The 57671-nt window shown below is 45.0% G+C and carries 54 protein-coding genes, 1 tRNA gene and 1 pseudogene (2 of these 56 running past the window's edge); 31 read left to right on the forward strand and 25 right to left on the reverse strand.

Features of this window, described 5'->3' with window-relative positions; genetic code table 11:
* From H8K52_RS00465 to aroG, 5 genes are all read left to right on the forward strand, one after another.
* A protein-coding gene (locus H8K52_RS00465; protein ID WP_186920553.1) for a YhdP family protein crosses the window boundary here: on the forward strand, positions 1-2949 show its 3' portion. 1308 nt of this gene lie to the left of the window's left edge; the window shows 2949 of its 4257 coding nt (coding positions 1309-4257); the start codon falls outside the window, past its left edge; its stop codon occupies positions 2947-2949.
* Positions 2950-2959: 10 nt separating this feature from the next.
* Positions 2960-3760, forward strand: coding sequence for a carbon-nitrogen hydrolase family protein (locus tag H8K52_RS00470; RefSeq protein WP_186920554.1), 801 nt, complete (start codon positions 2960-2962; stop codon positions 3758-3760).
* A 104-nt stretch (positions 3761-3864) separates the two neighbouring features.
* Positions 3865-5325 (forward strand): metalloprotease TldD, encoded by a 1461-nt coding sequence (gene tldD / locus H8K52_RS00475; RefSeq protein ID WP_186920555.1) that lies wholly within the window; start codon positions 3865-3867, stop codon positions 5323-5325.
* 185 nt (positions 5326-5510) lie between these two features.
* Entirely contained in the window at positions 5511-6200 is a 690-nt protein-coding gene (locus H8K52_RS00480; RefSeq protein WP_186920556.1) for a nitroreductase family protein, read from the forward strand.
* Positions 6201-6585: 385 nt separating this feature from the next.
* Positions 6586-7647 carry a 3-deoxy-7-phosphoheptulonate synthase AroG gene (gene aroG, locus H8K52_RS00485; protein ID WP_222613634.1) on the forward strand — a complete coding sequence of 354 codons (1062 nt, stop codon included), beginning with the start codon at positions 6586-6588 and terminating at the stop codon, positions 7645-7647.
* Between the two features lie 75 nt (positions 7648-7722).
* On the opposite strand, the gene H8K52_RS00490 is transcribed toward aroG, so the two are convergent.
* Together H8K52_RS00490 and H8K52_RS00495 are read right to left on the reverse strand one after the other, a co-directional pair.
* Positions 7723-8400, reverse strand: coding sequence for a retropepsin-like aspartic protease family protein (locus H8K52_RS00490; protein ID WP_246464167.1), 678 nt, complete (start codon positions 8398-8400; stop codon positions 7723-7725).
* Between the two features lie 73 nt (positions 8401-8473).
* On the reverse strand, positions 8474-8965 hold the full coding sequence (locus H8K52_RS00495; protein WP_186920557.1) for a YajQ family cyclic di-GMP-binding protein: 492 nt from the start codon (positions 8963-8965) through the stop codon (positions 8474-8476).
* 172 nt (positions 8966-9137) lie between these two features.
* Between H8K52_RS00495 and murB the strand changes: the two genes are divergently transcribed.
* Genes murB through H8K52_RS00510 form a run of 3 tightly spaced genes read left to right on the forward strand, consistent with a single transcriptional unit; the run spans position 9138 to position 14905 of the window.
* The gene (gene murB / locus H8K52_RS00500; protein ID WP_186920558.1) at positions 9138-10178 is read left to right on the forward strand and encodes a UDP-N-acetylmuramate dehydrogenase; all 1041 of its coding nucleotides are present in this window, start codon (positions 9138-9140) and stop codon (positions 10176-10178) included.
* Positions 10179-10238: 60 nt separating this feature from the next.
* The gene (locus H8K52_RS00505) at positions 10239-14240 is read left to right on the forward strand and encodes a Pls/PosA family non-ribosomal peptide synthetase (protein ID WP_186920559.1); all 4002 of its coding nucleotides are present in this window, start codon (positions 10239-10241) and stop codon (positions 14238-14240) included.
* A gap of 20 nt (positions 14241-14260) precedes the next feature.
* Entirely contained in the window at positions 14261-14905 is a 645-nt protein-coding gene (locus tag H8K52_RS00510; protein WP_186920560.1) for a 4'-phosphopantetheinyl transferase superfamily protein, read from the forward strand.
* On the opposite strand, the gene ppnP is transcribed toward H8K52_RS00510, so the two are convergent.
* From ppnP to H8K52_RS00535, 5 genes are all read right to left on the reverse strand, one after another.
* On the reverse strand, positions 14847-15164 hold the full coding sequence (gene ppnP, locus H8K52_RS00515; RefSeq protein WP_186920561.1) for a pyrimidine/purine nucleoside phosphorylase: 318 nt from the start codon (positions 15162-15164) through the stop codon (positions 14847-14849). The genes H8K52_RS00510 and ppnP overlap by 59 nt on opposite strands.
* Before the next feature lie 103 nt (positions 15165-15267).
* Entirely contained in the window at positions 15268-16497 is a 1230-nt protein-coding gene (locus tag H8K52_RS00520) for an argininosuccinate synthase (protein WP_186920562.1), read from the reverse strand.
* 67 nt (positions 16498-16564) lie between these two features.
* Positions 16565-17482: an ornithine carbamoyltransferase gene (gene argF / locus H8K52_RS00525; protein ID WP_186920563.1), complete on the reverse strand. Its 918-nt coding sequence runs from the start codon at positions 17480-17482 to the stop codon at positions 16565-16567.
* A 32-nt stretch (positions 17483-17514) separates the two neighbouring features.
* Positions 17515-18720, reverse strand: coding sequence for an acetylornithine transaminase (locus H8K52_RS00530; RefSeq protein ID WP_186920564.1), 1206 nt, complete (start codon positions 18718-18720; stop codon positions 17515-17517).
* Between the two features lie 303 nt (positions 18721-19023).
* Positions 19024-20052: a CDP-6-deoxy-delta-3,4-glucoseen reductase gene (locus H8K52_RS00535; protein ID WP_186920565.1), complete on the reverse strand. Its 1029-nt coding sequence runs from the start codon at positions 20050-20052 to the stop codon at positions 19024-19026.
* A gap of 40 nt (positions 20053-20092) precedes the next feature.
* Between H8K52_RS00535 and H8K52_RS00540 the strand changes: the two genes are divergently transcribed.
* The 8 genes from H8K52_RS00540 to bamC all read left to right on the forward strand — a co-directional run bounded on the left by H8K52_RS00540 (position 20093) and on the right by bamC (position 27318).
* A complete protein-coding gene (locus tag H8K52_RS00540) occupies positions 20093-21010 on the forward strand; it encodes an NAD-dependent epimerase/dehydratase family protein (protein WP_186920566.1) in 918 nt (305 codons plus the stop codon).
* 81 nt (positions 21011-21091) lie between these two features.
* On the forward strand, positions 21092-21964 hold the full coding sequence (locus H8K52_RS00545; RefSeq protein ID WP_186920567.1) for a 3',5'-nucleoside bisphosphate phosphatase: 873 nt from the start codon (positions 21092-21094) through the stop codon (positions 21962-21964).
* A gap of 105 nt (positions 21965-22069) precedes the next feature.
* Positions 22070-22945 (forward strand): protease HtpX, encoded by an 876-nt coding sequence (gene htpX / locus H8K52_RS00550; protein ID WP_186920568.1) that lies wholly within the window; start codon positions 22070-22072, stop codon positions 22943-22945.
* Between the two features lie 66 nt (positions 22946-23011).
* Positions 23012-23635, forward strand: a complete 624-nt coding sequence (locus H8K52_RS00555; RefSeq protein WP_186920569.1) for an L-threonylcarbamoyladenylate synthase — start codon at positions 23012-23014, stop codon at positions 23633-23635.
* A gap of 54 nt (positions 23636-23689) precedes the next feature.
* Positions 23690-24349 (forward strand): site-2 protease family protein, encoded by a 660-nt coding sequence (locus H8K52_RS00560; RefSeq protein ID WP_186920570.1) that lies wholly within the window; start codon positions 23690-23692, stop codon positions 24347-24349.
* Positions 24350-24370: 21 nt separating this feature from the next.
* Positions 24371-24913, forward strand: a complete 543-nt coding sequence (locus H8K52_RS00565) for a class I SAM-dependent methyltransferase (protein ID WP_186920571.1) — start codon at positions 24371-24373, stop codon at positions 24911-24913.
* Positions 24914-25119: 206 nt separating this feature from the next.
* Positions 25120-26004: a 4-hydroxy-tetrahydrodipicolinate synthase gene (gene dapA, locus H8K52_RS00570; protein WP_186920915.1), complete on the forward strand. Its 885-nt coding sequence runs from the start codon at positions 25120-25122 to the stop codon at positions 26002-26004.
* A 108-nt stretch (positions 26005-26112) separates the two neighbouring features.
* On the forward strand, positions 26113-27318 hold the full coding sequence (gene bamC / locus H8K52_RS00575) for an outer membrane protein assembly factor BamC (protein WP_186920572.1): 1206 nt from the start codon (positions 26113-26115) through the stop codon (positions 27316-27318).
* 124 nt (positions 27319-27442) lie between these two features.
* On the opposite strand, the gene H8K52_RS00580 is transcribed toward bamC, so the two are convergent.
* Both H8K52_RS00580 and H8K52_RS00585 read right to left on the reverse strand, forming a co-directional pair.
* A complete protein-coding gene (locus H8K52_RS00580) occupies positions 27443-27679 on the reverse strand; it encodes a hypothetical protein (RefSeq protein ID WP_186920573.1) in 237 nt (78 codons plus the stop codon).
* Positions 27680-27993: 314 nt separating this feature from the next.
* Positions 27994-29133 carry a cupin domain-containing protein gene (locus H8K52_RS00585; RefSeq protein WP_186920574.1) on the reverse strand — a complete coding sequence of 380 codons (1140 nt, stop codon included), beginning with the start codon at positions 29131-29133 and terminating at the stop codon, positions 27994-27996.
* A 117-nt stretch (positions 29134-29250) separates the two neighbouring features.
* Between H8K52_RS00585 and H8K52_RS00590 the strand changes: the two genes are divergently transcribed.
* A complete protein-coding gene (locus H8K52_RS00590) occupies positions 29251-29778 on the forward strand; it encodes an FKBP-type peptidyl-prolyl cis-trans isomerase (protein WP_186920575.1) in 528 nt (175 codons plus the stop codon).
* Positions 29779-29854: 76 nt separating this feature from the next.
* On the opposite strand, the gene H8K52_RS00595 is transcribed toward H8K52_RS00590, so the two are convergent.
* The 10 genes from H8K52_RS00595 to H8K52_RS00640 all read right to left on the reverse strand — a co-directional run bounded on the left by H8K52_RS00595 (position 29855) and on the right by H8K52_RS00640 (position 36537).
* Positions 29855-30772 (reverse strand): cobalamin-binding protein, encoded by a 918-nt coding sequence (locus tag H8K52_RS00595; RefSeq protein WP_246464169.1) that lies wholly within the window; start codon positions 30770-30772, stop codon positions 29855-29857.
* A 7-nt stretch (positions 30773-30779) separates the two neighbouring features.
* Complete coding sequence (gene panC, locus H8K52_RS00600; RefSeq protein ID WP_186920576.1) at positions 30780-31619, reverse strand: pantoate--beta-alanine ligase; 840 nt, start codon at positions 31617-31619, stop codon at positions 30780-30782.
* 39 nt (positions 31620-31658) lie between these two features.
* Positions 31659-32513, reverse strand: coding sequence for a segregation and condensation protein A (locus tag H8K52_RS00605; protein ID WP_186920577.1), 855 nt, complete (start codon positions 32511-32513; stop codon positions 31659-31661).
* A 55-nt stretch (positions 32514-32568) separates the two neighbouring features.
* On the reverse strand, positions 32569-32778 hold the full coding sequence (locus H8K52_RS00610) for a DUF3460 family protein (RefSeq protein WP_186920578.1): 210 nt from the start codon (positions 32776-32778) through the stop codon (positions 32569-32571).
* Positions 32779-32957: 179 nt separating this feature from the next.
* On the reverse strand, positions 32958-33533 hold the full coding sequence (locus tag H8K52_RS00615; RefSeq protein ID WP_186920579.1) for an LOG family protein: 576 nt from the start codon (positions 33531-33533) through the stop codon (positions 32958-32960).
* Positions 33534-33542: 9 nt separating this feature from the next.
* The gene (locus tag H8K52_RS00620) at positions 33543-34217 is read right to left on the reverse strand and encodes a TetR/AcrR family transcriptional regulator (RefSeq protein WP_186920580.1); all 675 of its coding nucleotides are present in this window, start codon (positions 34215-34217) and stop codon (positions 33543-33545) included.
* 129 nt (positions 34218-34346) lie between these two features.
* Positions 34347-34868, reverse strand: coding sequence for an RDD family protein (locus H8K52_RS00625; protein WP_186920581.1), 522 nt, complete (start codon positions 34866-34868; stop codon positions 34347-34349).
* Between the two features lie 21 nt (positions 34869-34889).
* On the reverse strand, positions 34890-35537 hold the full coding sequence (locus tag H8K52_RS00630; RefSeq protein WP_186920582.1) for a DUF3106 domain-containing protein: 648 nt from the start codon (positions 35535-35537) through the stop codon (positions 34890-34892).
* Positions 35538-35539: 2 nt separating this feature from the next.
* Positions 35540-35971: a DUF3619 family protein gene (locus H8K52_RS00635; RefSeq protein ID WP_186920583.1), complete on the reverse strand. Its 432-nt coding sequence runs from the start codon at positions 35969-35971 to the stop codon at positions 35540-35542.
* Complete coding sequence (locus H8K52_RS00640) at positions 35968-36537, reverse strand: RNA polymerase sigma factor (RefSeq protein ID WP_186920584.1); 570 nt, start codon at positions 36535-36537, stop codon at positions 35968-35970. The genes H8K52_RS00635 and H8K52_RS00640 overlap by 4 nt, the downstream gene beginning before the upstream one ends.
* Positions 36538-37173: 636 nt before the next feature.
* On the opposite strand from H8K52_RS00640, the gene H8K52_RS00645 reads away from it, so the two are divergent.
* The 3 genes from H8K52_RS00645 (at position 37174) to ilvC (ending at position 40609) form a co-directional block, all read left to right on the forward strand.
* Positions 37174-38937, forward strand: a complete 1764-nt coding sequence (locus H8K52_RS00645) for an acetolactate synthase 3 catalytic subunit (protein WP_186920585.1) — start codon at positions 37174-37176, stop codon at positions 38935-38937.
* Positions 38937-39428 (forward strand): acetolactate synthase small subunit, encoded by a 492-nt coding sequence (gene ilvN, locus H8K52_RS00650; protein WP_186889435.1) that lies wholly within the window; start codon positions 38937-38939, stop codon positions 39426-39428. The genes H8K52_RS00645 and ilvN overlap by 1 nt, the downstream gene beginning before the upstream one ends.
* Positions 39429-39592: 164 nt before the next feature.
* Positions 39593-40609: a ketol-acid reductoisomerase gene (ilvC, locus tag H8K52_RS00655; protein ID WP_186920586.1), complete on the forward strand. Its 1017-nt coding sequence runs from the start codon at positions 39593-39595 to the stop codon at positions 40607-40609.
* A 220-nt stretch (positions 40610-40829) separates the two neighbouring features.
* Here the strand turns inward: ilvC and H8K52_RS00660 are convergent, their stop codons facing one another.
* Complete coding sequence (locus tag H8K52_RS00660) at positions 40830-41684, reverse strand: AAA family ATPase (RefSeq protein WP_186920587.1); 855 nt, start codon at positions 41682-41684, stop codon at positions 40830-40832.
* 276 nt (positions 41685-41960) lie between these two features.
* Between H8K52_RS00660 and H8K52_RS00665 the strand changes: the two genes are divergently transcribed.
* Both H8K52_RS00665 and H8K52_RS00670 read left to right on the forward strand, forming a co-directional pair.
* Positions 41961-42281, forward strand: coding sequence for a c-type cytochrome (locus H8K52_RS00665; protein WP_186920588.1), 321 nt, complete (start codon positions 41961-41963; stop codon positions 42279-42281).
* Between the two features lie 12 nt (positions 42282-42293).
* Positions 42294-42638 carry a c-type cytochrome gene (locus H8K52_RS00670; RefSeq protein WP_186920589.1) on the forward strand — a complete coding sequence of 115 codons (345 nt, stop codon included), beginning with the start codon at positions 42294-42296 and terminating at the stop codon, positions 42636-42638.
* Between the two features lie 58 nt (positions 42639-42696).
* Here the strand turns inward: H8K52_RS00670 and H8K52_RS00675 are convergent, their stop codons facing one another.
* Complete coding sequence (locus H8K52_RS00675) at positions 42697-43128, reverse strand: DUF1841 family protein (RefSeq protein WP_186920590.1); 432 nt, start codon at positions 43126-43128, stop codon at positions 42697-42699.
* 155 nt (positions 43129-43283) lie between these two features.
* Between H8K52_RS00675 and H8K52_RS00680 the strand changes: the two genes are divergently transcribed.
* Entirely contained in the window at positions 43284-43868 is a 585-nt protein-coding gene (locus tag H8K52_RS00680; protein WP_186920591.1) for a malonic semialdehyde reductase, read from the forward strand.
* A 60-nt stretch (positions 43869-43928) separates the two neighbouring features.
* On the opposite strand, the gene nth is transcribed toward H8K52_RS00680, so the two are convergent.
* Together nth and rsxB are read right to left on the reverse strand one after the other, a co-directional pair.
* Positions 43929-44576: an endonuclease III gene (gene nth, locus H8K52_RS00685; protein ID WP_186920592.1), complete on the reverse strand. Its 648-nt coding sequence runs from the start codon at positions 44574-44576 to the stop codon at positions 43929-43931.
* 23 nt (positions 44577-44599) lie between these two features.
* A pseudogene (rsxB, locus tag H8K52_RS00690) lies at positions 44600-45280 on the reverse strand (electron transport complex subunit RsxB); the annotation flags it as partial.
* A gap of 363 nt (positions 45281-45643) precedes the next feature.
* Here rsxB and carA point away from each other — a divergent pair.
* The 3 genes from carA to greA all read left to right on the forward strand — a co-directional run bounded on the left by carA (position 45644) and on the right by greA (position 50694).
* Complete coding sequence (gene carA, locus H8K52_RS00695; RefSeq protein ID WP_425507517.1) at positions 45644-46819, forward strand: glutamine-hydrolyzing carbamoyl-phosphate synthase small subunit; 1176 nt, start codon at positions 45644-45646, stop codon at positions 46817-46819.
* Positions 46812-50030 carry a carbamoyl-phosphate synthase large subunit gene (gene carB / locus H8K52_RS00700; protein WP_186920595.1) on the forward strand — a complete coding sequence of 1073 codons (3219 nt, stop codon included), beginning with the start codon at positions 46812-46814 and terminating at the stop codon, positions 50028-50030. The genes carA and carB overlap by 8 nt, the downstream gene beginning before the upstream one ends.
* A 187-nt stretch (positions 50031-50217) precedes the next feature.
* A complete protein-coding gene (greA, locus tag H8K52_RS00705; RefSeq protein WP_186920596.1) occupies positions 50218-50694 on the forward strand; it encodes a transcription elongation factor GreA in 477 nt (158 codons plus the stop codon).
* 166 nt (positions 50695-50860) lie between these two features.
* Here the strand turns inward: greA and H8K52_RS00710 are convergent, their stop codons facing one another.
* Positions 50861-51367, reverse strand: a complete 507-nt coding sequence (locus H8K52_RS00710) for a YhbY family RNA-binding protein (RefSeq protein ID WP_186920597.1) — start codon at positions 51365-51367, stop codon at positions 50861-50863.
* A 32-nt stretch (positions 51368-51399) separates the two neighbouring features.
* Between H8K52_RS00710 and H8K52_RS00715 the strand changes: the two genes are divergently transcribed.
* The 5 genes from H8K52_RS00715 (at position 51400) to H8K52_RS00735 (ending at position 56638) form a co-directional block, all read left to right on the forward strand.
* A complete protein-coding gene (locus H8K52_RS00715) occupies positions 51400-52044 on the forward strand; it encodes an RlmE family RNA methyltransferase (protein WP_186920598.1) in 645 nt (214 codons plus the stop codon).
* 199 nt (positions 52045-52243) lie between these two features.
* On the forward strand, positions 52244-54124 hold the full coding sequence (ftsH, locus tag H8K52_RS00720; RefSeq protein ID WP_186920919.1) for an ATP-dependent zinc metalloprotease FtsH: 1881 nt from the start codon (positions 52244-52246) through the stop codon (positions 54122-54124).
* Positions 54125-54198: 74 nt separating this feature from the next.
* Positions 54199-55077, forward strand: a complete 879-nt coding sequence (folP, locus tag H8K52_RS00725) for a dihydropteroate synthase (protein ID WP_186920599.1) — start codon at positions 54199-54201, stop codon at positions 55075-55077.
* A 50-nt stretch (positions 55078-55127) separates the two neighbouring features.
* Positions 55128-56465 (forward strand): phosphoglucosamine mutase, encoded by a 1338-nt coding sequence (gene glmM / locus H8K52_RS00730; RefSeq protein WP_186920600.1) that lies wholly within the window; start codon positions 55128-55130, stop codon positions 56463-56465.
* Positions 56466-56561: 96 nt separating this feature from the next.
* Positions 56562-56638, forward strand: a tRNA-Arg gene (locus tag H8K52_RS00735).
* A 434-nt stretch (positions 56639-57072) separates the two neighbouring features.
* On the opposite strand, the gene H8K52_RS00740 is transcribed toward H8K52_RS00735, so the two are convergent.
* Positions 57073-57671: the 3' portion of an ABC transporter ATP-binding protein/permease gene (locus tag H8K52_RS00740; RefSeq protein ID WP_246464173.1), read on the reverse strand. The gene runs 1297 nt beyond the window's last position; only the last 599 of its 1896 coding nucleotides appear in the window; its start codon lies off the right edge, out of view — the gene reads right to left on this strand; it ends in the stop codon at positions 57073-57075.

Raw genomic sequence — 57671 nt, forward strand, 5'->3', positions numbered from 1 at the left:
ATTAACGTCGCGCCGAAAGGCATACTGAAAGATTTCACCGCTCGCTGGCAAGGGAGTTTTCCTGAGATTTCGAGTTATAGCATCAAGGGGCAGTTCAATAATTTAGAGATGCAAGCATTGAAGGCACAATTGGCGCGTCCTCGTTCAGGCAAAACGCCAGCCAAGGCGGCAGTGCCAGCGATACCCGGTTTTGATAATTTATCTGGCTCAATTGATGCCAACGATAAAGGTGGTAGTTTTACGTTGGACTCAACTGATTTGCTATTGCAATTGCCGACTTATTTCGTCGATCCATTGATGCCGTTCAAACGCCTAAAGATGCAGGCACGTTGGCAGTTTCAAGAGGACGACCGTTTACAATTTCAAATTCAAAATATGGACTTTGAGCAGGACGGTGCAATTGGCTCTTTGAGTGGCAAACATAGTCTTTCAATGCGGCATACTGATTTGGGCGAAGTTGATCTGAGTGGGCGTTTGCAGGGTTTTGATCTCAAAACAATTACACGTTATGTGCCCTCGGAAACACCAGAACATTTACGTGTATGGCTGAGCACGGCGTTGTTAGATGGCAAAGCGAATGATGTGGTATTTCGACTGAAAGGAGCATTGGCGGATTTTCCATTCGAGCAAAAACAAAATTCAGGTTCAAAACAAGGTGAATTTTTAGTCAAAGGAAATCTGCAGAATGGTAAATTGAACTTCCTACCGGGCTTTTTCGCGAAAGATGGTGTGTCACCTTTTTGGCCGGTAGTTGACAGTATCAAAGGCAGTTTTATATTTGAACGCGGACGCATGGAAATTCGTGGCGATACCGCAAGTACGAATATGGTGCCGTTGAAAAAAGTCCGAGCTGTTATTCCAGATCTACTAGATCATCATCCAGTGCTATTGATTGACGGTTTGGCAGCAGGGAATCTACAGGCGATGGTGAATTATGTTAAAGCCAGCCCAGTAGATGACTGGATCGGTAAATTTTTACACGACACCACTGCAGCCGGCAATGCCCAGTTGAATCTAAAGTTAGAACTACCATTGAATGAAATTGATACGTCGAAAGTAAATGGTGTACTCCAATTAAACGCTGTTGAAACCAATCTGCAGCCGGACCTGCCGCAAATTACGGGTCTCATTGGAAAAGTCGAATTTAATGAACGAGGTGTCAATTTAAATTCTGTTAGAGGAAATTTGTTAGGCGGTGCGGCGCAGGCAAGTGGCGGCTCTCAAAAAGATGGCGCAATAAAAATTAAAATCGAAGGACAAGCAAGTGCAATAGGCATCCAAAAACATTTTGCTAATCTTGAACTCAGTAGGTTCCTGCAATCCTTGCGTGGTGAGACCCAATACAGTACGTTGATTAATGTAAAGCGACGTCAAACGGATTTATTAATTGAATCTGATTTGCAGGGTTTAGCATGGAATTTGCCTGCACCCTTGACCAAGACCGCGTCGGAAACAACACCACTTCGTTTTGAAATGAATAGCGAGGCTAGTAATCAGATCAATGAATTGGGAGACCAAATTAAACTGAGTGTTGGTAATCGTTTGCATGCGCACTATCAACGCAAAAAAAGTATTGATGCGAATGCTAAATGGCAGGTATTGCGCGGAGGTGTGGCAGTCAATACTGCTGCGCAATTACCTGATACCGGTTTGTCTTTTCAGATTCAAACGAAATCGTTTAATGTGGATGAATGGCGTCGGTTTTTAAGTGAACAAGAGCCCATTTCAGAGTCTGTGATGTCAACACCAGTGGTGTCGTCACCGAATTCAAATACCAAGCATGAGTTTGCACAATATACAGAACCGAATAGTTTTTCTTTGGTAACAGATGAAATTTACTTATTTGGTAAAAAACTAGATCAAATTGTCTTAGGTGCCTCACATCAAGCTGGGCTATGGCAGGCCAATTTGGATTCTAAACAAGCCTCAGGATTCATATCTTGGAATGGTCTTGGTAATCAAGAATCCGGTGGGCAAATTTCGGCACGATTGAGCCGCTTGATGATCCCGAAATCAGCGGCATCTGATGTTGGTGATTTACTGGAAGCGAAAAACACGACAAGGCAAATTCCAGGTTTAGATATTCAGGTTGATAATTTTGAGTTGTTTGATAAAAAGCTCGGGCGTTTGGAATTAAATGCGAGCAATTCACTAGCGGCTCAAGGTCGTGAATGGACTATCAATAAATTGAAATTGAATAATGAGGATGCCCAATTGAGTGCGACTGGTAAATGGGTTGCTCGTGGTGGTGGATCGCAAACGACACTACAGTATGTTTTAGATATTGAAAATTCAGGCCAATTACTTGATCGTTTACATTTTCCAGATGTTTTGCGTGGTGGCAAAGGCAAGCTTGAAGGCGATGCGCAATGGACTGGGCTGCCATTTGATATTGATCTTCCTAGTTTGAATGGGCAGCTACAGCTGAAGTTGGCAGCTGGGCAGTTTTTAAAGGTCGATCCAGGCGCCTCCAAGTTGTTAGGTGTTTTGAGTATGCAGTCCTTGCCTAGACGTTTTACCTTAGATTTTCGTGATGTGTTTTCTGAAGGATTTGCCTTTGATAGTATTGTGGGTACTGCGAAGATTCAGCATGGCATTGCATCCACTGATAACTTAAAAATGAGTAGTGTGAATGTGGCGGTGCTGATGGAGGGGAATGCAGACATCGCGAAGGAATCGCAGGATATCCATGTTGCCGTGATTCCCGACTTGAATGCTGGCGCCGCTTCCGTTGTGTATGCTTTAGCGGTGAATCCGGTTATCGGCTTAGGTACATTTTTGGCACAATTGTTTTTTAGAGATCCACTGAGACGAGCCTTTACTTACGAATATCAAATCACCGGACCCTGGGCGAATCCCATCGTGTCGAAAATTGAAAACAAAGAACGCCAGCAAATATTAGATAAACAAAAAGCCGAGCAAAACAAAGCTAAAGTCGAAACAAAATAAGGATTCGTTGATGAAAGTCGCAGCAATACAAATGGTGTCAGTGTCCAATCCAGACACCAATATCCAAACCGCGAAGCGCTTGCTGCAACAAGCGAAATCATTGGGTGCCGAGTTGGCAGTGCTGCCAGAATATTGGTCGATCATGGGCTTGCGTGATACGGATAAGATTGCTTATGCTGAACAGCCAACCAGTGGCGTATTGCAAACTTTTTTGGCGCAAACGGCTCAAGAGTTACAGATGAAAATCATCGGGGGTACGATACCTTTGGCGTCCAATGACGAACACAAGATATTTAATGCTTGTTTAGTGTTTGATGAAAACGGCAAACAAATAAGTCGTTACGATAAGATTCATTTATTTGGATTTAGTCATGGCGATGAAAGCTACCAAGAATCAAATACGATACAAGAGGGAAATCAGGTCGTTAGCTTTGATACTGAAATCGGCCGTATAGGTTTGGGGATTTGTTACGATTTGCGATTTCCCGAATTATTTCGCCAAATGGGACCGTGTAGTTTGATCGTACTGCCTGCGGCGTTCACTTACACCACAGGGCAAGCGCATTGGGAAGTTTTGTTACGCGCACGCGCCATTGAAAATCAATGTTATGTATTGGCATCAGCGCAAGGCGGAACACACGACAGTGGTCGCCGGACCTGGGGGCACAGTATGATCATTGATCCTTGGGGCAAAGTTGTCAGTCGTTTAGATGACGGTGAGGGCGTGGTGATTGCTGATCTGGATCTGGCGGCTATGCACACGATTCGCGCTAACTTGCCCGCCTTAAAACATCGTCGCTTGGCATGTTAGTCAACCTTCTTCCTCAGTAAAGAAGCCTATGCACAGAGTCGGAATGAAATGCTCTACAATACCAGCATTAAGCCTTACTTTGGCAACCAAACAGATAAAACACTATGACACCATTTGATTCAAATCTAAAACACCTTGCCATTGCTCGGGATATTTTGCTGACCCCTTTTGGGCTGGATGAAGCAAAATTGGCTTCAGCATTAAAAACTATGTTCACGCATAAGATTGATTATGCGGATTTATATTTTCAGTTCACCAAAAGTGAAGGCTGGAGTCTGGAAGAAGGTATCGTTAAGACAGGTAGTTTTTCGATAGATCAAGGTGTTGGTGTGCGCGCCGTGTCTGGCGATAAGACTGCATTTTCCTACTCGGATGAAATTTCCGAGCATGCCTTGCTTGAGGCCGCGGCTGCAACTCGAACGATCGCCCGAGCAGGGGCCGGTAAGATACAAGTCGCTTCGTCGATGCGTGGCATACAAGGCCATAGTTTGTTTTTGCAAGATGACCCATTGTCCTCTTTAGATGCAACACAGAAAGTAGCTCTTCTAGAACGCATAGAGAAAATAGCGCGGGCAAAAGATCCGCGAATTGTGCAAGTAATGGCGAGTCTGGCGGGTGAGTATGATGTGATTTTGGTGGCGCGCAGTGATGGTGTAATAGCTGCAGATGTACGTCCTTTAGTCAGGATGTCGTTAACTGTGATCGCTGAACAAAACGGGCGGCGTGAGACTGGTTCTAGCGGCGGCGGTGGTCGTTATAACTTCTCGTACTTTAACGATGCGATCCTTGAGCAATACGCCGAAGATGCTGTGCATTCTGCCTTGGTGAATCTCGATGCCCGTCCAGCACCAGCAGGACCGATGACAGTGGTACTTGGCTCTGGTTGGCCCGGCGTGTTATTGCATGAAGCAATAGGCCATGGTCTAGAAGGGGACTTTAACCGTAAAGGTTCAAGCACTTTCGCCGGTCGCATTGGCGATCGCGTTGCCGCCAAAGGCGTAACGGTGGTGGATGATGGCACCTTAGAGAATCGTCGTGGCTCTTTAAATATCGATGATGAAGGCAATCCTACACAATGCACGACGTTGATTGAAGACGGCATCCTGAAAGGCTATATACAAGACACGATGAATGCGCGCTTGATGAAGATGCCTGTGACGGGCAATGCTCGTCGTGAATCTTTTGCTCACTTGCCTATGCCACGTATGACCAATACCTATATGTTGGGTGGCGATAAAGATCCCGCCGAGATTATAGCGTCGGTGAAAAATGGTTTATACGCGGTAAATTTCGGTGGTGGTCAGGTCGATATCACGAACGGTAAATTCGTCTTTTCAGCGAGTGAAGCTTATATGATCGAAGACGGAAAAGTGACCTATCCAGTAAAAGGCGCAACGCTGATTGGTAACGGTCCAGACGTATTAAATCGTGTATCCATGATAGGCAATGATATGCGTTTAGATTCCGGTGTCGGTGTGTGTGGCAAAGAAGGGCAAAGCGTGCCAGTGGGTGTTGGTCAGCCGACTCTGCGCATTGATGGCTTGGTTGTTGGCGGTACAGCTTAACGCTTATCCTATTTAAGAGTTATACAAAAAATCGACGGCAAAAGTTCGTATTGTCTATACATATTTTTGCCGTTGAATCATTGCTAAAAAACCTTTATTTTTGCGACTTGTATTGAATATCACTTGGGTTCTTGAGTAGATTGCTCATACTGATTACAGTGTGATTTTTCTACGAAAGGATCAGGATGTCTAAACTTTCCTTCAATCAAGGTTCTCCCCAATTTATTCCTCTGAGCACTTATCGCGCCTATCCAGAAAGTGAAATGGAAACGCGCGCTAAAGAATTTTATGAGGAGTTGTCTCGCCGTAAAACGATCCGTGAATTCTCATCTGAGCCAGTGTCTCGTAAAGTGATAGAGCAATGCCTCCTTGCTGCGGGGACAGCACCGTCTGGTGCTAATCATCAACCTTGGCATTTTGCCGTTGTTAGCGATAAAGAATTAAAGCATCGCATCCGCGTTGAAGCCGAAATCGAAGAGCGTGAATTTTACGAACGCCGTGCGCCGCAAGAATGGAAAGATGCCTTGGCGCCATTAGGTACGGATTCGAATAAGCCTTTCCTAGAAGACGCACCTTACTTAATTGCGATCTTCGGCCAAAAAAGCACGTTGATGGATGATGGCACTGCAGTTAAGAATTACTATGTGCCGGAATCAGTGTCAATCGCGACGGGTTTTCTGATCGCAGCATTGCATCACGCTGGCTTAGCGACGCTGACACACACGCCAAGCCCGATGGGGTTCTTGAATGAATTATTAGATCGCCCTGACAATGAGAAACCTTACATCTTGTTGGTGGTTGGTCACCCAGCTGATCATTGTATGGTGCCAAATATCCGCAAGAAGCCTTTGAGTGAGATCGCTAGTTTTTTATAAATGCTTATGAGTTTATCGATATAAGCTTATGTCGTAACGCCTGTGTTAGCTCAAGGTATTTGGAAAATTACGCGCAGATTAGATAAATTGCTTGCCAATTGCGTGCTGATGTTGTTATAGTCGTCCCATTCGATCACGAGGTTTTCATGAATTTTGCACGATTTTACTTTCACTTTTACTTTAGCTATTCCAACCCTAAGGCGGTGGAGAAGCGGTAAGTTCACGTAGAAGCAAAATTGACGTACAGAGAACCCAACCGATCCAAAAAACCGCCAGTCTTGGCGGTTTTTTTTTGCCCGAGAATTTTGAGGGCATGGGATTGGAAAGTAGATCAAACTCGATTTTTAAACATTTTTTTATCTCATTGAAACTTCAGGAAAACATTATGCAACGCACAGACGATCTACGTATTCGGGAAATGAAAGAGCTGCTTCCACCTTCGCATTTGATCCGCGAATTTGCATGCTCTGATAAAGCTTCAGAAGTCACTGCTAATGCACGCACAGCCTTACATAATATTTTGCAAGCTAAAGATGACAGAATCATGGTCGTCATTGGTCCGTGTTCGATACACGATACCAAGGCAACCTTGGAATATGCAAAAAAACTAGCGGAAGCACGTGTGAAATTTGCTGGCGAATTAGAAATCGTGATGCGTGTTTACTTCGAAAAACCACGTACCACAGTTGGTTGGAAAGGTTTGATTAATGATCCGTATATGGACAATAGTTTCCGCATCAATGATGGTTTGCGCATCGCGCGTGAATTATTGTTGAACATTAACGAACTAGGTTTGCCAGCTGGCACCGAGTATTTGGATATGATTAGCCCTCAATACATCGCCGATTTAATTAGCTGGGGCGCGATTGGTGCGCGTACAACCGAGTCGCAAGTGCATCGCGAATTGGCATCTGGTTTGTCATGCCCAGTTGGATTCAAAAACGGCACAGACGGTAATGTCAAAATCGCGGTCGATGCAATCAAAGCATCCTCTCAACCACATCACTTTTTATCCGTCACCAAAGGTGGACACTCGGCGATTGTGTCCACGAATGGAAACGAAGATTGCCACATTATTTTACGTGGCGGCAAGACACCAAATTATGATGCAGCTAGCGTTGACGCCGCCGCGAAAGACATCGCTGCGAATGGTTTGCAACCACGCATCATGATTGACGCATCCCATGCGAATAGCTCAAAAAATCCATTGAATCAAATTCCAGTCTGCGCAGATATCGCGAGTCAAATTGCTGCTGGTGACGATAGAATCGTCGGCGTCATGATTGAATCCAATTTGGTCGCAGGTCGCCAAGATTTAGTTGCGGGTAAAGAGCTAGTTTATGGCCAATCGATTACCGATGGTTGTATTGACTGGACTGATAGTGTGACGAGTCTACAAGCACTCGCGGATGCTGTGAAACAACGTCGTTTGAAAGTTGCGGAATAAAGTCATTGTGAAACACTCCACTTCAGCAAATAATCGCTATTGCGCTTGAAGTGGAGGATGGCGTGTGATCGCTTATCATTTTTTCGTCAGAATCATTTGCTGACCTTCTCTCAGCATACTAACCCGTTTAAGAAAAGACATACCAAGTAGGCAAATGCCTAATTCATTTTCCTGCACAGAGGCATCGACTTGAAATAATTCGATGTCACCAACCTTGAGTGAATCGAGTCTGACAATATAGGTTGAAATGATGCCGTTTGCTGTGCTGACTCGAGACGGCCGTCCTCTTTTATAGTCAATACCCAGCTTGATTGCATCGCTTGCTGATATGGCGACAAAACTCGCGCCTGTGTCCACCATCATCCTGAGATTGCTACCGCCATTAATTTTTCCGTCAGTGAAAAAATGACCGTTTTCACTCGCTTGCAAAGTGATACTAGAGCTTTTTGTGGGGTCATTCTTGAGAACCGCATGTCCTAAAAATAAGGTTTGGCGTTTCCCATCTTGCTCGATTGTTGCGCTATTGGTGCTGATGGCAATCAATTTTGCTCCTGGTACGATTGAGGCGCCCACTACAAACATTTTTGGTGCTTTATCGTCGATCACCAACATCGCTTTCCCATTGCTTAATGCGACTAGGCTAAATTCGTTGGCATGTGCAAAGTTGGGTACTAGTGTCGCCCCGGCGATTATGATGCTGGTGAGAGCGGCGATCTTGACCAGCGACATCGTTTTGAGAAACTTTGAATTCATCGTTTGAGTCCCAATTTTTGAGTCGCTGATGGCAATTGTGTTTAGGTAATTGATTGTGTCTACTCGTTTAAAATTAATCTCGGAAGTTGTTAAATTCCAGAGGTAAATCTTTGATCTCTTTACGTAGCATCGCCATCGCCGCTTGCAAATCATCGCGCTTAGCACCAGTCACACGTACCGCATCGCCTTGTATGCTCGCCTGTACTTTCATTTTGCTGTCTTTGATCACTTTTACGATTTTTTTCGCATCTTCGGTTTGGATGCCGTTTTTGACCTTAATGACTTGTTTTACTTTATCGCCACCGATTTTATCGACCTTACCGATGTCTAAAAAGCGTACATCGACATTGCGTTTTCCCATGGTTTGTGTCACTTCCACCATAATCTGGTCGAGGTGAAATTCGCTGTCGCCAAAAATAGTAATTTCACGCTCTTTGTCTTTAAGTTCAACCTTTGCGCTTGTGCCTTTTAAGTCAAAACGATTCGTCACCACCTTGTTAATTTGTGCAATGGCGTTTTTGACTTCTTCCATATTGGCTTCTGAGACTGTATCGAATGATGGCATGCGTTTTCCTAATAGAAAAATTTGAAGTAGAAATGTGGGGTTAGTGAAAAATTGGAAAAAAACAAGATTTCACGCAGTGGCGCTATTTTAACAAAAACTTAGAGCAACTTTATAGGCAATTTGGCCCAAAGCGGAAGGGAATTCGCCTATTCCCGACTATAATCTTGTCTCTATGAAACCTGAATTAATACTACAGCAAGACGTCTCGCTACAAAGCTTAAATAGCTTTGGCATTAAAGCGAATGCCCATCGATTTTTGCGAATTGACAATCTGACTCAACTGCAAGCATTACGGGCGCACATTGTAGCGGATGTTGAACTGGCGACATTGCCACGATTAGTTCTCGGCGGAGGTAGTAACGTCATTCTGTCCGATCATTTGCCGCATTTGGTCATCCAAATGGCAATCATGGGACGCGAATTGGTCGGTGAAACGAGTGATCATTTCATCGTCCGCTCTGGTGCTGGCGAAAATTGGCATGCCTTTGTCCAATGGACACTAGAGCAAGGCTATGGCGGCTTGGAAAATCTCTCCTTAATTCCAGGCACTGTCGGTGCGTCGCCGATACAAAACATTGGCGCTTACGGTCTTGAAATACAAGACTGTTTTCATAGTCTGACCGCATTTGATTTTGTTACTGGTGAGTTAAAAACTTTTCAGAAACAGGAGTGTGATTTTGGCTATCGCGATAGTATTTTCAAAAGTGGTGAGCAAAATCGTTTTGTGATTGTCGATGTTTGCTTTGCTTTGCCAAAACAATGGCTGCCACGCTTAAACTACGGTGATGTGGCGAAATATTTGCTAGAGCGGGATATCACAGCACCGACCCCGATAGACGTCAGCAATGCAATTATTGCGATACGACAAAGCAAATTGCCAGATCCAGCAGTGATTGGTAATGCGGGAAGTTTCTTTAAGAATCCTGTGGTGTCAGCTGAACTACGGAATCAAATATTTCAACAACATCCGAATTGCGTTAGCTATCCACAAACCAACGGTGAGTTTAAGTTGGCAGCTGGTTGGCTGATCGAACAATGTGGCTGGAAAGGGTATCGCTGCAAGACCGTTGGCGTCTACGAAAAGCAGGCCTTAGTGTTGGTTAATCTTGGTGGAGCGACAGGGATCGATGTCAGAGCTTTGGCGCAAGAAATTCAAGACGATGTATTGAAAAAATTCGGCGTTGGACTCGAAGTGGAACCTGTATTTGTATAAACCATCAAGCAAAAACAAAGTCGTTCAAACCAACTTCCTTCCCCATCCAAGAAAAAACGAATGAATTCTGATAGCAATATTTTGTACGGTGATGTACTGCCTGAATTAATTAGAGCAGAGTGTTTAGCAGAGTTGCTAGAGGCGACTATTCAGGTATCTCCAGAAAAAATCGCACTTTCTAGTGAGCTTGAACAGATTAGCTATGCCGAGCTAGGCGCCCGCGCTGATTTGGTGGCCCATCATCTTGTTAAAGCAGGTGTGAAGCCAGGCGACATAGTCGGTTTGTGGTTGTCGCGCGGGATAGAATTATTGGTGATGCAAGCAGGTATCGCGAAGAGCGGCGCAGCCTGGTTGCCATTTGATGCGGAAGTGCCGGTCGATAGAATTGAAGTTTGCCTGGATGATGCGCAGGCAGTCGGTTTGTTAACCACGGACGAATTCTTGCCTCTGCTTGGGCAATTAGGAAAACCTATTTTCACAGCAGCGAATTTGTCACGTGCTGCAGATCCTCAATTATGTAAGCGCAGTGTAGTCGATGTGAATGACCCAGCGTATGTCATTTACACCTCCGGATCAACTGGCAAACCAAAAGGCATCGTCATCAATCAAGGCAGTATTTGTCACTTCTTACGTAGTGAAAATAGCGTCTTAGGAATTAATGTTGATGATCGTGTCTATCAAGGTTTTTCAGTGGCATTCGACATGTCATTTGAAGAAATCTGGATTAGTTATTTAGTCGGCGCGACTTTATGGATTGCTCCAAAAGAAGTGGCGCTCGACCCGGATGCATTGCCACGGGCTTTGATCGCCAATCAAATTACGGTATTGCATGCAGTTCCTACCCTGTTGGCATTGTTTAGCATTGATGTTCCTTGCCTGCGCTTGATTAATCTTGGCGGTGAGATGTGTCCAGCCAGCCTAGTAGATCGATGGGCAGTGAACGGGCGCAAGATGTTTAACACCTATGGGCCAACCGAAGCTACGGTTTCTGCCAGCCTAGCACCATTGCTTGCTGGTGAACCAGTCACCATCGGTATTCCTTTGCCGAATTATGGTTTGTTGGTTATCGACGCTGACGTTGAAAAAGGTTTGCGTTTGTTAGAACGTGGTGAAACCGGTGAGCTTTGCATTTTTGGTCCGGGTGTTTCGGCGGGTTATCTTGGTCGTCCTGATTTGACTGCGGAAAAATTTCTACAAAACCCTTGGGCAAACAATTTACTCAACGATCGTATTTATCGTACGGGTGATTTAGCCAAGATAGGTGAGGATGGCACCGTGCAATGCCTGGGACGCGCTGACGATCAAGTCAAGATACGCGGTTTTCGGGTTGAGTTGGGCGAAATTGAAGCAGTATTGGCAAAGCAAAACGGCGTTGGAACAGTCGCCGTAATTTTGCGTTCAGAGCAGGGCATCGATCAATTGATCGCCTTTATTGTTCGCGAAGCAGGTGCTGATGTTGACTTGGTCAATGCCAGTCACTTACGTCAAGCTTTGACGCAGAGTATACCGGCTTACATGGTACCAACGCGTTATGAGTTTTTGGATGAAATGCCGCGCCTAAGCTCAGGCAAAATTGATCGAAAGACTTTAAAAGCACAAGAGTTAGTAATGCAAGTGTCGTCATCGGAAAGTGATATTCCGGAAACAGAAGCCGAGACTTGTTTATTCGAAGCTCTAACGCGTCTTTTCCCTGGACAGACGATCCGTCGTGATGCTGATTTCTTTACTGATCTGGGCGGACATTCATTAATGGCGGCACGTTTGGTGTCGACCTTACGCTTAGATGCCCGTTTTGCGTACTTTAAGATCAGCGATATTTACCAACAACGACGCGTCGGGCAAATCGCTACCGTGATGCAAGAAGGTTTGATCAAAGCGAATGATCAAACTGAGAGCGCCGAAGCATGGACGCCACCGTCGTCGCTTAAACGCTGGGTTTGTGGCTTTGCGCAGGCGGCAATGATTCCTTGTTTGGTTGCTTTCCGTATGCTGCAATGGTTGACACCATTTTTCGCCTATCATTTCTTTACTGGTGACAGTGAAGATTCAATCCCACGTGCTGTAGCACTTTCATTAGCGTGTTTTTTACTCGTGACGATTGCCGAATTTTTCGTGGCGATTGCGGCGAAGTGGCTGATAGTTGGGCGTTTGAAAGCCGGTAAATATCCACTGTGGGGTATGACCTATTTCCGTTGGTGGCTAGTCGATAGAATTATTGAAGCTGCACCTGCCTATATGCTCGGTGGCTCTTCTATTTATACTTGGTGGCTAAGAGCGCTTGGTGCAAAAATCGGTGATGACGTATTGATCGGCTCTATCACCCTCCGTGCTGCTGATTTATTGAAAATCGAAGAAGGCGTCAGCATCGGCAATGCTTGTAATTTCGAAAACGCACGTGTAGAAAAAGGTTTTCTGCATTTGGGACGAATTGATATCGGCGCAAATGCCTACGTCGGTTCGTATGCGGTCGTTGAAGGCGGCACCTGTATTGAGCAGCAAGCGCACTTAGCTGGACAATCTTGTCTGGTGGATGGGCAGACAATTCCGGCACACCGCAGGTGGGAAGGTTCTCCAGCGCGCGATGTCGGCATGTTTGATCCACAGGCATTACCACCGCGCCCAGTCGTAAGCGGTTTCCGGAAGTTCGGTGAAGCGATATTCTTTGTATTAGGAAGTCTGAGTATTTCTGCTTTGTTTTTCTTGCCTGTTTTTCCGACATTCATTTTGATTGATTGGCTAGATACTTTGGAGTTACTGCCAAATACGCAGAATGCAAGTGTGGCCTTACAGTTAAGCGAGTATTTCGTTTTCGCATTTCCAGCGACTGGCGTGTTAATTGTTTGTACTGCGATCTTGTCGGCAGGTATACGTTGGGGACTTTTACCGAAAATGCTGCCGGGACGTTATGCCGTACACAGCAATGTGTACTGTGGAAAATGGCTGGTCAATCAAATTCAGGAATCTAGTTTGAATGTTTTACACGGTGTCTACGCGACGATTTATTCACCGTTTTGGTATCGCATGCTCGGCGCGAAAGTGGGCAAGGGCGCCGAGGTTTCTACCGCCCTTGGCGTGGTGCCGGATATGCTGACTTTGGGTGAAGAATGTTTCATTGCCGACGCAGTGATGCTGGGAGATGAAGAGATCGATCAAGGTTGGATGTCGGTGCAAGCCACCGAAGTATCGCGTCGTAGTTTTGTTGGAAATGGTGCATATATCCCTGATGGCACCGTGATCCCTGAAAACGTCTTGATTGGCGTTCATACCAGTGCGCCAGCAAACGCCGCGATGCGTAGCGGCGATACATGGATAGGCTCACCAGCAATGAATTTGCCTGCACGCGAAGAAGTTAAAGGCTTTGCTGAAAATCTGACCTTCAAGCCTTCATTATGGCGACGTGTCGCACGCGGCTTAATCGAAGCCTTCCGCATCATTGCTCCACACGCATTAGTAATTGCGATCGGCTACACCATTGTGCTTGATCTGATGCCATTGGCTGCAGAAGAACGCTGGCTTGAAGTTCTAAATTACCTCGTTGTTTCCGGTTTGTTATATGGCGCGGGATGTTTCGTGTTTATTTTCTTGGCGAAATGGATATTCATAGGCCGGTACAAGAAAAGCAGTCATCCTATGTGGACGTGGTTCGTGTGGTCTTCTGAAGCGACTACCAATTTGTATGAAGGTATAGCGGTGCCAAATTTCATGCGCTATCTGAAAGGAACACCTTGGCTGCCATTGGCATTTAATTTATTGGGGGCAAAAATCGGCAAAGGCGTGTATTTGGATACGACCGATATCACCGAATTTGATTGTGTGACGATTGGTGAGTATAGTGAAATCAATGCGGCGGCGTGCCCACAAACGCATTTGTTTGAAGACCGAGTAATGAAAGTTGACCACGTGTTGATCGGTGAACGCGTATATCTCGGTCCGCGCAGTTTTGTATTGTATAGCGCATTGGTTGGCGATGATGCGAAACTCGGTGCCTTAACGCTGGTTATGAAGGGTGAATTTATCCCAGCAAATTCTAGTTGGCGCGGTTGTCCCGCATCGATTGCTTAATCCAATAGATGGCCCGAGTTATGTTGATTTGTCGTTTGCCTACTCAATTGGAACTGGCCTGCGAACAACTTCGACAAAACGATCTGTGCTTGATTTGTGTCGATGTTGCACAAGATAGTATGCGTGAAGAGGCTCGCGTTCAAATTCGGCAGGCATTGATCAAAGTGATCGCTGCCGCGAGAAATTTGCGCGAGCGTGATGTGCATCTGCATACGGAAAAAGGGCATGCACCGCACGCTGTAACTGGTGTCGGCGCGCAATGTCGCAACTACTATTTGTCAATTACGCATGAGGATACATATGCGATGGCAGCGATTAGTAGTGCAGGTCAAATCGGAATTGACGTCGTCAAGATGAGCAGCTTCTTCGACTGGAAACATACGGCAAATTTGTATCTCGGTGAAGCGGCTGCACGTGAGATTGAGTCCAGCCGGATTGACCAACAGTTTCAGGTTTTTTTGCAAGCCTGGGCGATCCATGAAGCACGTCTAAAGTGTCTGGGCCTGACTTTGCAAGAATGGAGCGAAGAACTAGAGCAGCAAATGTCTTCAACTCGCTGTGAAGTTAGCTATGTAAGTTGGGATACGACTTACATAGCCGCTGTTGCTAGGCTACAAAGTGACAAACATAATCCAGCAATTCAGAAGTCTCAATTTCAAAACTAGAATTGGCTGGCACATGAAATTCTTGCCCCGCACCATAGCTTTGCCAATCGCTATTTCCCGCTAAACGAATGAGACATTGACCGCCATTGATTTCCATGATTTCGGCCGCGCCAGTATTGAAAACTAAGGATGATGGAAAAATCACACCGATAGTTTTTTTACTGCCATCGGCGAATAGAACGGTGTGAGAAATACATTTGCCATCGAAATAAACATTCGCTTTTTTGATGACGCTGACTTGATCGAATTGTGTGCTCATAATGATTTGAAAATAGCTTGAGTCGAAAAAATAGCCAAATTAGACGATCTAATTTGGCTATTGCTTAGTTGTTGCTTAATTGCAGATAATTGAACGTAGAGAATTAACCGCGCTTCAATTTCGCATTCGCCGCGATGCGCATACGCAAAGCATTGAGCTTAATGAAGCCACCAGCATCGGCTTGATTGTAAGCGCCGCCATCTTCATCAAATGTCGCGATATTCATGTCAAATAATGAGTCGGTTTTTGAATCGCGAGACACCGTGATCACATTGCCTTTGTACAGTTTGACGCGTACCCAGCCATTCACATTTTGTTGTGTGTGATCGATCAAAGTTTGCAATGCTAAGCGCTCTGGCGACCACCAGTAGCCGTTATAAATCAAACTCGCGTAACGAGGCATCAAATCATCTTTTAAATGCGCGACTTCGCGATCTAAAGTGATGGATTCGATCGCACGATGCGCGCGCAACATGATCGTACCGCCAGGCGTTTCGTAACAGCCACGTGATTTCATACCGACGAAACGGTTTTCGACCAGATCCAAACGGCCGATGCCATGTTTGCCGCCAAGGCGGTTCAATTCTGTCAGCACCGTTGCTGGCGACATACGTACGCCGTTCAAAGCCACGATATCGCCTTTTTCGTATTCGATGTCGAGGTATTCTGCTTGGTCTGGTGCCGCTTCTGGACTAACCGTCCAACGCCACATGGATTCTTCTGCTTCCGCACTTGGATTTTCCAAATGGCGGCCTTCAAAACTGATGTGTAAAAGATTGGCATCCATAGAGTAGGGCGCGCCACCATTTTTGTGTTTTTGATCGATTTCGATGCCAGCATCTTCGGCATATTTCATCAGTTTTTCACGGGACAATAAATCCCATTCGCGCCATGGTGCGATCACTTTGACGTTTGGCATCAAAGCATAAGCACCGAGTTCAAAACGTACTTGATCATTTCCTTTGCCAGTTGCACCGTGCGAGATAGTGTCGGCGCCAGTTTGTTTGGCGATTTCGATCAGGCGTTTTGCGATCAATGGACGCGCAATCGAGGTGCCTAATAAGTATTCACCTTCATATACCGTGTTCGCACGAAACATTGGGAAGACGAAATCACGTACGAATTCTTCACGGACGTCATCAATGAAAATGTTTTCTGGTTTGATGCCAAATTTCAAAGCCTTGGCACGCGCTGGTTCTAGTTCTTCACCTTGACCTAAGTCGGCGGTGAAAGTGACGATTTCACATTGGTAGTTGTCTTGCAACCATTTCAAAATCACGGAAGTATCCAAACCGCCGGAGTAGGCTAAAACTACTTTTCTAACGTCGCTCATAATGTGCTTTCTATTTGCTAAAAGTATGTAAACAAAAATTTCAAATCTATATATTCAGGACGAATAATTAGTTGGTTACTTTGCCGATGACTAAGTATTCAAGTAGAGCTTTTTGTACGTGCAAGCGATTCTCTGCTTCATCCCAGACGACCGATTGCGGGCCATCGATGACGCCAGCGGAAACTTCTTCGCCACGATGAGCAGGTAAACAGTGCATAAAAATCGCCTCAGGATTGGCGCGTGCCATCTTCGCTTCGTCCACAATCCAGCCATCAAAGGCTTTTAAGCGAGCTTGATTCTCAGCTTCGTAGCCCATACTAGTCCACACGTCGGTATTCACCGCGTCTACGCCAACGCAGGCATCGGACGGGTTGTCGAATACCGTGTAGTGTTCAGGTTCGACTGTCACGCACGCAGGATCAATGTCATAGCCTTTAGGTGTTGAGATATGCAGATGAAAGCCAAAGACTTTCGCTGCCTGCATCCAGGAATACAGCATATTATTGGCATCACCGATCCACGCCACTTTTTTGCCAGCGATAGAGCCACGATGTTCAATGAAGGTGAACACGTCAGCAAAGACCTGGCAAGGATGATGCTGATTGGTTAAACCATTGATGACAGGTACGCGGGAGTTCGCGGCAAACTTTTCTATCATCTCTTGTTCAAAAGTGCGGATCATGATGATGTCACACATGCGTGACATCACTTGACCCGCATCTTCAACAGGCTCACCACGACCCAGTTGGCTGTCGCGCGTATTTAAATAAATGGCCGCACCGCCCAACTGGTGCATGCCTGCTTCGAAGCTTAAACGTGTACGCGTGGAGTTCTTTTCAAATACCATCACCAGCGTTCTGTCCAGTAGCGGGTGGTAAGGTTCGTATTTCTTAAAACGATCTTTGATGATGCGAGCTCTCTGCATCAGATAGTCGTATTCATCGAGAGTCAGGTCAGAAACCTGTAAGTAATGTTTGATAGCCATAGTCAATTTTTCTGCAAAATGCGTATGAAATCTTATGCTGCAGCGGCTTCGTCTATCACCTGTTGGATGACCTTGCTTAACATGGAAATCATGGTGTCGATTTCTTCGTAGCTGACATTTAATGCTGGCATAAAACGGAGTAAATTTGGGCGTGGGGAATTAATCAGTAAACCGATTGGTTCCAAATCGCGTGCCACTTCAACTAAACGTGGGCCGATGTCGCGCCCAAGTTTAAGTGCCCGTAGCAAACCTTCACCGCGTTCGCCTTCCATCCCGAATTGGTCGGAAAGTTTAATGAGTGCTTGACTCAAATAGGCCGACTTGGCTTTCACTTCATCGAGGAAGCCAGGCGCAGTTAATGCGTTCAATACAGCGATGCCAACTGCGGTGATTAATGGGTTGCCATTGTATGTGCCACCTTGATCGCCAGGCACAAAGCAAGACACGGCTTCTTTTGCGAGCAGGGCAGCAAGTGGAACGCCACCGCCTATGCCTTTACCCAGAGTCATTATGTCCGGTTCGATACCAGATAACTGGTAGCCGAATAGTTCACCTGTACGTCCCATACCTGTTTGTACTTCATCGACGATCAACAAAACATTGTGCTTTGTCGTCAGTGCGCGCAAAGCTTGCATAAACTCACGACTTGCCGGAATGACTCCACCTTCACCTTGCACGGGTTCGAGCATGACCGCGACAGTTTTTTCGCTAATCAGTTTTTCAACGGAAGCGATATCGTTCAGATCTGCTTTCGGGAAACCCGTCACTTGCGGTGCGAATATCGTATCCCAACCAGGTTTGCCTGAGGCGGACATGGTAGCCAAAGTACGGCCATGGAAGCCGTGATCAAAGGTGATGATTTCAAAAGCGCCATTTTTATTTTTCTGACCCCATTTACGCGCTAATTTAATGGCGCCTTCATTGGCTTCTGCGCCACTGTTAGCAAAAAATACGCGATCAAAGCAGGAATGTTGCGTGAGTTGATCGGCCAGCTTGATCATGTTTTCATTGTAGAAAGCAGGCGAAGGATTCAGCAATTTGCCTGCTTGTGCGACGATCGCGTCTTCTATGCATTTTGGTGAATGACCGAGGCAATTGACCGCCCAGCCTTGCAAATAATCGAGATAGCGTTTGCCCTTATGGTCAGTCATCCACATGCCTAGCCCTTCCGTAAACACCAATTCTGGGCGTGGTGTGATGTACATCAGGGCGTTGACGTTGTACTGACTAAATTCCATTTCAAAACTCCTTAAAGATAAATGCAAACTGGGATGTAAAGATGTTACAGCAGAAGTTACTTCGATTTGATGACAAAAAAAAACCACAGGGCTTGAGCCTGTGGTTTTATCGTGACCTTGCTTTTCTTACGCGCAAGACTTCCCAGGCTCGGTTTGCGAACAGCGGCGTCGAGCGATATTTGGTGAAGACATGTCGGTAAAATTTTTCATGGGCGTAGTGTAACGGTTTTTTTGCGATTTTGCGCACTGCAATACTGAAAAAAATCAAAAAAAATGAAAAATAATTTCATCGATTTAAATAAATTATTTTTTTGCTAAATCCGCTTCCGAAGTGAATGAGTCGGCAAAAAACTCATCTGAGGGCAATTGTGACTTCGCCACAAAATCTCGTTTTGCTGATTCCACCACGATAGGCGCACCGCAGGCATAAACTTGATACATCGATAAATCTGCGCAATCATCGACCACAGCTTGATGTACGAAACCTGTACGGCCATTCCAATTGTCTTCTGTCTTCGCATCGGAGACCACCGGTGTGTATTTGAAATTCTCAAGCTTACTTGTCCATTCTTCGCATAGTGCATGCATGTACAGATCTTGTGGGCGACGGCCACCCCAATACAAGTGAACGACGCGCTTAGAATCGATATGAATCAAATGTTCAATGATGGCCTTGATAGGTGCAAAACCAGTACCTGATGCCAGCAAAATCATCGGCTTGTCTGATTCTTCACGTAGGTAGAAACTACCTTGTGGGCCTTCAAAGCGCATAATGTCTCGCTCTTTGAGAGTGGCGAATACTTGGTCGGTGAAGTAGCCACCGGGCATATGACGGACATGCAAGCTCAATGGGCCGTCGATATGTGGTGCGTTTGCTAAACTGTAACTGCGGCGCTTCCCATCTTTTAGCAAGAATTCGATATATTGCCCAGCGCGATAATTGAGTTTTTCGTTTGCAGGCAACTGCAATTCGATGAGCATAACGTCATCAGATAATTTTTCTAGCTTGGCGATGCGACTTGGTAGTTTCTTGAGAGGGTAGTCGTCGTCAGCCAGCATTTCACGGGCTTCGATATTCAGATCAGATTGCGGTTTTGCGCAACAGAATAACGCGCCACCTTGTGCTTCTTCTTCGTCACTCAAGGCTTTTTGCTGATGATTGCCGTGTACGACTTGGCCAGCATTAACTTTACCCTTACAGGAGCCACACGCACCATTTTTACAGCCGTATGGCAGAATAAGACCTGCGCGTAGGGCGGCAGACAATACAGTTTCATCAGTATCGCAACTAAATTGGCGACCACTTGGAGAGATTGTTACTTGAAACGTCATACGATTCCTGAATTCAAAAAAACTAAATAATATAAAACCCATGCAGCCAGGTATTTCTAAAGCAAGTCACACCGTCAAATTTGCAAAACCCCGATGCCTAATTATTGGCTGCGGTGATGTTGGTATGCGCTTGTTACCTCATCTGGTTGATCGCTTTCGGGTGTTTGCGGTGACGAGTCAAGGCGCAGACTCAGAACGCTTTGCAAAACTGCGTGCTGCCGGTGCTATTCCGGTGTTTGCCGATTTAGATCAAACTGATACGGTAAAACGATTAGCCGGACTCGCCAAAACTATCATACATCTGGCACCGCCAAGAAGTGACGGCGAAATTGATGTTAGAACCAAGCATTTAGCCGCCATTTTACCTGAGAAGGCGCATCTTGTTTATATCAGCACCACAGGTGTGTATGGTGATTGTGGTGGAGCACAGTTTGATGAAACCAGAACTTTGAATCCCAATAATCCCCGAGCTAAGCGCCGCGTTTCTGCGGAAAATATTCTGCGTGAATGGGCTAGGCGACGCAGTGGAATTTTGTCTATTTTGCGGGTGCCAGGAATTTATGCAGCCGATCGTTTGCCAATTGAACGTTTGCGTAAAGGAACGCCTGCATTGATTGAGTGCGACGACGTGTACACAAATCATATTCACGCGGAAGATCTTGCTATTTTGATTAAATTGGCAATATTTCGAGCGCAGCCAAATCGTGTTTATCATGCGGTGGATGATAGTGATTTGAAAATGGCAGACTATTTTGATCAAGTTGCTGATCACTTTCAGTTACCGCGCGCACCACGTTTGCCACGGGTTGAATTGGAGAAGCAGGTTTCATCGATGCTTTTGTCTTTTATGTCAGAGTCGAGACGCTTGCAGAACCAAAGGATCAAAGTGGAATTGGGCGCGCGTTTGATCTTCCCTACGGTCGCTGATGCCCTAAAACAAATTTCAGATCAAGCTTAGGCCGCATAATTGTGGCAATGCGGCAAAGCGAGCGTCGCAGGAGTACAATGTTCATTCTTATCTATTGAATCTGGTTCTATCATGTCTGCCCAAGCCTTAAGCCATGTCCCTCGCGTTGATCTGAATGTTGATCTGCATTGTCATTCCACCGTTTCAGATGGTGTTTTAGCACCGGCCGCAGTTGCGCAGCGGGCGCATGCGCAGGGGGTCGATGTCTGGGCCTTGACCGACCACGATGAAGTCAGTGGTATAGCCGCAGCGCGTGAGGCTGCTACTGATTTGGGTATGGATTACGTGACAGGTCTTGAAATTTCAGTAACTTGGGCCAATAAGACGATTCATATCGTCGGCCTCAATATCGATGAAACAAACCCTGATCTGTTGGCGGGTTTAGTTAAAACCCGCTCTGGGCGTCAACGCCGCGCCGAAGATATGGCGGCGGATTTAGCCAAGCTTGGTATTCCAAACTGCTATGAGGGGGCGCTAAAATATGTCGGCAATCCTGATTTGATTTCTCGTTCGCATTTCGCGCGTTACTTAGTCGAGATTGGTGTCTGCGAAGATGTTTCTGCAGTATTTAAATCCTATTTGGCGGATGGTAAACCTGGTTTTGTGCCGCATCGCTGGGCTACGTTGCCGGAAGCGATAGGGTGGATACGTGGTGCTGGTGGGGTTGCTGTTGTGGCGCATCCGGGACGTTATGATTTAACGCCTTTGGCTTTCGACGCCTTCTTTAATGAATTTAAAAATCTTGGCGGTACGGCAATCGAAGTTGTCACCGGTAGTCATACAGTTGATCAATACGACGAATACGCTAAAATCGCGAACCGTTATGGATTTATGGCCTCACGTGGGTCAGACTTTCACGCACCGGATGAGAATTTGCCAGACTTGGGGCAATTGCCTGAACTTGCTAAGGGATTGACGCCAGTTTGGCATAGTTGGATCAAATGATTCTGTGTTGCGGGCAGGACTTGAAATTATGCAGAAGACACCCATATTGCATCATGCACAGTCCCTCGTAGTTCGTGTTTTTGCTTAGGTTTTGGAGAAATGTATATGAAACGTATCGTCTTATTTTTAGCCACCAATATTGCTGTCATGTTGGTGATGACCGTGATTTTGTCGATGTTGGGTGTCAATAATTATTTGACGGCTAAAGGTTTGAATCTCGGTTCCTTGGCCGTGTTTTCCTTAGTAGTCGGTTTTACTGGCTCTATATTTTCATTGCTCATCAGTAAGCCGATGGCGAAATGGTCAACTGGCGCGCGCGTGATCGATAACCCATCTTCTTCCACAGAATTTTGGTTGATCAGTACAGTAAAAACTTTGTCAGAACGCGCTGGTATCGCGATGCCAGAGGTTGCCGTGTATAACGGTGAAGCTAACGCTTTTGCCACCGGTGCCTTTAAAAATTCTGCTTTGGTCGCTGTTTCAACTGGTCTACTGGAAAGTATGACCAAAGAAGAGGTCGAAGCGGTTTTGGGACACGAAGTTGCCCACATTGCGAATGGTGATATGGTGACGATGACTTTGATTCAAGGCGTGGTAAATACCTTTGTAGTGTTTCTATCGCGGATTGCTGCTTATGCGGTTGATAGTTTCTTATCTAAGAATGATGAAAATCATACGCCAGGAATCGGCTTTCATATCGCCTCTTTTGTATTTCAAATTTTGTTTGGTATCGGTGCCTCTTTAATTGTTGCATGGTTCTCACGCCAAAGGGAATTCCGTGCGGATGCTGGCGCAGCGAAATTATTGGGCAATCGTCAGCCTATGATTAATGCATTAGCGCGTTTAGGTGGCATGGCGCCGGGCGAGCTACCACAGTCGATGGCGGCAGTTGGTATCAGTGACAAACCGGGCTGGGCTGAATTATTTTCTACGCATCCACCCATGGCTGCGCGTATCGCCGCGCTTCAGCAATTAAGATAAGCAAGAAAATCAGTAAGATAATCAACGGAGGCTCTGCCTCCGTTGTCACATTTGTAGACTTTATTTATGAGCCAATTTTTTCAAATTCATCCTGATAATCCGCAGTTACGCTTGATCAAACAAGCGGTACAAATTATTGATCAGGGCGGCATTGTCGCTTTGCCGACGGATTCTTGTTATGCGCTGGTTTGTCATCTTGATGATAAAGATGCCGTAATGCGCTTACGCCGAATTCGTGGTGTCGATGAAAAGCATCACTTGACTTTGTTATGCCGCGATTTATCCGAAATTGCACAATATGCCAAGGTGGATAATCGCCAGTTCCGAATGTTGAAGGCGGCAACGCCGGGGGCTTATACCTTTATTCTGGAAGCGACCAAGGAAGTGCCACGCCGACTAAGTCATCCATCTCGTAAAACGATAGGCTTGCGCGTACCAGAAAATCCCATTACTCACGCTTTGTTGGAAGAATTGAAGCAACCATTGTTGGGAACTACACTGATTTTACCGAACGAAGATGAGCCATTAACCGATCCTGAATTAGTCCGCGCGCGTTTAGAAAAGCAAATCGATTTGGTGATTGATGGCGGTGCTTGCAGTCTAATTCCAACGACCGTTATCGACATGACGCAGGAAACGCCGGAGCTGATTCGCCAGGGGCGTGGTGATGCGGCTTTGTTTGGTTTGTAAATCGTTAAAGCAATGCTTTGCCATAAAAAATAAAACTAAGGACGAATTAAATTCATGGATGCATTAGTACAAACCATTGCGGTGTATGCGATTCCTGTCATTTTGGCGATTACTTTGCACGAGGCCGCGCATGCCTATGCCGCGAAATATTTCGGCGATTTAACGGCATATAGCCAAGGGCGTATGAGCTTAAATCCTATTGTGCATATCGATCTTTTGGGTACGATTATTATCCCAATAGTCTTATATTTAGCGACTGACGGACAGTTTTTGTTTGGCTATGCAAAGCCTGTTCCAGTCAATTTTGGTGCTTTGCGTAAGCCTAAGCGCGATATGGCTTGGGTCTCTTTAGCCGGGCCAGCGTCGAATTTTTTCATGGCTTTTTTGTGGATGATTTTGGCTGTACTGTTAGTCGCGTTTAAAGTCGAACATGAGTTTTTCTATCGGATGGCGCAAGCGGGACTGTTGACTAACTTGGTCATGTTCGCATTTAATCTGTTCCCAATTCCGCCGTTAGATGGTGGACGTATTTTGACGAGTTTGCTGCCACATCGACAGGCGTATCAGTTCGCCAAGATTGAACCCTATGGTTTTTTTATTGTCATGGCTTTGGTGTATTTTAAGATTTTGCAATTTTGGATGTACCCATTGATGAACATCGCCCAGTACATTTTGCAGCTGGTGTTGACGCCATTCACGATGTTGCTTAAGTGAGTGCTTTTTTAGTGAGTTTGTATGAATAATGGACGTCCATCGCTATGGGTACAGCGCTTTCTAGAAGAGATTCCTAAATCAAAAGGACCCATACTCGATTTGGCCTGTGGTGCCGGTCGGCATACCCATTTATTGCTGGCAGCAGGCCATGAGGTATGGGCGGTAGATCGTGAGGTTGAATCTTTGGCAGCACTAGAGCAGTTGGGTGCCACATGTTTCAATATCGACCTTGAACAAGATAATTTTAAGTGGCCATTTGCGGCAGAGCAGTTTGCAGGCATCGTCGTAACTAACTACTTGCATCGTCCCTTGATGTCTTCGATTTTGCCATCACTCGTGGAGCAGGGCGTTTTGATTTATGAAACCTTTGCGACAGGAAATGAGAAATACGGTCGGCCACGTAATCCTGATTTTCTGTTGCAAGAGAATGAACTGCTTAAGCATTTTGTCTGCACAAGAACAGATGGTTGGTACCAGCAATGTTTGGCTTTTGAACACGCGTATGTCAACGAGTTCACCGAGGCGATCGTTCAACGGATTTGCGTCCGGCGATTGCGTGAATAACTGACCACGAATAGACTCACTTTGCGCATTTCTCGTTCGTTATGTTTGATGTTTGAACTTGTTTTTCCACTAGCCAAGTTTATCGACGGTTTAGTTTCTGTCAGGAAGCGTTTTGTATGGGATTCTTCTGGAATCCGCCTTCGATTCTCTCCCATAGCTGGTAACGATCCGCTACAATAATGGCTTTACTTTTCTCACCCGCTAAGATGACAACGATACAAGGAAGTTTGGTCGCAATCGTGACCCCTATGCATGCCGATGGCAGTCTCGATATTCCAACGCTGCGCAAGCTGATAGATTGGCATATCGCCGAAGGTACGGATGGCATCGTGATTGTTGGCACCACCGGAGAATCTCCGACTGTGAGTGTTGAGGAACATTGTGAGTTGATCCGTATTGCTGTGGAACATACGAATAAACGAGTTCCAATTATTGCAGGCTCCGGCGGCAACTCTACGGTCGAGGCGATCGCCTTGACTAAGTTTGCCAAAGAAGCGGGCGCAGATGCTTCGTTGCAGGTGGTGCCTTATTACAATCGTCCAACCCAAGAAGGGATGTATCAGCATTTCAAAAAAATAGCTGAGTCGGTTGATATTCCAATCATCTTGTATAACGTACCTGGTCGTACCGTGGCGGATATGTCGAATGAGACTATCGCCCGTTTGGCTCAATTGCCTGGCATTATCGGTATCAAAGAAGCCAGCGGTAACTTAGGCCGTGATCTGGAATTGTTGCGTATGGTGCCGCCATCATTTGCGGTGTATTCCGGTGATGATCCAACTGCAATGGCTTTAATGTTCTGTGGTGGTAAAGGCAATATCTCAGTTACGGCCAACGTTGCGCCACGCGCGATGCATGAGTTGTGTGCTGCCGCGATGAAAGGCGAAATCTCTAAAGCAGTTGAGATTAATAATCGTTTGATTCCCTTGCATGCCAAGTTATTTGTCGAGCCTAATCCAGTACCAGTCAAATGGGCACTGGCGGAAATGGGCCTGATGCCAGCTGGAATTCGTTTGCCTTTGGTTAGCCTTTCTAGCCAATATCATGATATTGTTCGTTCCGCTTTACGTGAAGCAGGTGTATTGCAATAAGAATTTTTGACGAGTGCACTTGGCTAGTTAATGGCTAGTTCATGGGTGGAGAACAGTGCTCGTGCTTTCATGCATATTTAATTGATTACAATTTGTAGGGATTTTCACATGGCAAAAAGCGTTGTTGCTAATAAAAAGATGGTTCGTGCTTTGGCATTGGCTGGCGTAATTGGATTATCAGGTTTTTCTACAGGTTGCAGTTTCGTAGGAAATATTGCTGAATCAAATCGTATTGACTATAAAAGTGCGAGCAAGGCTAAAACGACATCTTTAGAAGTCCCACCTGATTTAACACAGATTCGTCGTGACAATCGTTTCTCAATTCCAGACGCAGAGCAAGGTAGTGCGACAGCGTCTTCTTATGCAGCGAAACGCACCGGTAGCTCAACATTAGCTACTGCGAACGGTGTAGTCGCCCCTAATCAGTTAAAAGACATGCGTATTGAACGTAATGGTACGCATCGATATTTGGTTGTGAAGTTGGCGCCAGAAGTGCTGTGGCCGCAATTAAAAGATTTCTGGCAAGAGCAGGGCTTTTTGATTAATGTTGAAAACGAGTCCACAGGCGTTATGGAAACGGATTGGGCGGAAAATCGTGGCAAAATTCCGCAAGATTTTATTCGTTCGACCATTGGTAAAGTATTTGATGGACTTTACTCGACTGGCGAGCGTGATAAGTTCCGTACCCGTGTTGAACGTGCTGCCAATGGTGAAATTGAAATTTATGTAAGTCATCGTGGTGCTCAAGAAGTCTTAACTGGAAGCGATAAAACGAGTACTGCCTGGACCTCCCGTGCCAATGAGGCCGGTTTGGAGGCGGAGTTTTTATCACGTCTCATGCTGCGTTTAGGTGCTGACGAGGTTAAAGCAAAAACGATCGTCGCTGCGAGTGCAAATCCAGCTAGCACTGTTGCTGATACAAATGCAGTGCCACGATCTAAATTGTTGAGTTTGAACGAGTTGAGTTATCTCGAAACCGATGAAGGTTTTGATCGTTCGTGGCGTCGTGTTGGCTTGGCTTTGGATCGTATAGGATTCACAATCGAAGATAGAGATCGCTCTAAAGGTATTTATTTTGTTCGCTATATCGATCAAGATATTGATGCGAAGACTAAAGGTGCTAGTGAAGGTTTCTTTGCACGCTTGTTCTCTTGGGGTTCGACTGACGCTGCGAAAGATGGTCAGAAATACCGTATTTTAGTGCGCGATGCGGGGGAAGTCAGTACTGTTACTGTGCATGGCGATGACGGTAAAGTGGCAGCTACGCCGGTAGCAGCTAAGATTCTAAAAGTCTTAAATGAACAATTAAAATAAACTGTTGTAGCATAAAAAAAGCGGATCAAATTATTTGATCCGCTTTTTTTCGTTCTAAGATTAGCTAAAAATTAGGACAAAAAAAAGCCGGTCAAAGACCGGCTTTTTTTCAAAAGTAATAAAATTACTTAGATGCTGCTGCTGGTGCTGCGTCAGCTGCTGGAGATGCAGGTGCTGCTGCTGCGTCAGCTGCTGGAGCTGGTGCAGATGCTGGAGCTGCTTCAACTGCTGGTGCAGATGCTGGAGCTGGTGCAGATGCTGGAGCTGCTTCAACTGCTGGAGTTGCTGGAGTTTCAGCTGGTTTGTTGCATGCTACCAAAGCTACTGCCAACATAGAAACGAGCAAAAGTGATTTTTTCATGTTTTTACTTTCAAAAAAATAGATCTAAAAAACAACAAACTTGCGATGAATAATTACCGGTAATTATCGCTCAATAGGCTAAGCCGTCGGCACAAAAATCAAAAAGACCTTGCAAATCCTTCGAAACTTTCCTAACCGCGAATTATAATGATTTTTCTGTCAATCGAATATACTTCTGTGCACTTTTTTCGAAAAAAATGAACTAATTTAAGGAATTCGTTAAAAATTAGTTTCTTCATTATGTTTGATCAGCTAAAAGAGCTGAAATGTCGTGAAAAATACTATTTTTTATCGTAAAAACCTCAATAAAGAATTCAATTTTTGTTCAACTCTAGCCAACCATCTTCGTACCAGATACAGAAAGCTTCCAGTACATCCTCCGACGCTTTTATTAGCTCTTCGGCTGATAAATGTCGTTGATTTGCCAAGATGCTTAAAGTTTGTTTGTCGGTTTTCCCGACGGTGAATGATTCACCATTAATAAACACTTGTTTTCCTTGGTAAAGCATTTGTGTTTTGAGTGAGAGCTTCACCCCATACTTGAGCGCTGCCTGAGTAAATTTTTTAGGTGTTAGTGGTTTCTCTGGCGAGTTGAAGAAGACACTTGATTTTGGTTCTGTCAGGTATTCGCCAAGGAAGATTGTCATGTCTTCTTTGTTTAAGCTAATTTTGCTGAGCTCTGCAATTACCTTATCGACCATCGAGGCATCAATTTCAGCTGGATGTTGACACGTTTGTAGATCAGGATCTGCGTAACGCCCCGGCAATTCTATGGTGTCAATCATAAACTGCAAGTATCCTTCGCCTAATTCCTGAAAGGAAGGTGAGCGAAAGCCTATCGAGTAAGTCATACATTCGCCCAGCGCGACACCATCATGAGCATAATGTGGTGGCAGGTATAACATGTCGCCAGGTTCCAAAACAAATTCTTGTTCTGCCTTGAAATTTTGTAGAATTTTTAATGGCATACCTTCAATCAAGGTCAAATCTTTTTGAGAACTAATTTGCCAACGACGTTGACCGTGCGCTTGTAGTAGGAATACATCATAGGAGTCAAAATGCGGCCCAACACCGCCTCCTTCACGCGCATAGCTAATCATTAAATCGTCAAGGCGGGCGTCTGGTGCAAAGCGAAATTGGCGTAGTAATTCATCCGCTTTTTGTTGATGCAAATTGACGCCTTGAACCAAGAGCGTCCAGTCTTTTTTCTCTTTCACTGGAACCTTGGCAATAGGGCCATTTGTCATTTCCCAGTGCTGCTTAAAGAAACAAATCAAACGTGACTCTACGTCGTCACGACTGGCCATTTCAAAGAGCTCGTCCGCGCTGAATAAAGGTTGGAAGTCGGGAATGGCTTGTCGAATCAGGAGAGGCTTTTTTTGCCAGTAGTTTGCAAAGAATTCTTCTGGTGTGATATTGCCAAGTAAAGTGAGCGCAGCTGATTTTTTTTTCATGATGCAATGAGATCTGGTGGATGTAAAAAGTTCAGGCAGGATAAATCATAGCTGCGCATTGAGGAAGGTATAATGCATGATGAAGCACAAAAGAACTGAAATTTTTAAGGAAATAGTATGAAAATTGCCAAAAACACTGTGGTGACCGTTGAGTATAGTTTGTCCGACACCCTCGGTAATCTGATCGAGCAGGGCCAAGAGCCTATGGTTTATTTGCACGGTGGCTACGAGAACACCTTACCAAAAATCGAGGAAGCTCTGGAAGGCAAGAGCGTAGGATTTAATGAAACAATACAAGTTGAGCCGGAAGATGCCTTTGGCGACTATGATGCCGAATTGGTGAAAATGGAAGAGCGTAGCCGCCTGCCATCGCCATTAGAGGTGGGTATGCAATTTGAAGGTACGCCAGATGATGACGAAGAAGGTGAGAGCCTTATTTTCACAGTGACTGAAATTGCGGAAGATAAAGTAGTGTTAGATGGCAATCATCCGTTGGCAGGAATTGCGTTACGCTTTAATTTGCATGTCACAGAGGTCCGAGAAGCAACCGCTGAAGAAATTGCCCATGGACACGTGCATGGGGCCGACTCCCATTTTGATGACGAAGAAGAGGATGGTGAATATCGCACTTATCCCTTGCATTGAGCAACTCTACTTTTTAATTTGCGGGCGAAAAATCAACGACTCCAAGGAGATGTTTGCGTGTCTCCTGGAGTTTGTTTTAGATTTTTCTACGAGCCTCGCGAATATTTTTACACAAGAGTTCGGTCGCATCTAGCACTCTGGGGCCAGCTCGATGTAGCCAATCACCAGGTATGCTGTAGAGATTTTTCTTTTTTACAGCGCTTAGGTTCGGGAAGTTTGCCCAGTCCTTAACAAGTGTTTGATTGTTTTTGCCGCTGTTGAAGATAAAATCCGGGTTGGCAAGCAAAAGTGCTTCAGTCGTGATCGTTGAGCTGATATCTTTAAGCTCCGCAAATACATTTTTACCGCCGCAAAGTTCTATCATTTTCGAAATGAAGTGCTCATGATTAATTGTCATTAAAGGGCTTTTGACCATTTGATGAAAGACGCCGACAGGCTTTTCATTGTCTTGTAATCGATATTTGCGGGCTAGATTCTTCAACCGCATTCGGAATTGTTGCGCTGTGTTGGCGCCGATATTTTCGGTTCCACTTAGACTCGCAATTTTCTCGATTGAAGTCGCAATATCCTCGTAATTATGAGGTTCACTTTCAAAAACGGTAATTTTGTTATCTCGTAATTTTTTTGCGAGAAGTTTTGCGTTCCCTGTTCCCCAAATAATAACGAGATCCGGTTTAAGAGCCAATAAACGCTCGAGGTCGAGCGCAAAAATATTGCCAACTGAGGTGATTTTTTTTGCTTCTTCTGGAAAGTCACTGTATTCGCTGACCCCGACAAGTAAATCTCCAGCCCCTGCGGCAAATACCAATTCTGTGACATGCGGAGCCAAACTGATAATGCGTCTGGCTGGCTTTTCGAGAATCACTGCACGTTGACCGTCGTCGACAACTCTGATGGTGGGATGCGCTTGGGCTATGGAGCATATGCAAAGTAGCAGAATTGCGATGCAGGAAAGAGGAAATTTCTGCAATTGAGTTGAAAATTTGAGTATCAAAACGTGCCTAGATTTCTAAATTATCGATCAAGCGTGTGTTGCCGAGTTTAGCTGCACTCAAAACAACAAGCGGTTCATTTTTTTCCAAGTCTTCCATGCTAGGTGCTTTTAAGTCAGCACGCTTGCGAATCGCGACATAGTCAGGTTTCCAAAAACGATCTGACAGCAATTGCATCGCTTTTTGCTCGATTGAAGTGATTTCTTTGCCACCAGTACGTACTTGATCCGCGACTTGGTTGAGTGTTTGGTAAAGTGTTGGTGCTTCAAGTCGCTCTTCGGTGCTTAAATAGCCGTTGCGAGAGGATAGTGCTAGTCCATCTTCTGCGCGCCAAGTTTCAGCCGCAATTATCTCAGTTGGTAACGCAAATTGTTTTGCCATGTTGCGAATAATCATTAACTGCTGATAGTCTTTTTTTCCAAAGACTGCAACCCGGGGTTGTACACAGGAGAAAAGTTTAAGTACAACAGTGCTGACGCCATTAAAAAAGCCTGGGCGGAATTCTCCTTCAAGAATATCACCAAGATCATTGGGCGGCTGCACACGATACTCTTGAGGTTCAGGATATAAGTCTTTTTCAGTTGGGGCGAATAGGACGTAGACACCTTCTTTTTCTAGTTTTTCAATGTCAGCCTGAAATGTTCGCGGATACTTGTCGAAATCTTCATTTGGGCCAAATTGCAATCGATTTACAAAAATTGAAGCGACAACAGGATCTCCGTGCCGACGCGCCAAGCGCATCAATGATAGATGTCCTTCGTGCAGATTGCCCATTGTAGGAACAAAAGCCGTACGTAATTGTCCGCGTAGTTGATCGCGTAGTTCTTCAATGGAGGAAATAATTTTCATTTGAATGGAAGGGGGGATAAGTAGTTGCAGAAAGCAAAATTAAACTGGGGCATAGGCCAAACGGACATAAATGGGTGCAAAGGCTTCCGCTTGGGTGATTTCTATGAGTGTTTCTTTTGCCAATTCGAGCAAGGCAACAAAATTGACAACTAAAACTGGCGTCCCTCGACTGGGATCAAATAAATCGGTAAATTCAACAAATTTACTCGACTGTAATCGACGTAAAATACTGCTCATGTGCTCGCGTACTGATAATTCTTCGCGACTAATTTTGTGGTGGGCGACTAGTTTTGCTCTTCCTAGAACATCAGCCCAAGCTTGCTGTAGGTCGACTATTCGGACTTCGGGCCAATGCAATATCGTATTTTGCTCAATAAAGACTTGTGCGTGAAGAAAGTCTCGCCCAAGTTGCGGCACGGCGTTTAATTCATATGCAGCTAGTTTCATTTGCTCATATTCCAACAGGCGTCTCACTAGTGCCGCTCGAGGGTCATCTGCTTCTTCACCTTCCTGAGCTTTATTACTTGGCACTAGCATACGAGACTTAATTTCAATGAGCATCGCTGCCATCAATAAATATTCTGCGGCAAGTTCTAAATTATGTTGGCGAATTTGATCGACGTATTGCAGATACTGGAGTGTCACCTGCGCCATCGGAATATCTAGAATGTTGAAATTTTGCTTGCGAATTAAATACAGCAATAAATCTAGAGGGCCTTCGAAAGCCTCCAAAAAAATCTCTAATGCATCCGGTGGGATGTAAAGATCATTAGGAAGCTTGAATAAAGGCTCTCCGTACAGCTTAGCGAAAGCCAATCCATCAACGACATTTGGCGTGCTATCAGTTGCACCAATGATCGGTAGTTCCGTTGCTGGTAGAGTTTGCGTAGACATGCGCCTGAGTTTTTGAAGCGACGTGATAAGTTAAATCAAATAGCGTCAATATGAATTAGTTTTTGTTTTGATAAACGTAAGGCTGCTGACTAATGCGAGCCTCGGCAGAACGTCGTTGTGTATCAAGGTCAACTGGCGCCTTATCCCAAAGCAAGGCACGACCATCACGTTGACTTTGTTCAAGTTGTGGATTAGCTTCCTTTAAGCTTGTCAGAAATTGTGTCGCTTCGGACTGATATAGGGAAAATTGTTTTGAGAATTTCATTGTTTTTCAATCGAAAAAAATTGGCGACAGTTTGATGATTTTTAAGTCGCAATAAAATCAAGTCGTGCATTTTACCTTGTAATCGCTGGTGACTTGTCTAATAGAAGGTATATTCTTGGAAAATGTTGTGTTCCAATCGGTATGTCTAAAGGTACTGCAAGTTTTTGGTCAAATTGTTTCTAATAGCGGGATTTAGATCGAAATTGAATAGATTCTTTAAAATGTTGCATCCGATTGATTAACAGCGAGGGGTCAGTTTCTTTAATTAGCAAAGCGTTGTGTTCTGGTTTGAGAAAGCCTGATAAAACTGCATGTTCCAAGAACTGCAAAAGATGGTCATAAAAGCCGTTGGCGTTTAACAAGCCGAGTGGTTTGTGATGGAAGCCGAGTTGTAGCCACGTGAACATTTCGAATAACTCTTCTAACGTGCCTATGCCTCCCGGAAGGGCGATAAAGCCATCGGATAGTTCGGCCATGAGTGCTTTTCTTTCGTGCATGTTGGCCACGATATGTAATTTGCTCAAGTTGCTATGGCCCACTTCGCGTTCCATTAACGCTTTCGGAATCACTCCAGTAACATGGCCGCCAAGATGAAGTACCTCATCAGCAATGACTTTCATGAGTCCGACATCGCCGCCACCGTAAACTAATTCAAGTTTATGTTGTACTAGTTGACTCGCTAATCCCAGCGCTGCTTGACGAAAGTCCGGTGAGTTGCCAGAAGCAGATCCACAATATACGCAAATTGATTTCATATCGGCAGTCTATGATTCTCGTTTGATTTTCAATAGATAATCTTGCGATAACTTCTCAAAAACGTCTTTTGTATGCCCACGCAAATAGGGACTGATTTGCACGATAACTTGGTAGCATCCGCGCGCCAGAGACTCCGACATGGTTTGCAATTCAGTGTATTTTCGTGGATTGCGCACATATTCATACGATAGCCAATAAGTCGCAACGACGACCATATTGGTTGCCAAGGCTTCAACGGTGATATCGTCAGCTTCAAATTCACCGTCAGCCCGTAATCCTAGGCACAGCTCTGTTGCGACCTTGATTTTGTGATTGAGAATTTGTTTGAAAGTGAGTTCTAATTTGCGATTTCGGGTGAGTAAATCGTTGAGATCGCGGTAGAAAAAGCGATAGCGCCAAATTAACTCAAACGTCAAATGTAAGTAAGTCCAGATGTCTTGAATATTGGCCTTTCGACCTTCTGGAAATGCGAGTTTTTTATTGATTTCTTCTTCGAACTGTATGAACAGTGAATTGACAATATCTTCTTTGTTGCGGAAATGGTAGTAAAGATTGCCAGGTGAAATACTCATTTCTTCGGCAATAATCGTTGTGGTAATGTTAGGTTCACCAAAGTCGTTAAATAACTTGAGTGATAGATCTAAAATACGATCGCGGGTTCGTCTTGGTGTTTTATTTTGCATGTTGAATGCCTATTGATTTTGTCTAATCGCAAGAAGCGACCACTCGGCAATAGAATATCATTGAATCAAGCAATACCCCAAATTTACAGGTGCAAAAATTCGATTAAACGAAATCAAATTTGATTCCGTTTAATTTTTCTCTGAAGGCTTGGAAACTTCAATCAAGCGTGTTTTGGCTAGTTTGTCATGCAAGAATTGACCATCTTTGATAAATAATGCTGTAGCGGCCCAAAAACAAAATCCAATGGCAGTCGGTATTACTAGCTCTGCATTTTTCAACCCAAATTGATACGCAATAATGAAGCCTGGTAAAAACCACATCCAAGCAAGACAATACCGAACAATGGCTTTTATTAGTGGTACGCGCTGATAGTCATCATTCACCAATTTAATGCGCCAAGTTTGCATTGCTAGCGTCTGACCTCCACGGCGCCAGAAAAAAATGAAGTAACTACCAATTATGAAGAAGAGAAAAGTCTCTCTGGCGTGCCGCAAGGTGAGGGCGCTTTTGCTTTGAGTACTTATGTCAAAAATGGCACCTGCAAAAAAAACCACCCCAAAAACTAACGCTGCTTCATAAATCAACATACATACGAGGCGGCGTTTTAAGCTTGGAGTGGGGTATTGTGCAGCAGAGTCGATTTGATTCACTTGCAAGAGTCTTCGTTAAGTTTATTTGATACCAGTCTGGGAGGCACTACTGCTTACGGGGTTTGTAGGCGGCGGTCCTTTTTTTAGTGGTGCTAATGGCGTTGTTGTACGTTTAGATTCTGGCTGTATGGTAGTAATGGTTTTCTTTTGTTTAGCTTCGTTGGCTAATTTTTGCTTCTCTGCTTCGCTCAATTGCTGGTATTGCTGCCATTGTGCAGATTTTTGTTCAGCAGTTTTTTTGCTGGTATTGGCAAAATTTTCTCTGACTGCCATACGTTGTTCCGGCGTCATTTTAACCCAAGTTTGAACGCGTTCTTGAACTCGTTGCTGTTCTTCGGGTTTCATGCTTGCATATTTATTGGCTACCCCTAACCATTTTTTCTGACGCAGTGGATCCATTTTATTCCACTCGTTCGCGAGTGGCGCAAGCGCTGTTTTTTGCTCAGGACTTAGTTGACTCCAATTGGTCTGGGTTAGATTTGCTGGCGCGCTAACATTGTTTTTCTGCGGGGATTTCGACAAGTCGTTTGAAGCTGGAGCGGGAATGCTGGTTGAATTGCTCTCAACAGTTGGCACCTGAAAAGCAAACGCACTGCTGTTCAGATTAATAAACAGCAGTGATGAAGTAATGTAGAGATATGAAGCGAATGATAAATTCTGAATACGCACTCTTACTCCTCAATCTTTGCAGGGGGTGTTTCTTTGTTTAAATAAGCATTAAATCCACTATCCAAATAGGCATCTGGTGGAAGTTCATCTACCAATACCGCTGCATCAATTTCAGCCAAATCATTTATTTGTTGTTCTTGTTCATGCTCATAAAGTCCATAAAGACCGAGCATCAACACAAGTAAAGGTAACGCAAGCCATGATTTTTTAATCCAATTCTTTTGAGAAAAAGAGACACCATTGCTACCGGCAAGCACACCACCAAATGCCAATGCGCGACTAGGTTCAGCTTGCTTTTGACGCGATAAGGCTAATTGACGCGCATTCGCTAAGCGTTCCAAAGTCGCCTCTGGAAGTTTTTCGCTTGATTCAGTCATCGCACGGCGCACTTTGTATGCGAAATCGATTTCCTCTTTGTCTTTTGCGTAAGTCATAAGTGTATCCCTATTGCTTTAAGTGAAGCTGCCAGTGCGTGAGTCGCTCTTGAACAATGCGTTTTCACGCTCCCCTCTGAACAACCCATCGCTGTCGCAGTCTCTGCGACGTCCATATCTTCCCAATAACGCATGAGAAAGGCTTCTCGTTGACGAGTAGGAAGTTTTTTTATTTGCTCATCAATAATATTTAAAACTTGTTCTCTTTCCAATTTTTGCTCAGTCGATTCAGCCGCTTCGCTGCCTTCTTCCGACGAATGTACCTCTAATATATCAAAATTATCGTCATCTTGATTATTCGTGGTGATGTTGGAAAATAAACTTATTCGATTATTTCTGACTTTTTCTCTTCGGAAAAAATCTAATATAGTGTTTTGCAATATACGTTGAAATAACATCGGCAATTCATTTGCAGGCTTGTCGCCGTATTTTTCTGATAACTTGATCATTGCATCTTGCACAATGTCTAATGCAGATTCATCGTTGCGAACCATGTACACCGCGTGTTTATATGCGCGACGTTCTACGCCTTCGAGGAAGTTGGATAATTCTTTTGTGGTTGCCATTCGGAGGATGGTGCCTTGGAAAACGTAAAATTTCTAAAATGTTAGAAAAAGCGAAATGCAAGTGTAAGCCCCATAACGATCAAATCGTAAATTGGTTTACATTTCCTGCACTTTTTCGGTGCGACAGCTTTTTTGCTCGCATACTAAAAGTGCGCACATGCTAGCAAAAAAGCTTAGTGATGTCCTCTTATTTCATGAAAATGCCAGCCAAATTGAGTAAATGATTGGTGGTAAGCAGCTGAATTTACGTATTTCTTTCAAATTTCTTGCAATCGCGATCTAAATAGTCTTGACCAAATTGCTGCATCGCAGTAGTGTAGAGGCTCGCTCCAAAATCTCGGAGTACCAACACTTGTTTGATCTGGCCCACAATGCCTCTGTCAGCAAGTCACTATCAGTAAATTGTTAGTAGCAGTTTGTTCTAACCCATGCCACAAGCGTGAGAAATTAAAGATTTCTTAGCTATACCCTGACCGCACGAGTCGCCATTAAGCTTTGCCTAGAATATTGTCCAACGGATAGTAGAAGGGGGAAGTGACCGCACAAAAAGGAACGTCAGTTGACTGCTTTTGAAACTTGAATTTCGTCAGGAAAGAGCATCCGATCAATCTCCAATGGACCTTGAAAGGAAATAAAATGAGTTCAGAACGACCGTCCGACCGTCAAACGGATCGCGGTGCAGACCGCAACACAGAGTACACAGGCGCGGAAATCCTCGTTAAGTGTCTCGCAGAAGAGGGCGTAGAGCATGTATTCGGCTATCCGGGTGGTGCAGTCCTTTATATCTATGACGCGATTTTTAATCAGCGTGAATTTCAACACATACTAGTCCGTCACGAGCAGGCAGCAATTCATGCCGCTGATGCATATTCTCGCTCGTCCAATAAAGTTGGCGTCGCTTTGGTGACTTCCGGCCCTGGCGTGACGAATGCAGTGACAGGCTTGGCAACAGCTTACATGGATTCTATTCCCATGATCGTCATTTCTGGACAAGTTCCTAGCCATGCAATCGGCGAAGATGCGTTTCAGGAATGTGATACCGTGGGCATCACTCGTCCATGTGTAAAGCATAATTTCTTAGTGAAAGACGTGCGTGATTTGGCCGATACCGTGAAGAAGGCGTTCTTCATTGCGACTACAGGTCGTCCAGGTCCGGTATTGATTGATATCCCAAAAGATATTAGCAATCACAAAACTACGTATCACTATCCTAAAGAAATTGAAATGCGTTCTTATCGCCCAGTCGATAAAGGTCACGCAGGGCAAATTCGTAAAGCGGTTCAATTGCTGCTGCAAGCAGAGCGCCCAATGATTTACACCGGAGGCGGTGTAATTCTGGCAAACGCCGCACCAGAATTGAATAAATTAGTTGATCAATTAGGCTTTCCTGTTACCAATACACTGATGGGGCTGGGTGGCTATCGCGCAGCTGACGATAAGTTCGTTGGTATGCCAGGTATGCATGGCACTTATGAAGCCAACATGGCGATGCAACACTGCGACGTGTTGATTGCGATCGGTGCGCGTTTTGATGACCGAGTGATCGGGAATCCTAAACATTTCGCTTCGCATCCGCGTAAGATTATTCACGTCGATATTGATCCTTCATCGATTTCTAAACGCGTGAAAGTCGACATTCCTATCGTCGGTAATGTCAAAGACGTATTGGTTGAAATGCTCTCGCAGTTGGCTGCGTCTGATGCGAAACCAAACGCCAAACCTTTAGCAGACTGGTGGAAACAGATTAATAAGTGGCGTCAACAAGATTGTCTTGGCTATACAGATTCTTCCGAGATTATCAAGCCACAATCAATTATCCAAAAAGTGTGTGAAATCACCAAAGGTGATGCTTTCGTCACATCTGACGTTGGTCAACATCAAATGTGGGCGGCGCAGTACTACAAATTTAATCAACCACGTCGCTGGATTAATTCCGGCGGTTTGGGAACCATGGGAGTTGGCTTGCCATATGCGATGGGCGTACAGATGGCGAATCCTGACGCGACAGTCGCTTGTATTACAGGCGAAGCATCAATCCAAATGTGCATCCAAGAGCTCGCAACCTGCAAGCAATATCATCTGACACCAAAAATCATTTTGTTGAATAACCGTGCGCTTGGCATGGTTCGCCAGTGGCAACAAATTGATTATGCTGGTCGCTATGCGGAATCCTATATGGACTCTTTGCCTGACTTTACCAAATTGGTTGAAGCCTATGGACATGTCGGCATGAAGATTGAAAATCCTGCCGATGTGGATGGCGCATTGCAAGAAGCATTTGCCATGAAAGACAAGTTAGTGTTCATGAATTTCATTACAGATCAAGATGAAAAAGTGTGGCCTATGGTGAAAGCCGGTAAAGGTCTGACTGAAATGCTGCTTGGTTCGGAGGATTTGTAATGCGACACATTATTTCCGTATTGCTCGAAAACGAAGCGGGCGCCTTATCGCGTGTAGTGGGCTTATTCTCTGCACGTGGTTATAACATCGAAACTTTGACGGTTGCGCCTACCGAAGACGCAACGCTGTCACGTATGACTATCGTCACCACAGGTTCAGATGATGTGATTGAACAAATCACCAAACATTTGAATCGTTTGATTGAAGTGGTGAAAGTTGTCGACTTAACTGAAGGTGCGCATATTGAACGTGAGCTCATGCTCATCAAAGTGCGCGCAGTCGGTAAAGAACGTGAAGAGATGAAACGTACAGCGGATATTTTCCGCGGCCGTATCATCGACGTCACTGAAAAAAGCTACACCATAGAATTGACTGGTAACAAAGGAAAGCTCGATGCCTTTATCGATTCCATAGAACGTACCGCGATTCTAGAAACAGTCCGTACCGGTGGTTCTGGTATTGGGCGTGGTGAACGCATCCTGAAAGTGTAATCCGATTTAGCAGAAGAAGTAAAACCGCGAAGGCGCAGAGGATACCGAGAATTGAAAGATTCTTCCTCCGTGCTCTCGGTGTCTCTGCGGTCCAGATTAAAGCCAATGTTGGCGACTTAGTTTCAGTTTCGATTTTGAATAATTCAAATTTATAGGATATTAAAATGAAAGTTTTTTACGATAAAGATTGCGATCTCTCTTTGATCAAAGGCAAAAAAGTTGCCATCATTGGTTACGGTTCACAAGGCCATGCGCACGCATTGAATATGAGTGAATCTGGTTGCCAGATCACGGTTGCTTTGCGTAAAGGCGGCGCGTCTTGGGATAAAGCAAAAAATGCAGGCTTGAAGGTCGCGGAAGTGAATGATGCAGTTAAAGAAGCCGACGTCATCATGATCTTGTTGCCAGATGAAAATATCGCTCAGGTCTACAACGAAAACGTCGCACCATACGCGAAACAAGGCGCTGTATTGGCGTTCGCTCACGGCTTTAACGTTCATTACGGTCAAGTCGTTCCACGCGCCGATATGGATGTGATCATGATCGCACCAAAAGCACCAGGTCATACAGTGCGCGCAACCTACACACAAGGTGGCGGTGTGCCACATTTGATCGCTGTGTATCAAGATAAATCAGGTGCTGCTCGCGACATCGCTTTGTCTTATGCAATGGCAAATGGTGGCGGTCGTGCAGGCATAATCGAAACCAACTTCCGTGAAGAAACTGAAACCGATTTGTTCGGTGAACAAGCAGTTTTGTGCGGTGGTGCAGTGGAATTGATCAAAGCTGGTTTTGAAACTTTGGTCGAAGGTGGTTATGCTCCAGAAATGGCTTATTTCGAATGCTTGCACGAGTTGAAATTGATCGTCGATTTGATCTATGAAGGCGGCATCGCCAACATGAATTACTCGATCTCAAACAACGCCGAATATGGTGAATACGTCACTGGTCCGCGCATCGTTACAGACGCGACCAAGCAAGCAATGCGTCAGTGTTTGAAAGATATTCAAACTGGCGAATACGCAAAGAGCTTCATCTTGGAAAACAAAGCAGGCGCGCCAACTTTGATATCACGTCGTCGTTTGAACTCTGAGCATCAGATCGAACAAGTCGGTGCTAAATTGCGCGCGATGATGCCATGGATTGCTAAAAACAAAATGGTTGATCAGTCGAAGAACTGATTTATTATTTTATCGCGGCATCATTCAGCGCACGCAAGTATGCGTGCGCTGCTCGAAGGCTAAAAGTCACCCGCAGGGGTGACTTTTTTTTCGCCTTCAAGTGCACTTGGATCGCGAAGAACAAGATGGTTGATCAATCGAAGAACTAATCAGTTTGATTGAGTGTTAGCGTAAAAAAGCCGTCAATGTTGACGGCTTTTTTAATGGTTAAAATTTGGTGTTAGCGATGATTTCGCGACATCATCATTAATCGTTCAAATAAATGCACATCTTGTTCATTCTTTAAAAGCGCGCCATGTAACGGCGGAACGGTATTTTTATTTTCTTTGGAAAGTAAAGCTTCGGCGGGTATATCCTCCGCCAACAATAACTTGAGCCAGTCGATTAGCTCTGACGTCGATGGCTTCTTCTTGAGTCCATTGACTTCACGTAATTGATAGAATGCCTCTAATGCATTGTTGAGTAATTCAATTTTTAAATTCGGAAAATGTACATTAACAATCGCCTGCATCGTTTCTTTGTCTGGGAATTTAATGTAATGGAAGAAGCACCGGCGTAAGAATGCGTCGGGCAATTCTTTTTCATTATTTGAGGTGATGATTACCAATGGTCTATGTTTGGTGCGTACCATTTGTCGCGTTTCATAAACATAAAATTCCATGCGATCCAATTCGCGCAATAAATCATTGGGAAATTCAATATCAGCTTTGTCGATTTCATCAATGAGCAAAACAACTGGCTCATCGGCATTGAAGGCTTGCCACAACACGCCTTTGATTATGTAGTTGTGAATGTCTTTGACGCGCTCATCGCCCAATTGTGAATCACGTAAGCGTGAAACTGCGTCGTATTCGTACAAGCCTTGTTGCGCCTTGGTAGTGGACTTGATATGCCACTGGAGCAGTGGCATGTCCAATGCAGCGGCCACTTCTTCTGCCAACATGGTCTTACCTGTGCCTGGCTCACCCTTAATCAATAAAGGTCGTTGTAAAGTGAGTGCTGCATTGACCGCGAGTTTTAAGTCATCGGTAGCGACATAATTATCCGCACCGTCAAAGCGTCGAGTATTTTTCATGAAAGTTAATTGCTGTTATTGCATTCGAAAAGATTGAGTCGTGAGTATAAACATAAAATCTTGTCAGGATGTCGGGCGAGGTGATTCTGGTAGTAAGCCTCGAATCGAGAAAGTTATAGAATTGTGTTTGCATATAACTTATTGAAATCTCTTAATGAAGGTAATTTGTGTCTGAAATGCACATGAAATTTGCGCAAAAATAATGGTTATCGGCTAAAATGCTGACTTCGATCAAATCGCAGTTTTGATTTTCCTGATTATTTTCTCTCAGCTAATATGAAAAAATTATTTGCTCTACTCGCTTTGGCGAGCGTCGCACAGGTCGCTGTGTCGGCTGAAGTTGTTGGTAACGCGAAAGCCGCAGAAAACAAAGTGGCGATGTGTATCGGTTGCCATGCGATCCCAGGTTATAAAGCTACTTTTCCTGAAGTGTATCAAGTGCCTATGATTGGTGGACAATCTGCAAAGTACATTGAAAACGCATTGAAAGCCTATCGTAAAGGCGATCGCAAGCATCCATCAATGCGCGGTATCGCAGGTAGCTTGAGCGATCAGGATATTGCTGATTTGGCTGCATACTACGCACAACAAAAATAAGCTGAGGATAATATGAAAAAAATCGCTTTAGTTGCTTTATCGCTGACATTCTCTGCTAGTGCATTTGCTGCTGGTAACATCGAAGCAGGCAAGGTCGCTGCTGCAAAATTTAACTGTGCTTCATGCCACGGTGCAAATTACAACGAGCCAATTGACCCTAGTTACCCAAAGTTAGCGGGTCAACATAAAGATTATTTGGTTCACGCTTTGAAAGCTTATCAGCGTGGAGCTGTCGGTACTGCTGGTCGTAGTAATGCGATCATGGAAGCGCAGGCAAAAACATTGAGTAATGCTGATATTGAAAACATCTCAGCTTATTTTGCTAGCTTAAAAGGCAGTTTGGTTTTAAAGAAATAAAATCTGTTTTAAATAAAAAAAGCCACGCATGTCGTGGCTTTTTTTATTGGCAGCGCCCTTATTTTCCTGCTCGTTTCATTAATGAGGATAGGTAGGCTTCGCCATCTGGCGGGGTACCATTTCGTTGCGAATTCCAAATCATTTCGCCCAAACAATCCATCATTTCGTGGTGCGCCTCATGGATGGAATTCTTTTTGTGTGCTAATGCTTCGTAAGCGATACGAACACCTTGAGGTTGATTAATTGTTACTTGTTCAGCAATGGTTAAGTGCATTGATAAGTGCAAAAATGGGTTGGTTTTGCCTGAATCGACACTATAGTTGCGTTGCAATGCCGCTTCGACATCGCCGAAGTCATCGGCATATTCGGGATGTTGAGAAATCCAGTCGGCTGCAATCGTTTCTAGCGGAGTGAGAATTTCTTTTGCATGATATTTGCGAAAGGTTTCGCAAAAAAAGCGGCGTACATCGTCTTGACTGGGATTAAACATGTTTTACTTGGTCAGATATCTATTCGGAGTCTGATATTTTACTGGGAATCTGAGGTTGCCGTGGCCTCTGCTTGCTTGAGCGTCGTGCATGGTCAATGAAGGGAAATCTTTTTTCGGTTATGATCGCGACTTCTTTTATGTAAAGTGATCCCATTATGTTGAATCAAGAATCATTAGATTTGTTATTTTCTTCCGCCCGTACGCACAATGTTTGGCTAGATAAGCCCGTTAGCGACGAGCAAATTCAGGCGATTTACGATGCTATGAAATGGGCGCCAACCTCAGCAAATTCATGCCCAGCACGTTTTGTATTTGTAAAATCGGCAGAGCAAAAAGAAAAATTGGTTGATTGTATGTCGCCTGGTAACGCTGCAAAAACGCGTCAAGCGCCGGTGACTGTAATTATCGGTATGGATTTGGCTTTTTATGAAAAATTAATTAAGTTATTTCCACATGCGCCGGATGCTCGTTCTTGGTTTGAGGGTAATCAGGCAAATATTGAGGCAACGGCTTTCAGAAATTCGAGCTTACAAGGCGCTTACATGATGATGGCTGCACGTGGCCTAGGTTTGGATTGTGGTCCTATGTCAGGATTTGATGCAGAAAAAATCAATGCTGCTTTTTTTGCTGATACACCAGTGAAAGTCAATTTTGTTTGCAGTATTGGCTATGGTGATTCTGAAAAATTATTCCCGCGTTCACCACGCTTGGATTTTGATGAGGCTTGCCAAATCGTTTAAATCGATCATCGCCTCAGTGCTTATCGATTTCATGTCGGTAAGCATCATCAAAAAGCGCTCTTACACATTTGTTGGTAAGGGCGTTTTTTGTTTGAATTCACATAAATCAGCAATCATACAATTCCAGCACTTTGGTGTACGGGCGATGCAAGTGTAACGACCGTGCAAGATCAGCCAGTGATGGGCGTCGAGTTTGAAATCATTCGGTACAAACTTCAATAGTTTTTCTTCGACGATATCGACGTTTTTGCCCGGTGCGATGCGGGTACGATTGGAAACGCGGAAAATATGCGTGTCTACCGCGATAGTCGGCTCTCCAAATGCCGTATTGAGGACGACATTCGCAGTTTTTCTACCAACGCCGGGTAGTGCCTCTAAAGCCTCGCGCGTGCGTGGTACTTCGCCTTGATGTTGTTCTAGCAAAATTCGACAAGTCTCGATGGCATTTTTCGCTTTGGTGCGAAATAGTCCTATTGTTTGTATGTAGGGAATCAAGCCGTCAACACCTAAATCAAACATTTTCTGCGGTGTGTTCGCGACAGGATAAAGTCGTTTGGTCGCTTTGTTGACGGAGACGTCCGTCGCTTGGGCGGATAACAATACCGCAATCAATAGTTCAAACGGTGTAGTGTATTCAAGCTCTGTGGTTGGATGTGGATTTTGTGCTCGTAAGCGAGTAAAGATTTCTAAGCGTTTGTTGGCATTCATGAGAATTAAGTAATCTTTATCAATTATTTGGCTTGCACTTCTTTTTTTGCGGTAGCGCGCAAGATGGCGTTAGCGATGACTTTCTTCTTGCGCTCTTTTTCGTCTAACTCTGCTTGCGTTTCTGCTGTTTCTAGTGACACGAGTTTAAGTTTTTCATGTGCTTTTGCGAGTAAGCGCTTTTCGTTTTCTTGCTTTTCCCGTATTAAGCGCATCTCTCTTTGATGGAAGCGTTGCTTGGCGCTGTCGGCTTGTTCTTGTGCCCAAGCTTGCCAACCAGTCGACGTGCCTGAAGTTGGAATCATGGTGATGCAGTCGACAGGGCAGGGAGCTACACATAAATCGCAGCCAGTACATAGTTCTGGAATCACGGTATGCATTTGTTTGTTTGCGCCTATGATGGCATCGACTGGGCAGGCTTGTATGCAAAGTGTGCAGCCTATGCAGGCAGCTTCTTCAATAAAGGCGACGGTACGAGGCTTTTCCGCGCCATTGGCCGGATTCAATGGAATGCTTGTTTTGCCTAATAGCTTTGCGAGTCTGTTGATGCCTTCTTGCCCGCCCGGCGGACATTGATTGTAGTTAGCACTGCCATCAGCAATCGCATTGGCGTATGCCTGGCATGCGGGGTATCCACATTTTGTGCATTGTGTTTGCGGCAATAAATTATTGATTTGATCAGCGAGAGTCGATGCCACGGCTTTTGAGTTCTTTGAACGAGAAAGGCTGCATTATCCGCGCAAAGGTGAGGCTGGACAATAAACGCAGGGCATTTTTCTTGTAAAATTTTGTAGTTTTGCTCTTTGTTTGTGCAATCGAATCGCTGCTAAAAAACGAAAAGTACTTTTTGGAAAGAATTCGACGATTGCCTGTGGGCGTCGTTTGCGCTATAATTCGAGGGTTTAGCTTATTCAAATCTCGTCGTAGCGCATATCCAAAAAAAATCACTCTCTACTTTGATTGTTTCTCATTCTCCGGATAGCGCTCTGTTATTAAAGCGGTGTTCTGAGAACAGCAAGTAACGATCGATGTTTTGGCGCGCAACGGCGGTAACACTACAGGAGTTGCCCTTGCTGCCCATTCCGCAGTCCTTAAGTACCAATCCCGATACCGTCGCTATTCTTGCCCTCGCTGATGGCACGATTTTTACGGGCGTATCCATTGGCGCCACTGGTCAGACGATCGGTGAAGTTGTTTTCAATACCTCCATGACTGGTTATCAAGAAATCTTGACTGACCCTAGTTATAGTTCCCAAATCGTCACTTTGACTTATCCGCACATCGGTAATACAGGCGTGAATGCGGAAGACGTCGAATCCGACAAAATTCATGCCGCTGGTTTGATCATCAAAGATCTGCCTTTGCTGGTGTCGAATTTCCGTTCTGAGCAGTCTTTGTCGGAATATCTGAAATCACAAGACATCGTTGCTATCGCGGGTATCGATACGCGCAAATTGACACGTATCTTGCGTGAAAAAGGTGCGCAGGGTGGTGCGATTTTGGTAGGCAAAGATGCTGCAAAAGCTTTGGAATTGGCGGAATCCTTTCCCGGCTTGTCCGGTATGGATCTGGCGAAAGTGGTTTCAGTGGCTAAGTCCTACGAATGGACAGAAGCTGAATGGAAACTCGGTCAAGGTTACGGCAAATTAAGTAATCCAGAATTCCACGTGGTGGCTTTTGACTTCGGCGTGAAACGCAATATTCTGCGTATGTTGGCAGAGCGCGGTTGCAAAGTAACCGTCTTGCCAGCGCAATCGACGGCGGCAGATGTGTTGGCATTGAATCCTGATGGTGTGTTCTTGTCGAATGGCCCAGGCGATCCAGAACCATGTGATTATGCGATCGCAGCGGCTAAAGAATTGATTGAAAAAGGTATTCCGACTTTTGGTATTTGCTTAGGTCATCAGATCATGGCTTTGGCGTCTGGCGCAAAAACTTTGAAGATGAAGTTTGGTCATCATGGCGCGAATCATCCTGTACAAGATCTCGATACCAAACAAGTGTTGATCACTTCACAAAATCATGGTTTTGCAGTGGATGCAGCGTCTTTGCCTGATAACTGCCGTGTTACCCATGTGTCTTTGTTTGACGGTTCTTTGCAAGGCTTTGCCCGTACAGACAAACCAGCATTTTGTTTCCAAGGTCATCCTGAAGCTTCACCAGGACCGCATGATATTGCCTACCTGTTTGATCGTTTCACGTCACTGATGAAGACCGCAAAGTTGGAGAAGAACACAAATGCCTAAGCGTATAGACATAAAAAGTATTTTAATTATCGGCGCTGGTCCTATCATCATTGGTCAGGCTTGCGAGTTTGATTATTCTGGTGCACAGGCTTGTAAAGCTTTGCGCGAAGAAGGCTACAAAGTTATTTTGGTTAACAGCAATCCAGCGACCATTATGACTGACCCAGAAATGGCCGATGTGACATACATTGAGCCGATTACTTGGCAAGTGGTAGAGCGCATCATCGCCAAAGAGCGTCCGGACGCAATCTTGCCGACGATGGGTGGTCAAACTGCATTGAACTGCGCTTTGGATTTGCATAAGCATGGCGTGCTGGATAAGTATAAATGCGAATTGATTGGTGCTTCCCCAGAAGCGATTGATAAAGCGGAAGATCGTTCTAAGTTTAAAGATGCGATGACCAAAATTGGTCTGGGTTCTGCGCGTTCTGGTGTGGCTCATAGCATGGAAGAGTCATGGGCTGTGCAAAAAACAGTTGGCTTCCCAGTCATCATTCGCCCGTCGTTCACGATGGGCGGTACGGGCGGTGGCATTGCTTACAATGAAGAAGAATTCGAAACGATTTGCAAACGCGGTTTAGAAGCGTCACCAACGAATGAATTATTGATTGAAGAATCTTTGATCGGTTGGAAAGAGTATGAGATGGAAGTCGTACGCGATAAAGCAGACAACTGCATTATCGTTTGCTCGATCGAAAACTTAGACCCAATGGGCGTGCATACAGGTGACTCGATCACCGTTGCGCCAGCACAAACTTTGACAGACAAAGAATACCAAATCATGCGTAACGCCTCTTTGGCTGTTTTACGTGAAATTGGTGTCGATACGGGCGGTTCTAACGTACAGTTCTCAGTCAATCCTGCTGATGGTCGTATGATCGTCATCGAGATGAATCCACGTGTGTCACGTTCATCTGCACTGGCGTCAAAAGCAACAGGTTTCCCAATCGCGAAAATCGCAGCGAAACTGGCAGTTGGTTTCACACTCGATGAATTGCGCAACGAAATTACTGGCGGTCAAACCCCAGCGTCGTTCGAGCCGTCTATCGATTACGTTGTGACCAAGATTCCGCGCTTCACATTCGAAAAATTCCCGCAAGCGGATAACCGTTTGACGACACAGATGAAGTCAGTCGGTGAAGTGATGGCAATTGGTCGCACCTTCCAAGAATCCTTCCAAAAAGCCTTGCGCGGTTTGGAAGTTGGCGTTGATGGTATGAATGAAAAAACCACCGACCGCGAAGTCTTGGAAAAAGAACTCGGTGCGCCAGGTCCAGACCGTATCTGGTATGTCGGTGACGCATTCGCGCAAGGCTTTACGATGGAAGAAGTGCATCAATTGACGCGCATCGATCCATGGTTCCTCGCCCAAATCAAAGACATCATCGATATCGAATTGTGGCTAGAAACGCAATCCCTGGACGCCATTGATAAAGACTTGTTGTTGAAGTTGAAGAAAAAAGGTTTCTCTGATCGTCGTCTTGCTAAGCTTTTGAAATCGACAGGCACGGCACTTCGCGAAAAACGTATTGCTTTGAATGTACGCCCAGTCTACAAGCGTGTTGATACTTGTGCCGGCGAGTTCGCAACGAAGACAGCCTACATGTATTCCACTTATGAAGATGAGTGTGAATCAGCGCCAACTGATAAGAAAAAAATTATCGTTTTGGGCGGTGGTCCAAACCGTATCGGTCAAGGTATTGAATTCGATTATTGCTGCGTGCACGCGGCATTCGCGATGCGTGAAGACGGTTACGAAACGATTATGGTTAACTGTAATCCAGAAACCGTTTCCACTGATTACGACACGTCGGATCGTTTGTATTTTGAACCATTGACGTTAGAAGACGTTTTGGAAATCGTTGATCTGGAAAAGCCAGTTGGCGTGATCGTGCAATACGGCGGACAAACCCCATTGAAATTGGCCTTGGAGTTAGAGGCGAATGGCGTACCAATTATCGGTACTTCACCAGACATGATCGATGCAGCAGAGGATCGTGAACGCTTCCAGAAGATGTTGCATGAATTAGGTTTGCGTCAGCCACCAAATCGTACCGCGCGTACAGAAGATGAAGCGATCGCTTTGGCGCAAGAGATTGGTTATCCGCTTGTTGTTCGTCCGTCCTATGTTTTGGGTGGTCGTGCAATGGAAATCGTTCATGAGCAACGCGATCTTGAACGCTATATGCGTGAAGCGGTCAAAGTGTCACACGACTCGCCAGTATTGTTAGATCGTTTCTTGAATGATGCGATCGAAGTTGACGTGGATTGTTTGTCCGATGGTACGCGCACTTTCATTGGCGGCGTGATGGAACATATTGAGCAAGCTGGCGTGCACTCTGGTGACTCTGCATGTTCCTTGCCACCATATTCCTTGAAGCAAGCAACGATTGATGAATTAAAACGTCAAACCAGTTTGATGGCAAAAGGTTTGAACGTTGTTGGCTTGATGAACGTGCAGTTCGCGATTCAGCAAAAAGATGGTGAAGATGTCGTGTATGTGCTGGAAGTGAATCCTCGTGCATCCCGCACTGTGCCTTATGTTTCTAAGGTCACAGGTTTGCAATTGGCGAAGATAGCGGCGCGTTGCATGGTTGGTCAGTCTTTGGATTCTCAAGGTATTTACAAAGAAGTGATTCCATCTTATTTCAGCGTGAAAGAAGCAGTATTCCCATTCGTGAAATTCCCTGGCGTCGATACGATTTTGGGACCTGAAATGAAATCGACTGGTGAAGTCATGGGCGTTGGCAAGACTTTCGGTGAAGCCTTTGTTAAGTCGCAATTAGGCGCGGGTGTTAAATTACCTCGATCCGGTAAAGTATTCTTGACCGTAAAAAATGCCGATAAGCCACGTGCAATTAACATCGCTAAGAAGTTGGTAGCGATGGGCTTTGAATTGGTCGCCACCAAAGGTACTGCAGCGGCAATTTCAGCAGCAGGTGTGACTTGTGCTTCCGTGAATAAAGTCGCCGAAGGTCGTCCACACGTGGTTGATCTTTTGAAAAACCGTGAAGTCGTGATGGTCATCAATACCGTTGAAGAAAAACGCAATGCGATTGCTGATTCTCGTTCGATTCGCGTCTCTGCTTTAGCGTCTGGCGCAACGACAATTACCACGATCGCTGGTGCAGAAGCTGCGGTAGAAGGTATGCGTCATTTGGATGAATTGCATGTCTATGATTTACAAGGTCTGCATAAGTCTTTACACTAAGCGCAATCCGGCGAATCCCTGACTAATGGGGAAGCGCACACCGAGAGGTCACAATCAACAATGAGTCATCATTGTTCTTGTGACCTCTCTACTTTTAGGCATGATGGCAATCCATCTTGTTTTTTAACTTGGGATATTTATCCCAGTATTTTTTACCTGATTTTTCACTTATATATTGTAGATAGCTATGAGTACAGTACCCCTGACTAAATTTGGTGCAGAATTGCTCAAGCAAGAATTGCACAAACTAAAGACTAAAGAACGTCCTGATGTGATCAACGCGATTGCAGAAGCGCGCGCGCAAGGCGATTTGTCTGAAAATGCCGAATATGACGCTGCTAAAGAGCGTCAAAGTTTTATTGAAGGTCGTATTGCTGAACTCGATGGAAAATTGAGTGCAGCACAAATTATTGATCCGACTGAATTGGATGCAGAAGGTCGCGTGGTGTTTGCGGCAACTGTGCAATTGGAAGATTTAGAAAATGGACAAAAAGTTCAATATCAAATCGTTGGTGAAGATGAAGCCGATTTGAAATTGAATAAAGTGTCGATTACTTCACCAATCGCGCGTGCCTTAATTGGTAAGTACGCAGGTGATGTGGTTGGTGTACAAGCACCAGCTGGTGTGCGTGAGTATGAAATTTTGGATGTCTTGTACATCTAAACTTTGACGCGAACTTTGCAGGCGCAAGTTTCGCAAAAAACACTGTGAAGTCGCGAGACTAAATTAGTACTAAAAAATGGGGCGCAAGTTTGCGCCCCTCTTTGATAATAACGGTACTAACGTTAGTAGCTAATGCGCTAGTCGAAGCTAGTCAAAGAGATCGAACTTAGTCTCTACCAGTTTTCTTGACGCTGGATTGACGTGGTTTAGCGCGCTTGATTGTGCCGCCTTGGGTTACACGCTCATTGCCTTTGACTAAAACTTTAGAAACAGATGGTTTTTTCGTGCCACTTGCGCTAGGCTTCACAATAGTCACTTCACGCAAGCCTTTGCCACGTTTTACAAATTTTGTTTCTTTAATGCCGTCAATTTTTGGACGATAGATCACCAATAATTTGCCGATGTGTTGAACTGGCTCGGCATCGAGTTCTTCGCAAATAGTGTCGTACATTGCCACGCGTGCTTCACGATCATCACCAAAGACGCGAACCTTGATTAGTCCGTGAGAATTCAAGCTGGCATCAATTTCTTTCTTTACTGCCGGTGTGAGTCCAGCTTCACCGATGATAACGATAGGTTTGAAACCATGCGCTTCAGCACGTAATTCACTACGTTCAGCTGGTGTGAGTTTTGATTTTGGTTTGATTTTTGCAGTTGATGCGTCGTTTGACATATAAATTCCTTTAAAAGCAGTATTTTACGCCAATGGCCAAGAATAAATTCAATCAAAATTGGGTTCACGATCATATTAATGATCCTTATGTGAAATTAGCACAAAAAGAAGGCTATCGCTCACGGGCTGTTTATAAGCTCAAAGAAATCGACGAAACCGAAAAATTGATCAAATCTGGTCAGATTATCGTCGATTTGGGAGCGACTCCCGGTAGCTGGTCGCAGTATGTTAGGAATAAGTTATCAGGTAAAGAGGGTGGCGGCATTCTCGGCGAAATCTATGCTTTGGATTTATTAGAGATGGAACCTATTGCCGACGTTAACTTCATTCAAGGCGATTTTCGCGAAGAGGATGTCTTATCCCAATTGGAAGCAAAGCTACACGGCAAAAAAGTCGATGTTGTTTTGTCCGACATGGCTCCAAATTTATCCGGCAACGGCACCGTAGATGGCGCTCGCGTTGAATACATTATTGAATTGGCAGTCGAATTTGCAAAGGCACATCTAAAGCCAAATGGTGCATTGCTGGTAAAGTGTTTTCATGGCACCAGCTATAATACTTTGGTGACTTTGTTCAAAAACGAATTTCATACCGTAGCGAATAAAAAGCCGAAAGCCAGCAAAGACAAGTCATCTGAGATATTTTTGTTAGGAAAAGGCTTGAAACATCCTAGCTAACGAGGAAAAAGGTGAAAAAAATCAATATTTCATCTGTTTTACTCTTGATAATTGTCAACTGTGCCTGCATATCTTGTCCAGCAAGCTGTATTCAATGCGAGTAGAATAAACATTTACCAGTGCTAGTATTTTCGCGCGTCATTTTACCCGCGACTTTTTGTGCAAAATTTGCACCTGAGGAGTTTTTGTGAATAATTCAATGTTAACCAAAATTGCAATGTGGGGCGCTGCCCTCTTAGTGCTCTTTATGGTGTTCAATAAATTTGACAGTAAAAATTTAGCTGCAAATGCAGTGACAATTCCTTACTCCCAGTTTCTAGATGAGGTGCGTTCAAAGCGCATCAAGGAAGCGTTAATTGATGACAGTAATCGTACTGTGGTCGCCACTACAATTGATGATAAAAAAATTAAAGCCCAGTTGACAATCTTCGATAAAGGTTTGGCAAAAGACTTGGTCGATAACGGTATCAAATTTGATAGTAAGCCTGCAGAAGAACCATCGTTGCTGGGTCAAATTTTGATTTCATACGGGCCGATGTTGTTGTTGATCGGTGTATGGATTTTCTTTATGCGTCAAATGCAAGGCGGCGGTAAAGGCGGCGCATTTTCATTTGGTAAATCGAAAGCACGTATGCTCGATGAAACCAATAATCACGTGACTTTTGCGGATGTGGCTGGTTGCGATGAGGCGAAAGAAGAAGTCAGCGAAGTCGTTGATTTCTTAAAGGATCCAAGTAAATTCCAAAAACTCGGTGGACGTATCCCACGCGGTGTTTTGATGGTTGGTCCTCCAGGTACTGGTAAAACTTTGTTGGCACGTGCGATTGCAGGTGAAGCAAAAGTTCCATTCTTCACTATCTCAGGTTCTGATTTCGTCGAGATGTTTGTCGGTGTGGGTGCCTCTCGTGTACGCGATATGTTCGACAACGCGAAAAAACATTCACCATGTATTATTTTCATCGATGAGATCGATGCGGTCGGTCGTCACCGTGGTGCAGGCATGGGCGGCGGTAATGATGAACGTGAGCAGACTTTGAATCAAATGCTGGTGGAGATGGATGGTTTTGAACCTAACTCTGGTGTCATCGTAGTTGCTGCAACTAACCGCGCTGACGTGTTGGATAAAGCCTTATTGCGCCCAGGCCGTTTTGATCGTCAAGTGACAGTCAGTTTGCCGGACATTCGTGGTCGTGAACAGATTCTCAATGTGCACATGCGCAAAGTGCCTATCGCACCTGACGTCCGTGCTGATATTTTGGCTCGTGGTACGCCTGGTTTCTCTGGTGCTGATTTGGCTAATTTAGTCAATGAATCAGCCTTGTTTGCCGCACGCCGCAACAAGCGTTTGGTTGAGATGCAAGATTTTGAAGATGCAAAAGATAAAATCTACATGGGACCTGAGCGTAAATCCATGGTCATGCGTGAAGATGAACGTCGTAATACGGCGTATCATGAATCAGGTCATGCAGTGGTTGCAAAACTCTTGCCGAAAGCAGATCCTGTTCATAAAGTCACCATCATGCCACGTGGTAATGCGCTCGGTTTGACTTGGCAGTTGCCTGAACATGACCAGATCAGCGGTTACAAAGATAAGATGCTGGAAGAAATTGCAATCTTGTTTGGTGGTCGTATTGCAGAAGAAATTTTTGTTGGTCAAATGTCGACTGGTGCGTCGAATGATTTCTCTCGCGCGACGAAATTGGCACGTGCGATGGTCACTCGTTTTGGCATGTCCGACACATTAGGCGTAATGGTTTACGAAGACAGTCAAGAGGGCGGTTATTTTGGCGGCTCGTCTAAAACAATTTCCGAAGCAACTCAGCAAAAAGTTGATTCAGAAATTCGCGCTATTCTTGATGCGCAATATGCGATTTCCCGTCAACTGTTAGAGGAAAATCGCGACAAGGTTGAAGCGATGACAAAAGCATTGCTTGAATGGGAAACCATTGATGCTGAGCAGATCAATGACATCATGAACGGAGTGGAACCACATCCACCAAAGTCATTTACTGCAGCGCCTAAGTCATCTTCTGACACGCCACCAGGCGGTGTCACGCCGAGTGCGACAGCGCCAGCCTAAGTTTTAAAAAAATAATTTAATTTATGAGAGGGTGAGGAGAAATCCTCACCCTTCATTTTTAGAGCGATTGTTTTATGCTAACACCGTTTTTTGAATGTGGAAGATACCGTTTTTCAATGAAAGTGGCGCATACCAACGCCATGAGAACATTGTTCAAACCACTGGTGATGGGAATCTTGAATGTCACCCCCGACTCATTCTCTGATGGTGGAAAATTTCAATCCTTAGATCACGCGATCACGCATGCAGAGCAAATGATCGAAGATGGCGTTGATATCATTGATATCGGCGGTGAATCAAGTCGTCCAGGTGCAAAGCCTTTGCCATTGGACGAAGAGCTGAAGCGGGTGATTCCATTAATCTATGCTTTACGTGATTGTGGTAAGCCGATATCGATCGATACTTACAAGCCAGAAGTGATGCGTGAAGCGATTATCGCTGGCGCAGATATGATCAACGACATTCGTGGTTTTGACTCTGAGCAAGCGCTAGCGGCAGTGGCAGACAGCGATGTTGGCTTGTGTGTGATGCACATGCAAAAGTCGCCCGAAACCATGCAAGAACAACCAAGTTACCAATATGTGACGCAAGACGTTATCGCTTTTTTGCGCGAGCGTTGTGATCAGTTGGAGGCTGTAGGCGTTGAGAAAAATCGTATTAGTGTTGACCCCGGATTCGGATTCGGCAAAACCTTGGAACATAATATCGAGCTCTTACAAAATATCAATGTGATGCAAGAGGAATTAGGGTTTCCCGTATTGGCGGGGATCTCGCGCAAAACCATGATAGGTGCAATCACTGGCAAACCGGTAGAGCATCGTATGGCGGGCAGTCTCGCGGCAGCATTGGCGGCTATGGCACAGGGGGCGCGCATTTTACGGGTGCATGATGTTGCCGAGACGGTTGATGCGATAAAGGTATGGCATGCAGCCAATACCATCAAGATTGCCTGAAGAAAATCAAAACAAAATCTAGTCATTTAAAAAAATAAGAGGGGAAAGACATGTCTCGTAAATATTTTGGTACCGATGGAATCCGTGGCAAAGTTGGCGTCAGCCCGATTACGCCAGATTTCGTGATGCGACTCGGTTATGCCGCAGGGAAAGTGCTAGCGAAATTAGATACGGCAAGTCACGCACGCCCGACTGTTTTGATCGGTAAAGATACGCGGGTTTCTGGCTATATGCTGGAAGCTGCTCTTGAGGCTGGCTTCGCCGCGGCTGGCGTTGACATCATGTTGTCTGGCCCAATGCCAACGCCGGCGATCGCCTATCTCACACGTGCCTTGCGTTTGTCAGCGGGTGTCGTGATTTCTGCTTCGCATAATCCTTATGATGACAATGGGATTAAATTTTTCTCGGCTCAAGGTACAAAACTACCAGATGATATCGAATTAGCGATAGAAGCTGAGCTCGATCTTGAAATGCAGTGTGTGAGCTCTGATAAATTGGGTAAGGCAAAACGCTTGGATGATGCGAACGGTCGTTACATCGAGTTTTGCAAAAGTACATATCCGAACGAGTTGGATTTACGCGGTTTAAAGATTGTTGTCGATTGTGCGCATGGTGCTGCCTACGATATTGCACCTCACGTGTTTCATGAGTTAGGTGCAGAAGTTATTTCAATCGGTAATCATCCCAATGGTTTTAATATTAATGATGCCGTTGGCGCGACAGCACCCGAAGCTTTGGCATTAGCGGTACGCGCAAATCACGCAGATTTAGGGATTGCGCTGGATGGTGATGCTGACCGTCTTGTGATGGTCGATAAAAATGGCAAAATTTACGATGGCGATCAACTTCTTTATTTGATGGTTTTAGATCGTATGGCGATTGGCCCGGTTGCTGGCGCTGTTGGTACTTTGATGACCAATATGGCGGTTGAGCTTGCGTTTAAAGAATTGGGTGTCGGCTTCATTCGCGCGAAAGTCGGCGACCGTTATGTGCTAGAACAAATGCAGCAACAAGGTTGGCTGCTAGGTGGCGAGGGTTCGGGACATCTGCTGTGTTTAGATAAACACACGACTGGCGATGGTATCGTATCTGCGCTACAAGTCTTATCCGCTTTGAAGCGCAATGGTAAATCATTGGATCAATGTTTTGAAAACCTCACATTGTTTCCACAGGTACTAATTAATGTGCGCGTCACGCCGGGCTTTGATTGGCAAACGAATGCAGCATTGGTAGCGGAAAAAACGCAAGTAGAAAAAGAATTGGCAGGGCAGGGACGTGTCCTGATTCGAGCATCAGGAACTGAGCCATTAGTTCGCGTAATGGTGGAAACATCGAGTGCGGAAATTGCGAATAAAATGGCGCGTCGCTTAGCCAATTGCATCGCTTAATTTCCAATTATAGGGTAATGATTCTTGATGTTAGTAGCGATACACTGTAATATTCAGCCTTCTGATTTTTAGGCCGCGAAGGTCTAAAAAGAATGTGCGTCGGTAGCTCAGTTGGATAGAGCAATGCCCTTCTAAGGCATGGGTCGGGGGTTCGAACCCCTCCCGACGCACCAAAAAATCAATAAAAATCAATTGCTTACAAAATATTAGCCAATCCTTGCAGGTTGGCTTTTTTGTTTGTGGGCTTTTTGTGAACTATGTGGACGGGAAGTCGATTGAAGAAAAAAACCGATCGCGCAGTTTGGAGACAAGCGAACTAGTCCGTTTTTTCCATTTGAAACCAAATTTATTTTGGCGATAGTCTCGGTGAGTCCATAAGTTGCCAAAGTCGATTTCTTTTAATTATTCATCCGGCTTTCAATTTGGTGGCTTGCGCACCGTTCTACAAAAGGGTGCTGATAGCTAGGTGTTGTTTGTACTTAGTCTTCTTTGCGGTTAATTTGTATCTAATCGTACAGTCAAAATTCAATCGGATCCAAAGAATGAAGTTGGTCACGGGTTCCGCGCCTTGATTTCGCTCACGATAACTCATAATCGCACTCGCTCGTTACGCTGCTGCAGCGCGTAAGGAATGCGCAGGCTGTACAAATGTTGCGTCAAACTGGAAAACACTCGCATCTTGTAGCTTCCATGCGCCATCACCTAGTAACTGCAAAACATGGGTATGGTACTGCAGTACGCCGGGGCGATGCGCGATACTGATCAGTGTCACGCCGCTGTCACGCAGACGCGCATATAGAGCTGATTCGTTGGCACAGTCAAGCGCACTGGTTGCTTCATCGAGAATGACAATGCTAGGCGCATGAACCAAAATGCGGGCGAATGCAATACGCTGCTGCTCGCCGACGGAAAGTAGCTTCTCCCAGTCATGGACTGCAGATAGCCCTCCGACATGTTCCGACAATTGCGGTAGATACACTTGATTCAGAATTTCTAACAATTGCTCGTCGGTGAGTTTCGACTTCACACTAGGGTAGATGAGTTGGCTGCGCAGCGAACCCATCTGTAAGTAAGGTTGCTGCGGCAAAAAGAAAAAATCCTTTAATGGCGGATGGTGAATGAGGCCGCTGCCTGTGTCCCATAATCCGGCGATTGCTCGTAAGAGCGAGCTTTTCCCGCAGCCGCTATCGCCAGTGATAAGCAGTG

The sequence above is a fragment of the Affinundibacterium seohonense genome (genome assembly GCF_014284305.1).
In the GTDB taxonomy this organism is placed as follows: Bacteria; Pseudomonadota; Gammaproteobacteria; order Burkholderiales; family Burkholderiaceae_D; genus Undibacterium; species Undibacterium seohonense.

Excerpts from the sequence above, each read along its gene's own strand:
- H8K52_RS00470 (WP_186920554.1), top strand. The coding sequence starts at position 2,960 with ATGAAAGTCGCAGCAATACAAATGGTGTCAGTGTCCAATCCAGACACC.
- tldD (WP_186920555.1), top strand. The coding sequence starts at position 3,865 with ATGACACCATTTGATTCAAATCTAAAACACCTTGCCATTGCTCGGGAT.
- H8K52_RS00480 (WP_186920556.1), top strand. The coding sequence starts at position 5,511 with ATGTCTAAACTTTCCTTCAATCAAGGTTCTCCCCAATTTATTCCTCTG.
- aroG (WP_222613634.1), top strand. The coding sequence starts at position 6,586 with ATGCAACGCACAGACGATCTACGTATTCGGGAAATGAAAGAGCTGCTT.
- H8K52_RS00490 (WP_246464167.1), bottom strand. The coding sequence starts at position 8,400 with ATGAATTCAAAGTTTCTCAAAACGATGTCGCTGGTCAAGATCGCCGCT.
- H8K52_RS00495 (WP_186920557.1), bottom strand. The coding sequence starts at position 8,965 with ATGCCATCATTCGATACAGTCTCAGAAGCCAATATGGAAGAAGTCAAA.
- murB (WP_186920558.1), top strand. The coding sequence starts at position 9,138 with ATGAAACCTGAATTAATACTACAGCAAGACGTCTCGCTACAAAGCTTA.
- H8K52_RS00505 (WP_186920559.1), top strand. The coding sequence starts at position 10,239 with ATGAATTCTGATAGCAATATTTTGTACGGTGATGTACTGCCTGAATTA.
- H8K52_RS00510 (WP_186920560.1), top strand. The coding sequence starts at position 14,261 with ATGTTGATTTGTCGTTTGCCTACTCAATTGGAACTGGCCTGCGAACAA.
- ppnP (WP_186920561.1), bottom strand. The coding sequence starts at position 15,164 with ATGAGCACACAATTCGATCAAGTCAGCGTCATCAAAAAAGCGAATGTT.
- H8K52_RS00520 (WP_186920562.1), bottom strand. The coding sequence starts at position 16,497 with ATGAGCGACGTTAGAAAAGTAGTTTTAGCCTACTCCGGCGGTTTGGAT.
- argF (WP_186920563.1), bottom strand. The coding sequence starts at position 17,482 with ATGGCTATCAAACATTACTTACAGGTTTCTGACCTGACTCTCGATGAA.
- H8K52_RS00530 (WP_186920564.1), bottom strand. The coding sequence starts at position 18,720 with ATGGAATTTAGTCAGTACAACGTCAACGCCCTGATGTACATCACACCA.
- H8K52_RS00535 (WP_186920565.1), bottom strand. The coding sequence starts at position 20,052 with ATGACGTTTCAAGTAACAATCTCTCCAAGTGGTCGCCAATTTAGTTGC.
- H8K52_RS00540 (WP_186920566.1), top strand. The coding sequence starts at position 20,093 with ATGCAGCCAGGTATTTCTAAAGCAAGTCACACCGTCAAATTTGCAAAA.
- H8K52_RS00545 (WP_186920567.1), top strand. The coding sequence starts at position 21,092 with ATGTCTGCCCAAGCCTTAAGCCATGTCCCTCGCGTTGATCTGAATGTT.
- htpX (WP_186920568.1), top strand. The coding sequence starts at position 22,070 with ATGAAACGTATCGTCTTATTTTTAGCCACCAATATTGCTGTCATGTTG.
- H8K52_RS00555 (WP_186920569.1), top strand. The coding sequence starts at position 23,012 with ATGAGCCAATTTTTTCAAATTCATCCTGATAATCCGCAGTTACGCTTG.
- H8K52_RS00560 (WP_186920570.1), top strand. The coding sequence starts at position 23,690 with ATGGATGCATTAGTACAAACCATTGCGGTGTATGCGATTCCTGTCATT.
- H8K52_RS00565 (WP_186920571.1), top strand. The coding sequence starts at position 24,371 with ATGAATAATGGACGTCCATCGCTATGGGTACAGCGCTTTCTAGAAGAG.
- dapA (WP_186920915.1), top strand. The coding sequence starts at position 25,120 with ATGACAACGATACAAGGAAGTTTGGTCGCAATCGTGACCCCTATGCAT.
- bamC (WP_186920572.1), top strand. The coding sequence starts at position 26,113 with ATGGCAAAAAGCGTTGTTGCTAATAAAAAGATGGTTCGTGCTTTGGCA.
- H8K52_RS00580 (WP_186920573.1), bottom strand. The coding sequence starts at position 27,679 with ATGAAAAAATCACTTTTGCTCGTTTCTATGTTGGCAGTAGCTTTGGTA.
- H8K52_RS00585 (WP_186920574.1), bottom strand. The coding sequence starts at position 29,133 with ATGAAAAAAAAATCAGCTGCGCTCACTTTACTTGGCAATATCACACCA.
- H8K52_RS00590 (WP_186920575.1), top strand. The coding sequence starts at position 29,251 with ATGAAAATTGCCAAAAACACTGTGGTGACCGTTGAGTATAGTTTGTCC.
- panC (WP_186920576.1), bottom strand. The coding sequence starts at position 31,619 with ATGAAAATTATTTCCTCCATTGAAGAACTACGCGATCAACTACGCGGA.
- H8K52_RS00605 (WP_186920577.1), bottom strand. The coding sequence starts at position 32,513 with ATGTCTACGCAAACTCTACCAGCAACGGAACTACCGATCATTGGTGCA.
- H8K52_RS00610 (WP_186920578.1), bottom strand. The coding sequence starts at position 32,778 with ATGAAATTCTCAAAACAATTTTCCCTATATCAGTCCGAAGCGACACAA.
- H8K52_RS00615 (WP_186920579.1), bottom strand. The coding sequence starts at position 33,533 with ATGAAATCAATTTGCGTATATTGTGGATCTGCTTCTGGCAACTCACCG.
- H8K52_RS00620 (WP_186920580.1), bottom strand. The coding sequence starts at position 34,217 with ATGCAAAATAAAACACCAAGACGAACCCGCGATCGTATTTTAGATCTA.
- H8K52_RS00635 (WP_186920583.1), bottom strand. The coding sequence starts at position 35,971 with ATGACTTACGCAAAAGACAAAGAGGAAATCGATTTCGCATACAAAGTG.
- H8K52_RS00640 (WP_186920584.1), bottom strand. The coding sequence starts at position 36,537 with ATGGCAACCACAAAAGAATTATCCAACTTCCTCGAAGGCGTAGAACGT.
- H8K52_RS00645 (WP_186920585.1), top strand. The coding sequence starts at position 37,174 with ATGAGTTCAGAACGACCGTCCGACCGTCAAACGGATCGCGGTGCAGAC.
- ilvN (WP_186889435.1), top strand. The coding sequence starts at position 38,937 with ATGCGACACATTATTTCCGTATTGCTCGAAAACGAAGCGGGCGCCTTA.
- ilvC (WP_186920586.1), top strand. The coding sequence starts at position 39,593 with ATGAAAGTTTTTTACGATAAAGATTGCGATCTCTCTTTGATCAAAGGC.
- H8K52_RS00660 (WP_186920587.1), bottom strand. The coding sequence starts at position 41,684 with ATGAAAAATACTCGACGCTTTGACGGTGCGGATAATTATGTCGCTACC.
- H8K52_RS00665 (WP_186920588.1), top strand. The coding sequence starts at position 41,961 with ATGAAAAAATTATTTGCTCTACTCGCTTTGGCGAGCGTCGCACAGGTC.
- H8K52_RS00670 (WP_186920589.1), top strand. The coding sequence starts at position 42,294 with ATGAAAAAAATCGCTTTAGTTGCTTTATCGCTGACATTCTCTGCTAGT.
- H8K52_RS00675 (WP_186920590.1), bottom strand. The coding sequence starts at position 43,128 with ATGTTTAATCCCAGTCAAGACGATGTACGCCGCTTTTTTTGCGAAACC.
- H8K52_RS00680 (WP_186920591.1), top strand. The coding sequence starts at position 43,284 with ATGTTGAATCAAGAATCATTAGATTTGTTATTTTCTTCCGCCCGTACG.
- nth (WP_186920592.1), bottom strand. The coding sequence starts at position 44,576 with ATGAATGCCAACAAACGCTTAGAAATCTTTACTCGCTTACGAGCACAA.
- carB (WP_186920595.1), top strand. The coding sequence starts at position 46,812 with ATGCCTAAGCGTATAGACATAAAAAGTATTTTAATTATCGGCGCTGGT.
- greA (WP_186920596.1), top strand. The coding sequence starts at position 50,218 with ATGAGTACAGTACCCCTGACTAAATTTGGTGCAGAATTGCTCAAGCAA.
- H8K52_RS00710 (WP_186920597.1), bottom strand. The coding sequence starts at position 51,367 with ATGTCAAACGACGCATCAACTGCAAAAATCAAACCAAAATCAAAACTC.
- H8K52_RS00715 (WP_186920598.1), top strand. The coding sequence starts at position 51,400 with ATGGCCAAGAATAAATTCAATCAAAATTGGGTTCACGATCATATTAAT.
- ftsH (WP_186920919.1), top strand. The coding sequence starts at position 52,244 with ATGTTAACCAAAATTGCAATGTGGGGCGCTGCCCTCTTAGTGCTCTTT.
- folP (WP_186920599.1), top strand. The coding sequence starts at position 54,199 with ATGCTAACACCGTTTTTTGAATGTGGAAGATACCGTTTTTCAATGAAA.
- glmM (WP_186920600.1), top strand. The coding sequence starts at position 55,128 with ATGTCTCGTAAATATTTTGGTACCGATGGAATCCGTGGCAAAGTTGGC.